We start from the raw sequence: 55,906 nt of genomic DNA, 5'->3' as shown, positions 1-55,906 counted from the left end.
TCCAAGCCCATGATCGCCAGCGCGGTGAGCGACTTGCCGCAGCCCGACTCGCCGACCAGCCCGAGCACCTCTCCGGGATGCACCTCGAAGCTGATGCCGTCCACGATGTCGACGCCGCCGTGCCGTCGGCCGAAGCCGATGACGAGGTTCTCCACCGCGAGCACCGGCTGCCCGTCCCGGGGCACTCGGCGCGCCCGGGCCCGCAACCGGCGCGCGGCGTCCGCCAGTCCGGGCAGCGGCACGACCTCCCCGCCGCCGTGCTCCGGCTCCTGAAGCCGGTCGTCGTCCGGTACGTCCGCCTCCCGCACCGAGGGGGCCGCCCAGGCGTCCGACACCCCCTCGGACAGGATGTTCAGCGACAGCACCGTCACCAGCATCAGCAGACCGGGGAACACCGTCGCCCACCAGCCGCCGGTCAGCACCATGTTCTTGCCGTCCGCGATGACACTGCCCCAGGACGGGTCCGGCGGCCGTACACCCGCCCCGATGAACGACAGCGACGCCTCGAACACGACCGCCTCGGCCACCTGGACCGTGCAGAACACCAGGATCGGCGCGGCACAGTTGACCGCCACGTGCCGCAGCACGATGTACGGCGTCCGCGCGCCGATCACCCGTTCCGCCGTCACGTAGTCCTCGCCGAACTGGTCGAGGACGTTCGCCCGCACCACCCGGGCCACCGGCGGTGTGAACAGGAACGCGATCGCGCAGATCAGCACCGTGATACCACCGCCGAACACCGCCACCAGCACCGCGGCCAGCGCGATGCCCGGGAACGCCATCACGACGTCCAGGCAGCGCATCAGCGTCTCGTCGACCGCCTTGCGCGAGGTCGCCGCGACCGCCCCCAGCAGCGCACCGGCCACCAGGGCGAGCCCGGTCGCGCCGAGCCCGATCGCCAGCGACCAGCGCGCCCCGTACATCAGCCGGCTGAGGATGTCCCGGCCGAGGCTGTCCTGGCCCATCCAGTGCCCGGCGGACGGGTGCCCGGTGCCGCCGGCCGGGGGCTGCTGGTCGAGCGGGTCGTGCGGGGCGAGGAGCGGCGCGAGCAGCGCCATCAGGGCGACGACCGTCAGGAAGCAGACGGCGACCTTCGACAGGGGCGGCAGCCGGCGCAGGCCGCGCAGCCGTACGCCGGGCCGCGACAGCGCCGCGGTGAGACTCTTGCGGGTCATCATGGGGCGGCGTCCCTCAGTCGCGGGTTGACCAGCAGGTAGAGGACGTCGATGACGAGGTTCACGACGACGAACCCGGCCGCCGTGGTCAGCACGACGCCCTGGACGACGGCAGGATCGCCGTTCTTCACCGCGTCGATCATCAGCTTGCCCATGCCCGGCAGCGAGAAGATCGTCTCGATGACGACCGCACCGCCGAGGAGGTAGCCGACGCGCAGGCCGAGCACGGTGAGGGGATTGATCAGGGCGTTTCTGAGGACGTTCCGTCCCACCACCACCCGGGGCGGCAGCCCGCTCCCGATCGCCGTCCGGACGTAGTCCTTGTCGAGCTCCTCCACGACGGCCGTCCGCACGATCCGGGTCAGCTGCGCCGCCACCGGGAGGGAGAGCGCGAGGGCCGGGAGCGTCATGGTCTTCAGCCAGCCGGTGAAGGAATCGGCCGGGTTGACGTAACCGCCGGTCGGGAACCAGCCGAGGTCGACCGCCAGATACTGGATCATCAGCAGGGCCAGCCAGAAGCCGGGCGCGGCGACGCCGGTCAGCGACACGACCCGGATGAGCTGGTCGGGCAGCCGGTCGCGGTGGATCGCCGCGGTCACACCGCCGAGCAGGGCGAGGACGACCGCGATGCCCAGCCCCAGGAAGGTCAGTTGCAGGGTGAGCGGCAGCGCGGTCGTCACCTGGTCGATCACCGGCGCCCGGGTCAGCGCGCTGGTGCCCAGGTCGCCGTGCAGCAGGTCGGCGACGAAGTCGGCGTAGCGCACCGGCAGCGGATCGAGCAGGCCGTGCTCCTCACGGAAGTCGTGCAGTTGCGCCGGTGTCGGGTTGGCGCCCTGGAAGAACGCGGACGCCGGGTCGACGTCCGAGAACCGCATCACCAGGAACACGAACAGCACGATGCCGAGCATCAGCGGCACGAGCAGGGCGAGGCGGCGCAGCAGGATCCGCAGGACGGCCGTCACGGCGCTAGGCCCACTTGGCCGTCAGGAGGTTGATGCCCGGGTACGGCTGGGCCCTTATCCCGCTGAGCCGCGCCGGGTCCCAGGCCGTCATCAGCTCGTTGTGGACGACCGGGTAGAGCACGGCCTGCTCGGCGACGACGTCGAGGTAGTCCTGGACGATCGTCTTCTTCCTCGCCGGGTCGGGCTCCCGGGTGGCCCGGTCCATGTCCTTGAAGAGCTGCTTGGCGACGGGGTCGGCGGCCCAGCGGGTGTACTGCATCCAGAGGTTCTCGGGACCGTAGTTGTAGTGCATGATCAGGTCGGCGTCGAGGCCGAACTGGTTGGGGTTCGAGGCGGCGGCCACGACCTGGTAGTCCCGCTTCTGGTCCAGCTTCGTGAACACGGCCGTGGTCTCCTGCGGCGCCAGGGTCGTCTTCACCCCGATCGCGTCCCAGGACGCCTTCACGGTCGGCAGGCAGTCGACGATCCAGCTGACGTTCACGGCCAGCAGCTCGATGCTCAGCCCCTTGACTCCGGCCTCCTTCAGCAGCGCCTTCGCCTTGTCGGGGTCGTGGTCGTAGACGGTCTTCGCCCGCCGGTAGGACGGGTTGGCCTCGTCGAGGAAGGAACTGGACGGCTTGCCGTGGCCCTTGAGCGCGACCTCCACCATCTTCTCGGTGTCGATGGCGTAGTGCAGGGCCTGGCGTACGCGCACGTCGTCGAAGGGCTTGTGCGCGGTGTTGAACATCAGGAACAGGTTGTTCATCCCGGCCCCGCCGGCGACGGTCATCCCGCCGCTCTCCAACTGCCCGATGTTGGCGTACGGGATGTTGTCGGCGATCTGCGCGCCCGCGCTCGACCCCGAGATCCTCGCGACGCGGGGAGCGGCGTCCACGATCGTCAGCCAGTTCATCTTCCGGAAGGCGGGCTTGCGGGGGCCGTTGTAGGCGTCGAACGCCTCGAAGGTCGTGTTCGACTTCGGGTGGTGCGCGGTCTGCCGGTAGGGCCCCGAGCCGATCGCCTTGCCCTTGATGGCGTCTTCCCAGGCGCCGGGCCGGGAGAACACGTGCCTGGGCATGATCTTGGCGAGGGTCAGCCGTGAAAGCCCGTCCGGGAAGGGGAACTTCAGCACGAGTTCCACGTTGCGCGCGTCGATCTTCCGGACCTCCTTCAGCCAGCTCGCGAAGAAGCCCTTGGCGAGGGTCTGGGTGTCCGGGTCGAGGATCCGCTCGAAGACGAACACGACATCGTCGGCGGTGACGGGCTTGCCGTCGTGGAACGTCGCACCAGCCCGCAGCGCGAACCTCCACGTGGTGGCGCCCGGGTCCTTCGGCACCTCGGTCGCCAGCGCGGCGTACGGCTCGCGGGAGATCGGGTCCGTGTCCAGCAGCCCCTCGTAGATGTGGTGGTTGGCGGCCATGCAGAACGCGGACGCCGTCTGGGTGGGGTCCCAGCTGCCGTCGTTGCCGTAGCCGATCACCGCGGTGAGCGTCCGGTCCCGGCCACCACCGCTGCCGGTGTCGTTGGTGGACTCCGGACCCGACGAACAGGCCGACAGCGACGCGGAGACGGCGGCGGCCGCGCCCAGCGCGCCGGTGTACTTCAGGAACGACCGGCGGTGCAGCGCCGGCACGTCGGGGGTCACGTCGCGCACGGGTCCTCCAGCGGGGTCTGGGGGGAGGGGACTGGCAGCGGAGATACGACGTCCTACGTCCTGTGGTCAGCGCGACCATAGGAGGGGCCGTGGGGGTGGTCAAGGGATCGCACACGAATGGCGCATCCGCCGGAGGCCGGACCGATGACGTCGCCCGACTGCGCAAGTTGACGGTGCGTCGGACCCGCTCGGGCGCCGGGCCGGTGCCCGGCGGCGGGACGTCGAGACGTCCGGGTCCTGTCGCATCGCTTCGCCGAAGCCGTCACCGAGCGGCCGGGAGCCGACCATGATGAGGGGCATGACCGAGCTGTGGAGCGAGAGTGACACCGGCGTCCTGAGACTGCCGTCCGGCCGACTGGTACGGGGCCGAGGCCTGCGCCACCCCCTGGACCCCGGCGCGCCCCTCCCCTCCTACGGTGTCCACCTGCTCGGCCGGCGGCCGCCCGAGGTCCCCTGGGAGTCGGGCTGGATCCGCTGGCCCGACTTCCGGCTCCCCGCGGACCGGGCGGCGGCCCGAGCGGTGCTGGCCGAGGTGTGGGAACGGGCCGCCGGGGAGCGGGTGGAGCTCGCCTGCGGAGGCGGCCGCGGCCGCACCGGCACTGCCCTGGCCTGCCTGGCGGTGCTGGACGGGGTGCCGGGGGAGGAGGCGGTGGAGTACGTCCGGCGGCACTACGACCGGCATGCCGTGGAGACACCCTGGCAGCGGCGGTACGTACGGGGGTTCGGCGAGGAGTGATCCTCTCCTTCGGCACGGCGCCTCATACCTTGGTCGCGCTGCCGTAGACCGACGGCCGACAGCGGACCCGGCGCCCCCCTCGGCACAGTGGGCGGCATGGAAGAGACCAAGGGGAGCAAACAGGCGAAGGGGATCAGCCGGGCCCGGTTTCTGGCCGGAGCGGCGGCGGTCGGCATCGCCGGGTCGGTGGGACAGGCCTCGGCGACGGGGGAACGGCACACCCGCGGACTGCGCCGGCGGGGCGTCGTCTACACCGTCGGGGCGGGGGAGACCCCGGGGACCGCGTGGAGCGCCGGGAGGATGCGCCACGACATCCGGGCCATCCGGGACGACCTGCACGCCGACACCGTCGACGTCACCGGGGACGGCGTCGAACGCCTCACGCGCACCGCCGCCGAGGCGGCCGAACGGGGCCTGCACGTCTGGTTGCAGCCCACCCTCGGGGACGCCCCGCAGCGGGACATCCTGGAGCACCTGGCCGAGACCGGCCGGTTCGCGGAACGGCTGCGGCGGCAGGGCGCGAGCGTCGACCTCAGCGTCGGCTGCGAGTTCTGGCTGTTCGTCCCCGGCATCCTGCCGGGCGACACGGCCCTGGACCGCATCAGGAACCTCCAGAACGGCACGGTCGACTGGCCGCGGACGCAGCGCCGCCTCGCCGAGTTCACGGCGAAGGCCGCGAAGACCGGCCGCTCCGTCTTCAGGGGCAACCTGAGCTACGCCGCCGCCCAGAGCATCGACGACCCGGACTGGAGCCTGTTCGACATCGTCGGCATCGACTACTACTCGTACTTCACGCGGCGGTCCGAGTACGTCCGGGATTTGAAGCAGTACCTGCGCCGGGGCAAGCCGCTCGCGATCACGGAGTTCGGCACCTGCGCGTACGTCGGTGCGGCCGAGACCGGCGGCATGGGCTGGGACGTCGTCGACTACGACAAGGACCCACCGGAGATCAAGGGAGACCTGGTGCGCAGCGAGCGCGTCCAGGCCGACTACGTGGGCGGGTTGCTGGACGTCTTCGCGTCGATGGGCCTCTACGCGGCGATGGCGTTCGAGTTCATCAGCGCCGACGCCCCGCACCGCGCGGACGCGCCCCGCCTCGACCTCGACATGGCGTCGTACGCCCTCACCAAAGTGATCAAGGACCGCCCGGACGACCCCGCCTCCGGCTGGCACTGGGAGCCGAAGGAAGCGTTCCACGCCCTGGCGCGCCGGTACGCCAGGGCGTGCGAGGCAGGTCAGCGGCAGTAGGTGTCCTTGCCGGGCCGTTCCCCGGTGGCCAGGAAGCGCGAGACGAGGGTGTCGCCGCACGCGGTGCCGTTGTCCAGGTAGGCACCGTGGCCGGTGGCGTCGCTCGTGACCATCACGGCTCGCCGGCCCAGGGCCTCGCGCAGCTTCAGCGCCCCACTGAGAGGGGTCGCCACGTCCCGCTCGTTCTGGATGAGCAGGACATCGGAGGGGCCCCGGTCGGTGACGCGCACCGGCGGCTCCTTCGGCTGCCACGGCCAGGCGGCGCACACCATCGCGTTCCGCGGCATGCCCGCGGTCAGCGGGTACTTCAGGCGGCCGGCGGCGACGTCCTTCCGGTACACGGCGGCCGACCGGGGCCAGGCGGCGTCGTTGCAGACGGTGGCGGCAACGACCGCGGCGTAGTTCCGCAGCACCGAGTCCGGCGGGGCCTGGGGCGCGGGCGGCACCGTGCCCTTCTGCGCCGCCAGGATCAGCTCGGCGACGGCGGGGTAGCCGTCGTCCGGGTCGTAGAAGCCGTCCAGCATGGTCTGGCGCAGGACGTTGCCGTTCAGCTCCTCGGGGTTGGCGCCGGGCCAGGGGATCGGCGTGCGGTCCAGGCGGGCGGCGAGACGCAGGAAGAGCGGGCGCACCTCGGACGCGGTGCGGGCCAGCCGGTGCGGGTTGCCGGGCCGGGAGGCCCACTTGGCGAACTCGGGGAAGTTGTCCTCGACGCCGACCTCGAACGCGGCGAGCCAGGCGCGTTGGCCCCGCACCGGGTCGGGGTGGTCGTTGCTGTCCAGCACGATGCGGTCGGCGCGCCGCGGGAACATCTCCCGGTAGGCGGCGCCGACGTACGTGCCGTACGACACGCCCCAGGCCGACAGTTCGGGCTCGCCGAGGGCGGCGCGGATGCGGTCGATGTCGCGGGCGTTGTTCTTGGTGCTGACGTGCCGCAGCAGTTCGTCGCCCTCGCGGGCGCAGGCGTCCGACATCCGCCGGGCGGTGGCCATGTTCTCAGCGACGGATCCGCGTGCTGCGGGCCAGGGGAGCAGCTTGGTGCGGGCGAGGTCGGCGCGGTCGAAGCCGCAGCTCACGGGCGTGGACGGGGCGTTGCCGCGCGGTGCGAAGCCGATGAGGTCGTAAGCCTCGCGTACCGACCGGGGCAACTGTCTGCCCTCCTCGGAGGGCCCGGCGAGGCTGTCCCCGCCGGGGCCGCCGGGGATCATGAGCAACGCGCCCCGGCGGGCCGAGGGCTTCTCGCTGGGGAGGCGGGAGAGGGCGATGTCGATCTTCCGGCCGCCCGGGTCGGCGTAGTTCATGGGTACGGAGAGCACCGCGCACTGCTGCCGGGGGTCGAGGCCGGTGCCCTCGCACTTGGTCCATTCGAGAGGCTCGGCATTGGCATCGGCTTTGGCATCGGTGGCGGAAGCGGTCAGCGGGACGACGAGCCCGAACAGGAGAACGGAGGCCGCGATCAGGGAGGCGTTGCGCGTGATCTGCTTCATGGGACGAGCCTGACGGCTCAAAGCGCCTGCCCCCATCCGGGCAACCGCCGTACCGTCCAGCGGGTTTACCCCCTAGTGTTGCGGGTCAGGGCGTTGTCGAAGGCGTCCGGTGCTCGTCCTCCTGCAGGGGGACGCTCGCGGCATATCTCGTGCACGCATCGCACCTTGTGAGCAGGTCGTGCTCGCAGTTGATCACGTGCGCGAGGAATCGTTCGGCATCCTCGAGTTGTGCTCGCTGCGTCCGGATCCGGTGGAGTTGCCGCTCGATCGCGCCCGTTCTCTCGGGTTCACCTCGGTGCAGCACCTGCCTGATCTCCGGCAGGCTCATGCCGACGCCCTGGCACGCCCGCAGAACCCGCAAGCGGTGAAGGTGCTCCTCGCTGTAGTCGCGCCGGCCTGAAGGTGTGCGGTCGGGCACGACGACACCTGCATCGTCCCAGTGCCTCAGCACATGCACCGCTACTCCAAGACGGTGAGCGACCTCTCCGATCTTCATGGGGGTCAGTATCGCTGCTTGACCTCAGGTCGACCTGAGGTTCTAGCTTCCTCGCATGAACACGAGGGAATCGCGGCTGCCGGATCCCGTCCACATCACCGTCGACGGGGCAAGCGTCGCAACATACGTACTGGTCCCCGAGCGGGGGGCTCCGCTGGGAGATGTGGTGTTCTGCCATGGCACGCCGTGGTCGTCACAGGTATGGGCGGAGGCCGCACGGCACCTGAGCAGCAGGTATCGGGTGTTCCTGTGGGACATGCCCGGCTACGGCAGATCACCTAAGGATCCGGCAGTACCGATCGATCTCGCCTCCCAGATGTCACGATTCGCCCAGCTGCTCACGTACTGGCGCCTGGACAGGCCGTACGTCGTCGCACACGACATCGGAGGAGCCGTGGCCCTCGGGTCCCACCTGCTTCACGACCGTGAGTACGCGGGCCTGTTCCTCTGGGACGTGGTGACACTCGAGCCGTGGGGATCGCCGTTCTTCCGGCTGGTCGCCGACCATGCCGACGTGTTCGCGCAACTCCCGGCCACGCTCCACACGGCCTTGGTCAAGGAGTACATCGCCGGTGCGGCACGCCACCAGTTGACAGCCCGTTGGGTAGATACCTTGAGTCAGCCGTGGTTGGGGGTGACGGGTCAGCCGGCCTTCTACCGTCAGATCGCCGCGCTCCGGCCCGAACACACCAGGCCGGTCGCGGAACGCCTGCGGCAGGTGGGCTGCGCGGTGACGATCGGCTGGGTGAGCAGGACCCCTGGATCCCTGTCGACCAGGCAGCTCAACTGCGAGACCGGCTCCCCGGGAGTCCGCGCGTGACCGTGCTGGGCGAGGTCGGGCACCTTGCCCCTGTCGAAACGCCGTCGCGTGTGTCTCGCGCTCTCGGCGACTGGCTCGCCCGTCGAAGTGGGTGAACCGGTGGCGCAAGCACGGCGGCATCGGCCTCCTCGACCGTTCGGTCCGGCGCGGATCGCGTTCGAGCTCAACCGGACTGGCGTCACGATCAGCCGCCGTCGGGCAGACGCAGCATGAAGACGTCGATCGGGTCCTGGGATTCCACCGTGAAGCCGTGGCGTTCCGCAGCGCCCGTTACTCGGCTCGTGGAGGCAGGGCGGCCCTGGCCGTGGGCAGGAACGCCCTCCAGGCAGCTGCCCCGACCAGAACCACAGGGCCGTCGGCCAGCTTGCTGTCCCTCACGGGTACGGCCCCGGGTATCCCGTCGGCGACCTCGACGCAGTTGCCGCCATCGCCGTTGCTGTAACTGCTCGTGCGCCAGCGGGCGTCGCTCAGGTCGTAGGAGTGCATCGTCTGAATTCCTCAGCCGCCGATCGGACCAGGGCGAGGGACGCCTCCGGCGACAGCGCGGCACCCCTGAGCAGATCGTAGGCGCGCTGTGCCCGCTTCACCATGGCCGGGCCGTCGACCAACGTTCCCGAGTACGACGTTTCCGTGTAGGCGACGGGCGGCGCTTCGTCGAACTCCATGAGCCGTAGCGAGCCGTTGTTCGCAGGAGCCCCCGCCGAGAACGGGAACACCTGAAGCACCACCTTGCGTGCGCCCACGAGGTCGGCCATGTGGTCCAGGGTTTGAGCCGTGACGTCAGGACCGCCGACCGGAACCCGGAGCACGGTTTCGTGCACGACCACCCAATACACCGGCCTTGTAGCGTCGTCGAGGATGTGGGCGCGTTCCACGCGGGCGGCGACCCGGTCCTCGATGAACTCGTCCGCTGCGAAGGGATGCGTGGCCAGAGTCAGTGCCCTTACGTATGCCGGCGTCTGAAGGAGTCCCGGCACCACGGTCGGCTCGAACTCGCAGATCTGCGTGGCCAGCCCCTCAAGCTCCACAACCCCGGCGAAGTAATCCGCATACCGCCTGTCGTCGATCAGCTTCCTGCACAGCCGCTCGAAAATACCGTCGGTTTGCAGTACGTCGTCGATCCGCTGGGCCACATCCAACTGTGGCTTGCGAATGGCCTGTTCGAACTGGCCGATGTATCCGCCGGAGACGAAAACCCGTGATCCCAGCTCCACCTGGGTGATTCCCGCGTCCTCCCTCCGCCGCTTGAGCTCCGCGCCGAAGAACTCCCACGCCGCCTGCCGAGAACCATTGGCCATTACCGAACCCCTCTGTGCTGCCCCGCAGTTGTAGGGCACAGACCCTTCCCGAGTGTAGAAGCGGAGCGTCACCGTTGGGACGCGAAGAGTGAAACCGCAAAAGGAAGGGGAGCACGTGAAGGCACGACACTCGGCGCTCTGCGTCGAAGAAGCGGAGGACGCGGTGAAAGAATTGCGGACAGAACTCGCCGAGGCGGGAATTACCTTGCCCTCACTGGGGCTCGACCCGGTGAGTCTTGCGCGAGAAGCGCCCTGTCCGCTCGTGGAATTGGGCCGGTGTTCCGTGGAGACCGCCCGGCGGCTCGCGGCGGTGCTGCGATGAAGCCACCGGTCGGCGCCTATGTCGTGGACACCCGCAGCGGCCGCATCGGCATCGTCATGGGGCATGAGGGGCCCTACGTGCAGCTGAGGCCGTACGGGGGCGGCAGGGAGTGGGACGCCGACCCGGGTGCCGTCCGGCACGCCACCCCGGCCGAGCGGCTGCGCGCGGCGACGGCCTACGCCAACGCACGCAGCAGGGGCGAGGTCCCGTGAGGCGGTGACCCTGCGAGAATGGCGCCATGAGTCTGTTCCGCGACGACGGCATCGTGCTGCGCACCCAGAAGCTGGGTGAGGCGGACCGGATCATCACGCTGCTCACACGCGGTCACGGACGGGTACGCGCGGTGGCCCGGGGCGTGCGCCGGACGAAGTCGAAGTTCGGTGCGCGCCTCGAACCCTTCTCCCACGTCGACGTGCAGTTCTTCGCCAAGGGGAGCGAGCTGGTCGGACGCGGACTGCCGCTGTGCACACAGAGCGAGACCATCGCCCCGTACGGCGGCGGCATCGTCAGTGACTACGCCCGGTACACGGCCGGGACCGTCATGCTGGAGACCGCCGAGCGGTTCACCGACCACGAGGGGGAGCCGGCCGTGCAGCAGTATCTGCTGCTGGTCGGCGGGCTGCGGACCCTCGCCCGAGGGGAGCACGCACCCCATCTCGTGCTCGACGCGTTCCTGCTCCGCTCCCTCGCCGTCAACGGCTACGCCCCGAGCTTCACCGACTGCGCGAAGTGCGGGATGCCCGGACCCAACCGGTTCTTCTCGGTCGCCTCGGGCGGTTCCGTCTGCGTGGACTGCCGTGTCCCCGGCAGCGTCGTACCCTCACCCCAGGCCCTGGAGCTCCTCGGCGCCCTGCTGACGGGAGACTGGGAGACCGCGGACGCGTGCGAGTCGCGCTACGTCCGGGAGGGCAGCGGGCTGGTGTCCGCGTATCTGCACTGGCACATGGAGCGCGGGCTGCGCTCCCTGCGCTACGTCGAGAAGTAGTGCGAGCAGCGCACAACAGAGCAGCAAGCAAGCGAGCAAGCGAGCACGAGGAGACGAGAAGCACATGGCCGTACGCGGGATCCTGGGGCGCCAGCGCCGGGAGTACAGGACGCCGGAGCCGCACCCGTCCGGCGCGCGGCCCCCGAAGATCCCCGGGGAGTTCGTACCGCAGCATGTGGCGATCGTCATGGACGGCAACGGCCGCTGGGCCAAGGACCGCGGACTGCCGCGTACCGAGGGTCACAAGGTCGGCGCCGAGCGTGTGCTGGACGTGCTCCAGGGCGCCATCGAGATGGGCGTCGGAGCGATCTCCCTCTACGCCTTCTCCACCGAGAACTGGAAGCGCTCGCCGGACGAGGTGCGCTTCCTGATGAACTTCAACCGGGACTTCATCCGCAAGACCCGGGACCAGCTCGACGCGCTGGGCATCCGGGTGCGCTGGGTCGGGCGGATGCCGAAGCTGTGGCGTTCCGTGGCCAAGGAGCTCCAGATCGCCCAGGAGCAGACCAAGGACAACGACAAGCTCACGCTGTACTTCTGCATGAACTACGGCGGGCGGGCCGAGATCGCCGACGCGGCGCAGGCACTGGCGGCGGACGTGAAGGCGGGCAAGCTCGATCCGTCGAAGGTCAACGAGAAGACGCTCGCGAAGTACATGTACTACCCGGACATGCCGGACGTGGACCTGTTCCTGAGGCCCAGCGGTGAGCAGCGCACCTCCAACTACCTGATCTGGCAGAGCGCCTACGCCGAGATGGTCTTCCAGGACGTGCTGTGGCCGGACTTCGACCGGCGTGACCTGTGGCGGGCCTGCCTGGAGTTCGCCTCGCGGGACCGCCGCTTCGGCGGGGCGATCCCCAACGAGGAGCTGCTCGCCATGGAGGGCGACCAGCCGTAGCCGGCAAGGCCCGGCCGCCTTCCGGTGGCGGCCGGGCCAGGGCGGCGGCCAACACCTCCCTCACCCCCGAGACCGGCCCGGAGGACGCCTACGACCTGATCCTGACCTCCTCGGCCCTGTCGCTGCCAGTCCGGCGCACACTGAGCGCCCGGGGCACGTAGGAGGCCAGGAGGTCTCTGACCTCAGGGGCGCGGGGAACTGCGCGACAAGCCACAACGAACCCGCAGCCGGCGACCTGACGGCAGCCCCCACGGCGATTTCCCGCTCATCCGCCGGAGGCCGCAGCACACTCCGCGCAGGTCCCGAAAATCTCCACCGTATGAGCCACGTTCACATACCCGTGCTCCGCGGCGATGGACTCGGCCCACTTCTCCACGGCCGGCCCCTCCACCTCCACGGCCTTCCCACAGCCACGGCACACCAGGTGGTGGTGATGGTCGTCGGTGGAGCAACGCCGGTACACCGACTCGCCGTCGGCCGTGCGCAGGACGTCGACCTCACCGGCGTCCGCGAGGGACTGCAGGGTGCGGTAGACCGTGGTGAGCCCGACCGAGTCGCCCTTGTGCTTGAGCATGTCGTGCAGTTCCTGCGCGCTGCGGAACTCGTCGACCTCCTGCAGGGCCGCCGACACAGCGGCCCGCTGCTTGGTGGCGCGGCCCTTCACGGACGGTCCAGCGGTCGTCACCGTTGCCTCCTCACGTCTGCCTTGCCCGGGCCATTGTGCCAGCCCGGGGTGACGGCGGTCAGACGCCGACTTCGTCGGCCGCCGGGCGGCTGCCCGGGATCGTGCATTCCCCGGGATCGGTCGCGCCGTCCGCGGCCGCCCGGGCCCGGGCGCGGCGGCGGGCCAGCGGGGCCGCGAGCGCCGTCAGGGCGATGAACGCGCCGATGGTCAGCAGCACGATCGTCGCGCCGGGCGGCACGTCCTGGTAGTACGAGGTGACCGTGCCGCCGATCGTCACGCTCACACCGATGGCCACGGCGATCACGAACGTGGCGGCGAAGCTGCGGGCGATCTGCTGGGCGGCCGCGACGGGCACCACCATCAGCGCACTGACCAGCAGCAGCCCGACCACCCGCATCGCCACCGTCACCGTGACGGCCGCGGTGACCGCCGTCAGCAGGTTCAGCACGCGCACCGGCAGCCCCGTCACGCGGGCGAACTCCTCGTCCTGGCTGACCGCGAACAGCTGCCGCCGCAGGCCGAGGGTGACCAGGACGACGAACGCGGCCAGGACACAGATCGCGGTGACGTCCGACTGGGACACCGTGGACAGGGAGCCGAACAGGTACGACGTCAGGTTGGCGTTGGAGCCCGTCGGCGCGAGGTTGATGAACATCACACCGCCGGCCATGCCGCCGTAGAACAGCATCGCGAGGGCGATGTCGCCGCGGGTCTTGCCGTACCAGCGGATCAGCTCCATGAGGACCGCGCCGAGGACGGAGACCAGGGTCGCCATCCAGACCGGGGACCAGGTCAGCAGGAAGCCCAGGCCGACGCCGGTCATCGCGACGTGGCCGATGCCGTCGCCCATCAGGGCCTGGCGGCGCTGGACCAGGTAGATGCCGACCGCGGGGGCGGTGATGCCGACCAGGACGGCGGCGAGCAGGGCCCGCTGCATGAAGGCGTAGTCGAGGAAGTCCATCAGCTCAGCAGTCCCGTACGGATCGGTTCGGCGCCCGCGGGTGCGTGCGGGTGCACGTGGTCGTGGCCGGGCAGGGCGTGCTGGCCGACGGCCTTCGGGGGCGGCCCGTCGTGGACGACGCAGCCGTCGCGCAGCACGACCGCCCGGTCGATCAGCGGCTCCAGCGGGCCCAGTTCGTGCAGCACGAGCAGCACGGTCGCGCCCTGGGAGACCTGCTCGGTGAGGGTGTGCGCGAGGACCTCCTGGCTGGCCAGGTCGACCCCGGCCATCGGCTCGTCCATGATCAGCAGCTCGGGCTCGGAGGCGAGCGCGCGGGCGATCAGGACACGCTGGTGCTGGCCGCCGGAGAGGGCGTCGACCGGGTCCTTGGCCCGGTCCGCCATGCCGACGAGGTCCAGGGCGCGTCGTACGGCCGCGTGGTCGGCCTTGCGCAGGACGCCGAAGCGGGCCCGCGACAGGCGGCCGGAGGAGACCACCTCGGTCACCGTGGCGGGCACCCCGCCTGCGGCCGTGGTGCGCTGCGGGACGTAGCCCACGCGGTGCCAGTCGCGAAACCGCCTGCGGTCCGTGCCGAACAGCTCGATGGCGCCGGCGCCGGTCTGCACCTGGCCGATGACGCTGCGCACGGCCGTGGACTTGCCCGAGCCGTTCGCGCCGAGCAGAGCGACGACCTCGCCGCGGTGCACGGTGAGGTCGATGCCGCGCAGTACGGGGCGCGAGCCCAGGTCCGCGCGGACGCCGCGCAGGGATACGACGGGCTCGGTCATACCGTCCTCCGATGGGTCGATCACTTGGCTCCCAGGGCCGTCTGCAGGGCCTTGAGGTTGGATTCCATGACCTGGAAATAGTCGTCGCCGCGGGACGTGTCCGTGATGCCCTCGAGCGGGTCGAGGACGTCGGTCTTCAGGTTCGCGTCGCGGGCCAGGGTCTTCGCGGTCTTGTCGGAGACCAGTGTCTCGTAGAAGACGGTGGTGACGCCGTCGGCCTTCGCCTCCTGCTGGAGCTCGCGGACCCGGGCGCCGCTGGGCTCGCTCTCGGGGTCGACGCCGGAGATGGCCTCCTGGGTGAGGCCGTAGCGCTCGGCGAGGTAGCCGAAGGCGGCGTGGTTGGTGAAGAAGACCTTGGTCCTGGTGTCCTTCAGGCCGTTCTCGAAGTCGCCGTTCAGCCCGTTCAGCTTCGTGACCAGGGCCTCGGTGTTCTTCTTGTAGTCGGCCGCGTGGTCCGGGTCGGCCTTCTCGAAGGCCTTGCCGACGCCCTGGGCGATCTCGGCGTACTTCACCGGGTCGAGCCAGACGTGCGGGTCGCGGCCGTGCTCGTCCTCGTCGGAGTGCTCCTCGGAGTGGCCTTCCCCGCCTTCGTGGCTGTGGCCGCCGGTGCCGTGGTCCTCGAGGTGGGTCAGCGTGGCCGCGTCGATCTTCGTCTTGATGCCGGTCTGGCCGACGGCCTCGTCGACGGCGGGCTGGAGGCCCTTGAGGTAGAGCGCCGCGTCGGCCTCCTCCAGCTGCGCGCGCTGCTTGGTGCTGATCTCCAGGTCGTGCGGCTCCTGGCCGGGCTCGGTCAGACTGGTGACGTTCGCGTGGTCGCCGCCGATCTGCTGGGCGAGGAACGCCATGGGGTAGAACGACGCGACGACATCGAACTTGTCCGTGTTGCCCGTGGCCGCGCTGTCGCTGGAGCAGGCGGTCAGGGCGCCGAGGCCGAGAGCGGAGGCCACGGCGGCGGGTATGAGGCGTCGTCGTACGTTCATGACACTCATTTTCAACAAATATGGAAACCGTTGTCAACAAACCCTTCGCGCAGGGCCTTGAGGCCGCCTTGGGGGGAGCGATTTGATTGAGGGGGCGTCCCCGCCGGTAACCTGAGACATTCGCTGGAAGCAACTCGCTCCGTCGCCCGTCGTCGTAATGAAGAGAGCACCGTGGCCGCCGACAAGATCGACACCATCGTCAGCCTGAGCAAGCGCCGTGGCTTCGTATTCCCCTGCAGTGAGATCTACGGCGGTCAGCGCGCCGCTTGGGACTACGGCCCCCTGGGTGTCGAGCTCAAGGAGAACCTCAAGCGCCAGTGGTGGCGCTACATGGTGACGTCGCGCGAGGACGTCGTGGGCATCGACTCGTCCGTGATCCTGGCCCCCGAGGTCTGGGTCGCCTCCGGCCACGTCGCCACCTTCACGGACCCGCTGACCGAGTGCACCTCCTGCCACAAGCGGTTCCGCGCGGACCACCTGGCGGAGGCGTACGAGGAGAAGAAGGGCCGCGCCCCGGAGAACGGCCTGGCCGACGTCAACTGCCCCAACTGCGGCAACAAGGGCCAGTTCACCGAGCCCAAGCAGTTCTCGGGCCTGCTGTCCACCCACCTCGGCCCGACGCAGGACTCCGGCTCCGTCGCCTACCTGCGTCCCGAGACCGCCCAGGGCATCTTCACCAACTTCTCGCAGGTGCAGACCACCTCGCGCCGCAAGCCGCCGTTCGGCATCGCCCAGATGGGCAAGTCGTTCCGCAACGAGATCACGCCCGGCAACTTCATCTTCCGCACCCGCGAGTTCGAGCAGATGGAGATGGAGTTCTTCGTCAAGCCGGGCGAGGACGAGAAGTGGCAGGAGTACTGGATGGAGCAGCGCTGGAACTGGTACACCGGCCTGGGCCTGCGCGAGGAGAACATGCGGTGGTACGAGCACCCGAAGGAGAAGCTCTCCCACTACTCCAAGCGCACCGCCGACATCGAGTACCGGTTCTCCTTCGGCGGCAGTGAGTGGGGCGAGCTCGAGGGCGTCGCCAACCGCACCGACTACGACCTCGGTGCCCACTCCAAGGCCTCCGGCCAGGATCTCACCTACTTCGACCAGGAGGCCGGCGAGCGCTGGACGCCCTACGTCATCGAGCCCGCGGCCGGTGTCGGCCGCGCGATGCTGGCGTTCCTCCTCGACGCCTACATCGAGGACGAGGCCCCCAACGCCAAGGGCAAGATGGAGAAGCGCACCGTGCTGCGCCTCGACCCGCGTCTCGCCCCGGTGAAGGTCGCGGTGCTGCCGCTGTCCCGCAACCCGGAGCTGTCCCCGAAGGCCAAGGGCCTCGCCCAGGCCCTCCGGCAGAACTGGAACATCGAGTTCGACGACGCCGGCGCCATCGGCCGCCGTTATCGCCGCCAGGACGAGATCGGTACGCCGTTCTGCGTGACCGTCGACTTCGACACGCTCGAGGACAACGCGGTGACCGTCCGCGAGCGCGACTCGATGAAGCAGGAGCGCGTCTCCCTCGACCAGATCGAGGGCTACCTGGCGGCTCGCCTGATCGGCTGCTGAGCGCCTCTCGCTGCGACGCGGTGCCGGGTTCCTCCACGGAGGGGCCCGGCACCGCTGCGTTTACCGGTTCGGGTCGACGTGGTCGAGCCTTGGTGCCGATGAGGGGGTCGATGGCGGGGACGGGCAGGCGTGGTCGAGCCGGGCAGGTGCGGCGAGGGCGGGCAGACGTGGTCGAGCCGGGCAGGCGCGGCGAGGGCAGGCAGGCGCCGAGAGCTGACAAGTATCGAATGACAGATGTTGAAATCTGTCAGCTGTCATGGCATGGTGGAGGGCATGACGATGCGAACCCGACCCCTCGGAAGCACGGGCCCCCAGGTCTCCGCCCTCGGCCTCGGCTGCATGGGCATGTCCGCCCTGTACGGCGAGGCGGACCGGACCGAGTCCGTCGCGACGATCCACGCCGCGCTCGAAGCGGGCGTCACCCTGCTCGACACCGGCGACTTCTACGCCATGGGTCACAACGAGATGCTGATCGGCGAGGCCCTGCGCGCCGCCCCGGCGGCCCGGCGCGAACAGGCCCTGGTCAGCGTGAAGTTCGGCGCGCTGCGCGGCCCGGACGGCAGCTGGCTCGGCTACGACGGCCGCCCCGCCGCCGTGAAGAGCTTCGCCGCCTACTCCCTCCAGCGGCTCGGCGTCGACCACATCGACGTCTACCGCATCGCCCGCCTCGACCCGGACGTACCGATCGAGGAGACGGTCGGCGCCATAGCGGAACTCGTCGAGAAGGGCTACGTACGGCACATCGGCCTCAGCGAGGTCGGCGCCGGGACGATCCGCCGGGCGGCGGCCACCGCGCCCGTGTCCGACCTCCAGATCGAGTACTCCCTCATATCCCGCGGCATCGAGGACGAGATCCTGCCCACCGTCCGCGAGCTGGGGATCGGCATCACGGCGTACGGCGTGCTCTCCCGCGGCCTGATATCCGGCCACTTCACCGCGGACCGGCAGCTCGGCGCGGGTGACTTCCGGGCGATGTCGCCGCGCTTCCAGGGCGACAACCTCCAGCACAACCTGAACCTCGTCGAGGCCCTGCGGAAGATCGCCGAGCAGAAGGGCGTCAGCGTCGCGCAGATCGCGATCGCCTGGGTGCTCTCCCGCGGTGAGGACATCGTGCCCCTGGTCGGCGCCCGCCGCCGCGACCGGCTCACGGAGGCGCTGGGCGCGCTGGACGTGACACTGGAGCCGGCCGACCTGGCGGCGATCGAGGAGGCCGTGCCGGCCGGTGCCGCAGCGGGCGAGCGCTACCCGGCGGCCCAGATGGCACACGTCGAGAGCTGAACCGGGCTCCGGGTACGGTCAGGGCATGCCACCGACCAGCGAGACCCTGACCGCCGAGCGCATCCTGGAGGCCACCGAGGAGGTGCTGCGCCGGCACGGCCCCGCCAAGGCCACCGTGGTGGACGTGGCGCGTGCGCTCGGTGTCAGTCACGGCAGCGTCTACCGTCACTTCCGGACGAAGGCGGCTCTGCGCGAGGCGGTCACCAAGCGCTGGCTGGACCGCACCTCCGGGCAGCTGTCCGGGATCGTCGCCGCGGACCTCGTGCCGGAGGACCGGCTGCGGGACTGGCTCGCCGCGCTGTTCGCCGCCAAGCGACGCAAGGCGGGCGAGGACCCGGAGCTGTTCGCCACGTACATGGTCCTCACCGACGAGAACGGCACGGCGGTGGGCGAGCACATCACCGACCTGGAGGCGCAACTGACCCGCATCATCGAGGCCGGCGTCGAGGCGGGCGACTTCGCCGCCACCGACCCGGAGGCCTCGGCCCGTGCGGTCTTCCAGGCCACGGGCCGCTTCCACGACCCCTGTTACGCGAGGGAGTGGGAGGAGCCGGGCACCGAGGCCGACTTCGCGGCGGTGGTCGACCTGCTGGTGCAGGGGCTGCGGCGAGCGCCGTAGTCCCCGGCGCGCCGGCGGTCCGAGCCCGCCCTGCCCCGGAGCCCCGTAGTCCCCGGCGCGTCAGCTGCCCGAGCCGGTCCCGCCGCTAGGCCGCCGTCGGGTCCACGGTGGCCTGGTGGGCCTCCAGCAGGTGCTCCTCCGCCTTCAGCCAGGGCAGGAACTGGGCGCCTCTGTGCCAGCCGCAGGTGTCGCATCTGATCGTGCGCTGCACACCCGTCCGGTGCACCCGCACCACGTGCTCCCGGCCGTGCTGGTCCCACCGGCTGACCTTGCTCGTGTCGATCTGTGCCATGACGCCTCCCACGTCGAGAAACCCGCCGTCCCGATCCGCTCGCAGCAAGGAGTGTGCAGCAAAACCGGTATCAACGGGGTTTCCCCGCAAGACGGTTATCAGGCCGTGAGCGACCTCAGGCGACGGTGCGAGGCAGTCGCAGGCTCAGCAGACCGGTCAGCACGACACCGCAGATCTGCACCAGCAGGGTCGCGATCAGGGCGTCCCGCATGCCCATCCCCGGGACCAGGGACAGGAACAGCGTCCCCAGCGTCGCCACACCGAGGGTCATCGCCGACTGCTGGGTGGTGGTCATCACGCCGCCGCCGACCCCGGCGCGGGCGGGCGGCACCTCGGAGAGGATCACCCGGTAGATGACGGGGAGTTGCATCGCCTGTCCCGCACCGGCGACCACACCGCCGGGGAGCAGTTCGACGAAGCCGAGGTGCGGCCAGGACCACCGGGCGGCCAGCGCCATCAGGGTCAGGCCCGCCCCCTGGAGAACGGCACCGGCCGTCACCACGCGCGTGCCGTATCGGGCCACCAGGCGCGGGCCCAGCAGTGAGAACACGAAGAACACCACCGCCAGCGGCGCGAGCGCCAGGCCGGCCGCGACCGGACCCAGCCCGGCGCCCTGCTGCAGCGCCACCGCGATCACGAACATGAAGCCGCTGAAGCCGATCGAGAAGGGCAGCACCAGCAGCAGTCCGCGGCGCAGCGAGGTGAGCGCGAACAGGCTCGGCGGCACCAGCGGTGTACGGCCCTCGCGGTCGGCCCGCCGCTCCACCGCGTAGAACGCCGCCGCCGTGAAGGGGAACGCTCCCAGCGACAGCCACGTCCACAGCGGCCAGCCCGCCGCCCGGCCCTCGGTGAGCGGGAAGAGCAGCGTCAGGAGCGAGGCCGCGAGGAGGAACGTGCCCGGGACGTCGACCGGCTCGGGCCGCGGCGACCTGGTCTCGGGGACGGCACGGACGGCCAGGACCAGCCCGGCGAGCACCACCGGCACGTTGACGAGGAACACCGACCGCCAGCCGGTCCCCGCGATGTCGGCGGCCACCAGGACCCCGCCGAGGATCTGCCCGGCGACCATCGCCAGCCCGGCGGTCGCGCCGTACATGCCCATGGCCTTCGCCCGCCGGGGGCCGGTCGTGGTCGCCTGGATGGTGGCGAGCACCTGCGGCAGCATCGCGGCGGCCGAGGCGCCCTGCGCGACCCGGGCCGCGACCAGCGACCAGGCACCGGGCGCCAGTCCGCAGGCCAGCGAGGTCAGACCGAAGGCAGCCATCCCGGCGAGGAACAGCCGCCGCCGGCCGAACAGGTCGCCGAGCCTGCCTCCGAGGACCAGCAGGACGGCGTACGACACCCCGTACCCGGAGACGACGAGTTCGAGGACGGACTCGCTCGCGGCGAGGTCGGTACCGATGGTGGGCAGGGCGACGTTGACGATGAAGAAGTCGATGAGAGGGAGGGCGGCGCCCAGCAGCACCGTGAACAGCCCGGGGCCGCCGAGCGCGGGCGCGGAGCCGGGGGCAGGGGCCGTGGGTGAACGGACGGGGCGAGGGGCAAGGGATTCAGCGGTCACGGTCACGAGCCTGCGACGCCCCTCAGGCTGGTACCAGAGTGTCCTTGTCCTGGTAGTGGCACCACCTGGAAACAGGGTCCGGGCGGAGGCATGCTGGAGGGCATGACGACCATGGAACAGGAGACGACGGCCCGCGGACCCGAGGTGCCGTCCCCGCCCCGCGACGCCGAGGTGCGCCGGCACGAGCTGGCGGCCTTCCTGCGCAGCCGCCGGGAGCGGATCGCCCCCGAGCAGGTGGGGCTGCCCCGGGGCGCCCGGCGCCGCACCCCCGGACTGCGCCGGGAGGAGGTCGCCCAGCTCTCCGCGGTGGGCGTCACCTGGTACACGTGGCTGGAGCAGGCCCGGGACATCCAGGTCTCCGTCCAGGTCCTCGACGCGCTGGCCCGCGCGCTGCTGCTCGACCCGAGCGAACGCGCGCACCTCTTCCAGCTCGCCGGGGCGGCGGATCCGACCCCGTCGACCACGTGCCCCTCGGTCACCCCGGCGATGCGGGCGCTGCTGGAGCAGGTCGAGCCGTTCCCGGCGTGCCTGCAGAACAGCCGGTACGACATCCTCGCCCACAACCGCACGTACGGGCTGCTGCTGTGCGACCTGGACGCGGTCCCGCCCGAGGACCGCAACTGCATCCTCCTCTCCTACACGCACCCCGAGTGGCAGTCCTCGATCGTGCACCTGGAGGAGACCCAGCGCCTCATGGCGGCCCGCTTCCGCGCGACCATGGCCCGCCATCTCGCCGAACCGGCCTGGAAGACGCTCCTCAGCCGGCTGCACACGGAGTCCCCCGAGTTCCGCAGGGCATGGGACCGCCACGAAGTGGTCGCCCACCGCAGCAAACGCAAGGAGTTCCGCAACCGCCACGTGGGCCGCGTCACCGTCGACCACACGGACCTGTGGCTGACGCCCGGCGCGGGCCCCCGGATCGTCACCTACGTCCCGGCGGACGAGGAGTCACGCGAGCGGCTGGCGGATCTGCAGGCGATCGCCCTGTCCCGGCAGGCCGTTCACGCCGGCAGGTGACCGCCGGTCGGCGGTCGGCCGTCGGCCGTCTTCCGCACGACGGGGCCGTGCCCGGCCGTTGTGGAACTGCTTGAGGGCGTCCATGCGCAGACCGGCGTGCTCCGCGCGGTGTCTGACGAGCCGGATGCCGACGTTCTGCCGGGGCGCGCCGGGTGAGGGCACGAAACGGCGGAAGGTGTGGCAGGAGGCGTTCTCGGGCCGGTTGCGGAAACTGCCCCCGGCCAGACGGAGATCGTCCAGCGTGGGCTCGGAGCGGCGCAGGCCGCCCAGTCGCCACTCGACGATCTCGTGGACGTTGCCGCAGCAGTCGAACGCCCCCTCCGGTGAGCGGCCCGCGCGCAGCAGTTCCACCGGGCGGGCCTTCCCGGTCGCGCCGGGGAAACGGAGGTTGGCGTGTTCGGGAGTGGGCGGTTCGCCGCCCCACGGATAGGGGCGGTCGTCCGCCGCACAGCCGGACAGCGCCAGCCACTCCGCGGCCGTCGGCACGGCCCAGGTCCAGCCCCGGTCGAGGTGATGGTCGGTCGTGAGGAGGCAGCGCCCGACGAGTTGCTGGAGGAAGCGCCCCAGAGAGGCGCTCCGCTCGTCCGGGTGCCGGCCGAGCACATAGGGAAGGCGTGCGTCGTCACCCGCGGCCACCCGGTCCCGCCACAGGATCTCCAGGTCTCCGACGGTCAGGGGACGCCGCATCGCCTCGAACGAGTAGCCCGACTCGCCCCGCCCCGTGGAGACGGTCACCGGGCCCACCGGGACGACCGGTGGATCGAAGGAACGCGAGCCGTACGTGGGCAGCACCGGAAAGCTCGTGGCCCGGTGCTGCTCCCACGCCCGCCGCAGGCCCTGTCCCACGACGCCGTCCGCGGGGAAGGTGCCGAGGAGCCAGTCCATCACCCTCCGGCGGCGCTGGGGCCGGGACTCGGTCGCGTCGGCGATGTCCTGGACGATCCGCCGTGGGGGCCAGCCGCACCTGTCCAGGGTGTCCACCCTGAGCAGCAGGTCGAACAGCGTCTGCCACACCAGCCGCAGCTGCCTCAGGTGCTTGTCGTCCTGCTCGGCGACGAGCACTTTGGTCTGCTTGACCAGCCACTTGCGGGTCCCCTCGAACCGCTGGAGGACGAGGTCGGCGGCCACCAGCGCCCAGAAGCGCTCCGGTGAGCCGACCGGCACGGTGAGACCGTGGTACTCGGTCACGGCCTGCACCGTCACGAGGCCGTCGGTCAGATGTCCGACGACGGAGGGAAGACCGGTCAGGCCGTCCGGTGCCGCGCCGGGGGCCGGCGGCTGCGGGACACGGCGCAGGAGGCCTTCGGCGTACGGGCTGCGGTCGTAGTACCTCACCCACGGCCGGAGCCTCACGGTGACGTCCGCGTCCGGGACCGGGTGCGCGGGTGCCGGCGTTCCGCCGCGCCTGACACGTCTGAGCGCCTCCGCCCAGGCCTCCGGGTCCCCGCCGCACGCGGCGGCGAAGAGCTTCAGGGAGGCTGCGCGGGGCAGCGACCGGCCCGCGCACATGCCGTGGACGGTGGAGGTGGACAGCCCCGTCTGCGTGGCCACCCGGTCGTAGCTGAGGCCCGTCCGCTGGAACAACTCCATCAGGCCGTGGGCCAGTTGGGCCCGGGTCTCGACGGCTGCCGGATCGGGTGGCTCGGTGGGCACCATGCCTGCTCCTTCGGATGCCGTTCGGTTTCCTTCGGAAACGTACGGAATCGTCGACGGGCCGGGAGGCGTCTTCGCACACGCTCCCGACGTCATGATGCAACCGAACGGCGGCTCCCCGCAGGGTGGTTGCAGGATCGCCCCGGACCCTCAAGGAGCCAGACCATGTCCGCAGCCTCAGCCCGGAATCCGAACGGTCAGCCAGGACGGCCCCCGTCCCGGGAACGCGGCCTCTTCACCCTGCGCACGGTCGTGGTGTGTCTGGGCGCCCTGTTCATCGGGACACTGGCCGGTGCCCTGGCCTACGCCGAGAGCGGCTCCTGGCCCCATGCCCTGACGACCGTGCTGGGTTTCACCGGCGGTGCGCTCATGGGGCTGCACCAGATCGTCGACCGGCCGTGAGAGGTGCCCTCGGCTCAGACCTTGACCCCGGCGGCGTCCCGCACCTCCGACGACTCCAGCCTCGCGGCGGCCCGTTCGGCCGTGCCCCGGGCCCACCGGCCGTTCGTCACCGCTCCCAGTGCCAGCACCGCGAACCCGCACACCGCGAGGATCCACCACCCGGGCCGCGCCGCGGACACGAAGGTGTCCCGGTAGGAGGACGCGCCGACACCCGAGGCGAGCACCGCGCCCACCACGGCCACCCCCAGCGTCTGCCCGAGCTGCCGGCTCGTGGAGGCGACCGCCGCGGCGACGCCCGCCTGGGCGCGCGGCATGCCGGAGACGGCCGTGTTGGTGATGGGCGCGTTGACGAACCCGAAGCCGATGCCGAAGAGGACGTAGCCGGCGAAGAGCGTCACGTTCGAGGTCTCCGCCTCGAACGCGGCGAACAGGACACCGCTCGTCGTCATCGCGAACCCCGCGATCAGCAGCGGCAGGCGGGGTCCGCGCGTGCCCACCAGGCGGCCCGACAGCGGCGCGCACAGGAACGTGGGGACGGCCATCGGCAGCATCCACAACCCCGCCTCCAGGGCGGACAGGCCGCGGACGTTCTGCAGGTACAGCGTCGACAGGAACAGGAAGCCGCCGAGCGCGGCGAACGCGCTGATCGCGATGACCGTCGCCCCGCTGAACGGCGCCGAGCGGAAGAAGCGCAGGTCGATCAGCGGTTCCTTGCGCCGAGGCTCGTAGAGGAGCAGCCCGGCGAGGGCGGCCAGGGCGATGACGGCCAGTGGCGCGATGGACCGGAACGGCGTGCTCGGCGCCTCGATGATCGCGTACGTCAGCGAGCCGAACAGGGCGATCACCAGCACCTGCCCGACGGGATCGGGGCGGCGGGCGCGAGGGGCACGGGACTCGGGGACGAAGCGCAGGGTGAGCAGCAGGGCCGCCAGACCCACCGGCAGATTGATCCAGAAGATGGAGCGCCAGCCGACGGAGTCGACGAGGAGGCCCCCGACCAGCGGACCCGCGGCCATCGATATGCCGACGACCGCGCCCCACACACCGATCGCCCGGGCCCGCTCGCGCGGGTCGGTGAACGTGTTGGTGATGATCGACATGGCGACCGGGTTCAGCATCGAGCCGCCCACCGCCTGCACCATCCGGAACGCCACCAGCGCTTCCAGGTCGGGCGCGAGGGAGCACAGCACCGAGCCGACGGTGAAGACGACCAGGCCGGCCATGAAGACCCGCTTGCGGCCGATCCGGTCGGCCGTGGAGCCCGCGAGCATCAGCAGCGAGGCCAGGACCAGGGTGTACGCGTCGATCGTCCACTGCAGACCCGACGTACTGGCGTGCAGGTCCTGCTGCATGGACGGCAGGGCCACGTTGAGGACCGTGTTGTCGAGGCTCACGATCAGCAGGCTCATGCAACAGATCGCGAGCACCAGCATGCGGCGGCGGTGACTGAGCTCGGGCATGCGCTCCATCGTACGCCGACATCGATAGTGTGGCTAACTAATGAAGTGTGCCGTCTCATCGCACGGCACAATGGAGGCATGTCCACGCCCCTCCAGATCGGCCCGCACACCGTCCGGCCCCCTGTCGTCCTGGCCCCCATGGCCGGGATCACCAACGCACCCTTCCGCACCCTGTGCAGAGAGTTCAGCGGCGGCAAGGGCCTGTTCGTCAGCGAGATGATCACCACCCGGGCGCTGGTCGAACGCAACGAGAAGACCATGCAGCTGATCCACTTCGACGCGACGGAGACGCCGCGCTCGATCCAGCTGTACGGCGTGGACCCCGCGACCGTCGGCAAGGCCGTCCGCATGATCGCGGAGGAGGACCTCGCCGACCACATCGACCTCAACTTCGGCTGCCCCGTGCCGAAGGTCACCCGCAAGGGCGGCGGCTCCGCGCTGCCGTACAAGCGGAACCTGCTGCGGGCCATCCTGCGCGAGGCCGTCAGCGGCGCGGGCGACCTGCCCGTGACGATGAAGATGCGCAAGGGCATCGACGACGACCACATCACCTTCCTCGACGCCGGCCGGATCGCCGTCGAGGAGGGCGTCACCGCCATCGCCCTGCACGGCCGCACCGCCGCCCAGCACTACGGCGGAACCGCCGACTGGGACGCCATCGCCCGGCTGAAGGAGCACGTGCCGGAGATCCCGGTGCTCGGCAACGGCGACATCTGGGCCGCCGAGGACGCCCTGCGGATGGTGCGCGAGACCGGCTGCGACGGTGTGGTCGTGGGCCGCGGCTGCCTGGGGCGGCCCTGGCTCTTCTCCGACCTGGTCGCCGCCTTCGAGGGCCGTACCGAGGACATCGCCCGCCCCGCCCTGCGCGAGGTCGCCGACGTCATGGTCCGGCACGCCACCCTGCTCGGCGAGTGGATCGGCGACGAGACCAAGGGCGTCGTCGACTTCCGCAAGCACGTCGCCTGGTACCTGAAGGGCTTCGCGGTCGGCTCCGAGATGCGGGGGCGCCTCGCGATCACCTCGTCCCTGGAGGAGCTGCGCTCCGGCCTGGACGAGCTGGACCTCGACCAGCCCTGGCCCGCCGGCGCCGACGGGCCCCGGGGCCGTACGTCCGGCAACAACCGCGTGGTGCTGCCGGACGGCTGGCTGAAGGACCCCTACGACTGCGCCGGGGTCGGGGAGGACGCCGAGCTGGACACGTCCGGCGGCTGAAGCGGCCCTTCGACGGGGGCGCGGCTGATCAGCCGTTCATCGGGGGCGCGGCTGAGTCAGCCCTTCGACGGGTGCGGTGTCGAGCCGAACGCCTTCAGGAAGCGGTCGCGGAAGGAGCTCATCTTCCACACGGGCGCGTCCCGGCCGGGCTTGAGGCCCTCCGTCCAGTTCCAGTCGGCGACCTTGTCCAGGACCTTCGGGTCCTTCGCGACGATCGACACCGGCACGTCCCGGGAGGCGTGGTTCCCGCTGACCCGGGCGATGGGCTGGTGGTCGCCGAGGAACACCAGCACGGTGTCGTCGGTGCCGTAGCGCCGAAGCCACTGGGTGAGGCTGGTCACCGAGTACTGGATGGACTTGCCGTACTCCTCGCGGGACTTGGTGGTGTCGGTGATGACGTCCGACGCCTTGTTGCCGGCCTTCTGGATGGCGTCGAAGACCGAGCCGTCGCCGAGTTCGTCCCAGCCGACCGTCTTGGGGATGGGCGCCCAGGGCTGGTGGCTGGAGGTCAGGATGACGAACGACATCAGCGGCTTGTCCCGCTTCTTTCCGTGCACCTGGCGCTGGAACGCCTCCAGCGCGTACTGGTCGGGCATCGTCGACCAGCTGAACTTCGGGCCTTTGTACCCCAGGTCGAAGGCGTCGTAGAGCTTGTCGAGGCCGTACCACTTCTCCTCCGGCCAGCCCTTCTGCACGCCCGGCATGACGCCGACCGTGTCCCAGGCGCCGGTCTTCTGGAAGGCCTTGGTGAGGGTGAGGTGGTCCCCGGCGCTGACCGTGCGGTAGCGCCGCTGGTTGTCGATCCACAGGCCGGACATGGTCGTGGAGTGGCCGAGCCAGCTGCTGCCGCCGTACGTCGCCGAGGTCAGCCAGCCGCTGCGGGCGTCGAAGCCGGCCTTCTTCAGGGCCTCGGTGCTTGAGTCCAGGGTGCGGTCGACGCCGGGGGCCATGATCGGGTCCTCGACGGCGCTGCGGCCGTAGCTCTCGATGAACGTGAAGATCACGTCCTTGCCGCGCAGGTCGGGCAGCAGCTCAGCGGGCGGGGTGTTGCCGAAGGTGTCCGCCTTGGACTGCCGCACGAACGCCGCCTCGTCCCGCAGCGACTCCACAGTCCGCTGGGCGTGCACCTTGAGGGCCCCGGCGCCGCGCTCGGAGGCGATCGGCCCGCCGAACAGCGTCAGGCCCAGCGCGGAGCAGGCGACCCAGACGGTGCCCGCGATCAGGGCGCCCTTGGACGCCCGCAGCCGGTGGCGTGCCAGCACGCCGGCCAGCCGGATCGACGCCGCGATCATGACGGCCGCCACGAGCAGCACGAGCAGCACCGCGCCGACGGCGGCGGCGGTCGCGACGCCACCGCCGAGCGTGTCCTCCACGTACGCCTGCGCGTCGGGCAGCAGGTCCCAGTCCAGCGCGGCGTTGAAGCCCCGGCCCAGGTACTCGTTGAACCCCATGTCGAACAGGTTCACCGTGGTCAGGACGGTGAGGCCGAGCCCGTACAGCACCGCCGCCACCAGCCGGGGCCGACGCGGCAGCGCCAGGACGACGACGGCCCCGAGGACCGCCTCCGCCGGGATCCGCGCGAAACTGACCGCCTTCAGGGCGGGGAGCGTGTTGGGCAGGAGCAGGGCGCCGAGGACCAGGACCGCGGCGAGCGCCGTGGTGGCCGGACGGAGAGCGCGGGCGGCCCGGGGGTGGCGGGTGCGCCAGGTACGCCGGGTACGGAGGCGGGCCGGAAGGAGACCGCGGGTGGCCCGTGCGGTGGCCGGGGCGCGACCGGTCGCCTCCGCGCCTCCCGGCTCGCCCTCCCCCTGCTCCCCACCCGCCGACGCGACACCGGCCTCCGCCGCGCCCTCGGCTTCGCCTGCCACCTGCGCCGTGTCGTCGGCGTCGCCCGTGACCTGCGCCGTGTCGTCGGCGTCGCCCGTGACCTTCGCCGGGCCCTCGGCGTCGGCCGCGTTCTCGGCTTCGCCTTTGACCTTCGCCGCGCCCTCGGCCTTCGCTGTGCCCTCGGCGTCGCCCGTGACCTTCGCCGGGCCCTCGGCGTCCGTCGTGCCCTCAGCCGCGCTCTCGGCCCCCGCCGCGTCCTCGGTCTTGGCCTCGGGTGGGCCGTCGCCCGGGTGCGACGACTCGCTGAAGCGTGTGAAGACAGGCACCCGGAGGTCCTTCCGTGCGGAACCGGTGAGGCGGCGGACCCGCGAGGGGGTGCGGGTCCGCCACCGTTCCGTACGGGGTGTCCCTCGGGTGCGTTCAGCCCGCCGGGCCAGCGCTCGGCAAACACCCGGCAAACGGCGGGCCAACCCGCCCTCAGACCACCCCGACCGCCGTGAGCAGCGCCAACGGGGCCGACGCCGAGCGGGATTCCCGCACGCACGCGTGCGGGTACGGCACCGGCTCCGGGTGCGTGTCGCGGCCGTAGCCCGCGAGGACCTCCGGGAGCCGGTGGCCGGTCGCGCCCGCCGCGTCGACCAGGCCGTGGGCGATCGCGCGGGCCTCGTCGTGCAGCCCGTAGCGTGCCAGGCCCAGGGCGATCAGCGCGTTGTCGTGCGGCCAGACCGAGCCTCGGTGGTAGGAGAGCGGGTGGTACGCCGGCTGCCCGGCGGCCAGGGTGCGCACGCCCCAGCCGGAGAAGAAGTCCGCCTCGAGGAGCCGCCGGCCGACGAGTTCGCCGTACTCCTTGTCCAGCAGCCCCGACCAGAGCAGGTGCCCGGCGTCGGAGGCCAGCGCGTCGACTTGCTTGCCCCGGCCGTCGAGCGCGAGGGCCGGGAAGGAACGCTCCGGCATCCAGAAGTCCCGCTGGAAGCGTTCGCGCAGGTCACCGGCCGTCTGCTCCAGCAGGTGCGCGTACGTGGTGTCCTGCCACACCGTGCGGGCGAGGCCGGCCGTGCGGCGCAGGGCGTCGTAGGCGTAGCCCTGGGCGCCCGCCGCCGTCACCGGCCCGTGCGGGCGGGTGCCTTCGGCGGAGCAGATGGCGCCGGGGGAGTCCTTCCAGTTCTGGTTGGCGAGGCCGCCCTGGTCGGCGCGGTAGACGAGGTAGCCGCGTGAGGTCAGGCCGCCGTGGTCGAGCATCCAGGTGATCGCGGCCCGGGCGTGGGGTTCGAGGCGGCGGGCCGGGCCGGTGTCGCCGGTGTGCTCGGTGTACGCGCCGAGCAGGACGAGGAAGAGCGGCGTGGCGTCGACGGAACCGTAGTAGCGGCCGTAGGGGACCTGGCCGAAGTGGGCCAGTTCGCCGTGCCGCACCTCGTGCACGATCTTGCCGGGCTGGGCGATCCCGTCGGGGCCGGTCCCGGTGGCCTGGGTCGCGGCGAGCGCGGGCAGGGTGGCGGCGGCCAGACCCGGCCGGTAGGGCAGGGCGAACAGCGAGGTCAGCAGGGCGTCCCGGCCGAGCAGTGTCAGGAACCAGGGGGCGCCGGCGGCGGGGACGCGCACGTCCTCGCCGTCCGGGCCGGTGGCCGGGACCTGGAGGGCGGCGAGGTCGGCGAGCCCCCGGGTGCACGCGGCGGCCAGCTCGGGCCAGCCGGCCGGGAAGGCCACGTCCCGGACGAACTCGTCCTCCCGGGCACGCAGTTGCTCCTGGGCGGCGGCGGGGGAGCGGGGGACGCGCAGAGCGCGCCGGTCGCCGTGCGGGCGGGCCATGACCCGCAGGGTCAGCTCGGCCGTGCCGTGCGGCGCGAGGTCCAGGGTCCACGCCAGGCGGCGGGCGCCGGTGCCGGTCTCCTCCACGGCGTCCGGCCGGGGGTCGGCCGTCACGGTCGTGACGGACCGCCATTCGCCGCGCCGGTAGACGAACTCCACGCCGTGTGCGAGCACGTGGCGGGAGCGGACGGCGCCCGCCTTCGTGTAGGTGCGGTGGTCCGAGCGCAGTTCGAACTGGTCGGTGAAGTCGGCGTCGGCGGTGACCGCGAGGTGGACCGTCGTCGGCACCGGCCGGTTGCTGGTGACGCGCAGCGACTCCACGAAGGAGGAGTCCCCGACGGCCTGCTCGCGGAAGAGCGTGTACGCGGGCGGTTCGTCGCGGCCGCCGCGCGGGACGAGCACACAGCGCGCGGTGTCCCCGTCTGCCACCGGGGTCAGCGTGTCGGGCACCGCCCCGTCGACGGTGAGCTGCCACCGGCTCAGATGCCGGGCGTCCCGTACGAACATGCCGTCCGGGGCGCTTCCGCCCCGGTAGCCGCTGATGTCGCCGCGATCGCCGACGGCGGCGAACGTCCGGCCGTGCACGAGCAGATGATGCCGGTCCGTCATGCCGGGTCCTCTCCCTTGATCGCCGTGAGGCCGTTCCTGCCCCGTGCGGGCCGGTCGTGCAGCAGGTCGAGCGTGAGCGCGGCGGTCCAGCCGAAACCGGTGGCGCCGCAGGCCTGTGCCGTGTACGGGTCGACGTACTCCGCGAACCCGGAGGCGCCGGCGGCGTGCAGCATGCCCTTGCGCAGGGCGTCGGCCCGGCCGCGCTCGCCGTGCAGCCGCAGCCCGCGCTCCAGCAGCCAGTTGGTGTTGAACCAGGCCGGTCCGCGCCAGTAGCGGTGCGGGTCGAAGGCCTCGCCGAGCAGGTCGTAGCTCGGGACCAGGCGGGTCGTGCCGCCGAGGCCGAAGTGCGGACCGCAGGCCGTGCGGACCAGGGTGGCCGCGAGGTCGCGGGGGAGGGCGGGGAGCAGCAGGGGGACGAGCCCGGAGACGCCCCGCTCGGGGATCAGCTCCCCGGCACGCACGTCCCGGCACAGGAACATCCCCGCCGCCGGATCGAACAGCCGCTCCACGAGCGTGGCGGTCAGCCGCTCGGCGCGGCCGAGCCGGGGCGGGTCCGCCGTGCCCAGCTCCCGCTCGATCCGGGCCAGGGCGTACTCGGAGGCGATGAGCAGGGCGTTGAACGCCGGGTCCTCGACCGCGAAATCGCCCGGCCCTGTCCCGCCGCCGCCCTCGGCCGTGGCCCCGCGGGCCGTCCCGGCGACTCCGGCGTCGGCGTAACCGCGGTCCCGGTAGTCGGCCGCCAGCCGCACGTACCGCCCGTAGTCCAGATCCGTCGGCCGGTCCTCCGGGGCGCCGTGGTCGAGGTCGGCGCGGCGGAAGGAGCGGGCCGGGGCGGGGGTGACGCGGGACAACGGGCGGTCCCAGCAGGGGCTGTTGTCCATACCCTGTTCCCAGGGGTGCACGACGGACACCAGCCCGTCCCCGCCGAGGTCGCGACGGTGCAGGAGGTAGTCGTGCCAGGCGGCCAGCCGGGGGTAGGCCCGGGTGAGGAAGCCGCGCGCCCTGGACAGGCCGGGGTCGGCGAGGTGCACCAGCCACGCGGCCAGGGCGTGGACGGGCGGCTGCACGATCCCGGAGGTCTGTACGGTGCGCGGCGCTCCGGCGGCGCGCCCGGCGGTCGACGAACGCCAGAAGTCCGGGCTCGGGAAGTACGCGTCGAGGGGGACGGAGGGGTTGAAGACGATGTGCGGGACGCGCCCGTCCGCCCACTGGGCCGCCAGCAGCGTCTCCAGTTCCGTCTGCGCCCGTAACGGCGAGAGGTGCCGGAGGCCGATCGCGATGAACGCCGAGTCCCACGACCACTGGTGCGGATACAGGCCGCGCGAGGGCACGGTGGACCGGCCGGTCCAGTTGCCCTCCAGGACCTGTGCGGCCCTGACGTGCAGGGACGGCGGCGCGGCGGCCGGATCGTATGCGATCTCGCGTCCTGCGGGACGCGTGGTGAGCTGGGCGATGCGATCCACTCGGGGCTCTCCCAAAGACGTACTCCTGGCCAGGATCGGCAGGAGCTACCGTAGGGTTACGTCTATTTAACACGCAAAACCCAATATGTAATGCAGGGTTGGGAAACACAAGGGGGTGTACATGACCGGACAGGCCGGGAGAACCGGACGGGGCGCGGGTCAGGCGAGCGCCGGCGATCTGCTCGAACTGGTGCGCAGTCGCCGTGCCGTGACCCGGGGTGCGCTGCAGCAGGCGACCGGACTGTCCCGGGCCACCGTCGGGCAGCGGCTGGACCGGCTCTTCCGCGCGGGCTGGCTGCGCGAGGGCGCCGGGGGGCCGGTGGACTCGCCGCTGGGCGGGCGGCCCTCCATCACCCTGGAGTTCGACGACGAGCACGCGGTGGTCCTGGCCGCCGACCTCGACACCCGGCACGCCCGGGCGGCGGTCCTGTCGCTGTCCGGCGAGATCCTCGCCGAGCACTCCGGCACCCTCGTCGTGGACGACGGGCCGGACACCGTCCTCGGTGAACTCGGCCGCTGGTTCGCCGAGTTGCTGGAGAAGGCCGGACACGGCGCGGAGGCGGTCTGCGGGGTCGGGCTCGCGGTGCCGGGCCCGGTCGACACCGAGACCGGCCGCGTCGTCCAGCCGCCGATCATGCCCGGCTGGGACGGCTACGACATAAGGGGCCGGCTGTCCCGGGCGCTCACCGAGCACGCGGGCGCCGCCGGGGTGCCGGTGCTGGTGGACAACGACGCCAACCTCATGGCGTACGGCGAACAGCGCACCGCCTACCCCGGCTGCTCCGCCTTCGTGCTGGTCAAGGTCTCCACCGGCATCGGCGCCGGGGTCGTGGTGGACGGCTCGGTGTTCCGGGGCGTCGACGGCGGCGCCGGCGACATCGGGCACATCCGGGTGCCGGAGGGCGCCGGGGCGCTGTGCCGGTGCGGTTCCTACGGCTGCCTGGCCGCCGTCGCGAGCGGTGGGGCCGTGGCCCGGCGGCTGGCGGAGGCCGGGGTGCCGGCGTCCTCCGGCTCGGACGTACGGGATCTGCTGGCGGCCGGGCATCCCGAGGCGGTCGGACTCGCCCGGGAGGCCGGGCGCCGCGTCGGGGACGTCCTCGCGACCGTCGTGACACTGCTCAACCCCGGTGTCCTGATGATCGCCGGGGATCTGGCCGGAACCGCCTTCCTGACAGGCGTGCGGGAGCTGCTGTACCAGCGGGCGCTGCCCCGCTCCACCGCCCACCTGGACGTGGTCACCGCACGGCTGGGCGAGCGGGCCGCGCTGGTCGGGGCCGGAGCGATGGTCGTGGAGCACCTCTACGCGCCCGAGCGGGCCGAGGAGCGGCTGCGCGCGCTCGGGGTGTGACGGCCTGCTCCACGGTCCCGGAACACGTCCGCATGGTGAAATCCCGGCGCCTGTGGCAGCGTGATTCTCGCCACCCCTGATAAGGGTCGCGCTCAGATGAGCGGATCTTGAGCGGCTGCACTTTTCAAAGGGTGGCACTGAGTGCCACCCTTTGATCGTTCATCGAGCGAAATCAAATGTGCGGAAACTCCGCTCATGTGAGCGCTCAGAGGGCTTCAGGGAGGCTCTTGCGTTCAAGAAGTGAAAACATGCGGCTGCGATCGCTTGCCCAGCCTTGACTTTCGATCCGCTGGCGGACGAGTGGTTACAGGCGCATGACGCACAAGTGGACGTACCCAGACGCCTTTGATCTGGGTATGTTCCTGCCCGTCAGGGCAGCCACCGCGTCCTCGAGGAGTCGAGACCCGTGTCGGAAAACAAAGATCTCCCGGTAGCCGAGCAGGCCGCGAGCGTTGAGGGCGTGAAGTTCGTCTACGACTTCACCGAGGGCAACAAGGACCTCAAGGACCTCCTCGGTGGCAAGGGCGCGAACCTCGCCGAGATGACGAACCTGGGCCTTCCGGTCCCGCCCGGGTTCACCATCACCACCGAGGCCTGCAAGGTCTACCTCGACAGCGGTGACGAACCGGCGGCACTGCGTGACGAGGTGAGCGCCCACCTCGACGCCCTCGAGGCCCGCATGGGCAAGAAGCTCGGCCAGGCCGACGACCCGCTGCTGGTGTCGGTGCGCTCGGGCGCCAAGTTCTCCATGCCCGGCATGATGGACACCGTCCTCAACATCGGCCTCTCCGACAAGTCGGTGCAGGGCCTCGCCAAGCAGGCCGGCGACGACCGGTTCGCCTGGGACTCCTACCGCCGCCTCATCCAGATGTTCGGCAAGACCGTCCTGGGCGTCGACGGGGAGCTGTTCGAGGACGCGCTGGAGGCGGCCAAGGCGGCCAAGAAGGTCACGGTCGACACCGAGCTGGAGGCCGCCGACCTCAAGAAGCTCGTCACCAAGTTCAAGAAGATCGTCAAGACCGAGGCCGGCCGGGACTTCCCGCAGAGCCCGCGCGAGCAGATGGACCTCGCCATCCACGCGGTCTTCGACTCCTGGAACACCGACCGCGCCAAGCTCTACCGCCGCCAGGAGCGCATCCCCGGCGACCTCGGCACCGCGGTCAACGTCTGCTCCATGGTCTTCGGCAACCTCGGCCCCGACTCCGGCACCGGCGTCGCCTTCACCCGCGACCCCGCCTCCGGCCACCAGGGCGTCTACGGCGACTACCTGCAGAACGCCCAGGGCGAGGACGTCGTCGCGGGCATCCGCAACACCGTGCCGCTCGCCGAGCTGGAGCAGATCGACAAGAAGTCGTACGACCAGCTGATGCAGATCATGGAGACGCTGGAGAACCACTACAAGGACCTCTGCGACATCGAGTTCACCATCGAACGCGGTGTGCTGTGGATGCTCCAGACCCGCGTCGGCAAGCGCACCGCGGGTGCCGCCTTCCGCATCGCGACGCAGCTGGTGGACCAGGGCCTGATCGACGAGGCCGAGGCGCTCACCCGCGTCAACGGCGCCCAGCTCGCGCAGCTGATGTTCCCGCGCTTCGACGAGGACGCGAAGGTCTCGCAGGTGGGCCGCGGCATCGCCGCCTCCCCGGGCGCGGCCGTCGGCAAGGCCGTCTTCGACTCCTACACGGCCGTCAAGTGGTCGCGTTCCGGCGAGAAGGTCATCCTGATCCGCCGTGAGACCAACCCCGACGACCTGGACGGCATGATCGCCGCCGAGGGCATCCTGACCTCCCGCGGCGGCAAGACCTCCCACGCGGCCGTCGTCGCGCGCGGCATGGGCAAGACCTGTGTCTGCGGCGCCGAGGAGCTGGAGGTCGACACCAAGCGCCGCCGGATGACCGTCCCGGGCGGGCACGTCGTCGAGGAGGGCGACGTCGTCTCCATCGACGGCTCCTCCGGCAAGGTCTACCTCGGTGAGGTCCCCGTCGTGCCGTCGCCGGTCGTCGAGTACTTCGAGGGCCGGATGCACCCGGGCGCCGACGACGCCGACGAGCTGGTCGAGGCCGTCCACCGCATGATGGCCTTCGCCGACCGCAAGCGCCGGCTGCGGGTGCGGGCCAACGCCGACAACGCCGAGGACGCGCTGCGCGCCCGCCGCTTCGGCGCCCAGGGCATCGGCCTGTGCCGCACCGAGCACATGTTCCTCGGCGACCGGCGCGAGCTGGTGGAACGGCTGATCCTCGCCGACACGGACGCCGAGCGCGAGGAGTCCCTCAAGCAGCTGCTGCCGCTCCAGAAGCAGGACTTCGTGCAGCTCTTCGAGTCGATGGACGGCCTGCCGGTCACCATCCGCCTCCTGGACCCGCCGCTGCACGAGTTCCTCCCGGACATCACCGAGCTCTCCGTCCGCGTGGCTCTCGCCGAGTCCCGCCAGGAGCCGCACGAGAACGAGCTGCGCCTGCTCCAGGCGGTCCACCGCCTGCACGAGCAGAACCCGATGCTGGGTCTGCGCGGTGTGCGCCTCGGCCTGGTCATCCCCGGCCTGTTCACCATGCAGGTCCGGGCGATCGCCGAGGCCGCGGCCGAGCGCAAGGCCGCCAAGGGCGACCCGCGCGCCGAGATCATGATCCCGCTCGTGGGCACGGTGCAGGAGCTGGAGATCGTCCGCGAGGAGGCCGACGCGGTCATCGCCGAGGTCGAGGCGGCCTCCGGTGCGCAGCTGAAGCTGTCCATCGGCACGATGATCGAGCTGCCGCGCGCCGCGCTGACCGCCGGTCAGATCGCCGAGGCCGCGCAGTTCTTCTCCTTCGGCACGAACGACCTCACCCAGACGGTGTGGGGCTTCAGCCGGGACGACGTGGAGGCCTCGTTCTTCACGGCGTACCTTGAGAAGGGCATCTTCGGCGTCTCCCCGTTCGAGACGATCGACAAGGACGGCGTCGGCTCGCTGGTGAAGCTGGCCGCCGAGGCCGGCCGTGAGACCCGCCCCGACCTCAAGCTCGGCGTCTGCGGCGAGCACGGCGGCGACCCGGAGTCGGTCCACTTCTTCCACGAGGTCGGACTCGACTACGTCTCCTGCTCCCCGTTCCGCATCCCCGTGGCCCGCCTGGAAGCGGGCCGGGCGGCGGTCCAGTCCCAGGGCAGCGACCACCGCTGACCCGGGGGCAGAGAACCCGGAGCCGTCGGCGGTCCCCGACCCTCACCGATCGCGGCGGCTCCGGAGCACGAGGCGAAGGGGCGGCACCTGTGCGGAGGTGCCGCCCCTTCGGCGTACCCGCCTAGCCGGGGAGCCCCTCCCGCAGGCATACGACGGTGCCGGTCCGGGCCGCGGTCAGCAGTGCGGTGAGGGTGGGCAGCCCGGTCGCCAGCGGGGTGGATTCCAGGTCGGCGAGGGCGAGGAAACCGTGGTGGTCGTGCTCCGAGCTGCGCCGCACGGGCTGCCCGGCGGGGAGCCGGCCACCGTGGAAGTAGAAGTCGATCACCGGCCCCGTCTCCAGCACGTCGGCCCGGTGGTCGTACCCGAGGAACCGCAGGTCCTCCTCCAGGACGATGCCGGTCTCCTCGTGCAGCTCCCGGCGTGCGGCCCCGACGGGGTCCTCGCCGTGGTCGAGCATGCCGCCCGGCAGCCCCCAGAGGCCCGCGGCGGGCAGACCCCCGGCGTAACGCAGCAGCAGGATCCGGTCCTCGTCGTCGAGCAGCAGGACGCAGGACGCGACGATGGTCTGCGGCAGTGTCTTGACCCACTCGGCACGGGGCAGCACACCCGGCGCGTCCGGGACGGGCACGGTCGTGTCCACGGTGGTGTTCCTTCCGTCGGCTGGGCGGCCCGCTGCGAACCGCCCAACCGGTGGAACGGCCGGACCCGCCGATGGTCACCGGCGGGCCCCGCTCAGGTGAAGCACGCGCCCCCCGTCACGACCGGAACGGGCCCGACACCTCGTACGTGATGCCGCCCGAGGAGCTGCCGCCGGTGCCGCGCTGGCTGGAGAAGTACAGGCGGGTGCCGTCCGGGGAGAAGGCCGGCCCGGTGATCTCCGACGCGGACTGGCCGTCGACGCGCAGGAACGAGGCGACGACGTCGTCCGGGGTGATGACGCAGATCTCCATGGTGCCGCCGTCCTCGGCGACGAAGAGGTCACCGGAGGAGGTGCCGGTGATGTTGTCGACGCCGGTGAGGGGCGCCGTGCCGTTCACGAGGGAGTCGTCGTAGGCCAGTTCGTACGTGTTGTTCAGCAGGTTGAGCTGCCAGACACGGTTGTCGCCCTTGGTCGTGAACCAGACGGTGTCGTTCGCGTAGTGGCAGCCCTCGCCGCCGTTGAAGGACTTCGAGCCGGAGACCTGGGAGCGGGTGGCGGTGGGGGAGCCGTCCGGGTCGGGGACGTCGGCCCAGGTGAAGGAGCCGCTCGTGGCGCTGCCCGCGACCATCACCTGGAGCCTGCCGGACGCCAGGTCGCCCCAGGACGTCGGGACGAAGCGGTAGAAGCGGCCGTCCGTCTCGTCCTCGGTCAGGTAGACCACCTTGCGCACCGGGTCGGCCGCCGCCGCCTCGTGCTTGAAGCGGCCCATCGCCGCCCGCTGCACCGCCGCTTTCGTGCCCCACGGGTCGGTCTCGTAGACGAAGCCGAGTGACACCTCCTCGCAGGACAGCCAGGTGTTCCACGGTGTCTTGCCGCCCGCGCAGTTCTGCCGCGTGCCCGACAGGATGCGGTACGCGCCGGTGATCGCGCCCGTCGAGGAGAACTGCACGGCGCTCGCGCCGCCCGAGGGGTTGATCTCGGAGTTGGAGACGTAGATCCAGCCCGTGCCGTCGGCGTAACAGGCGCCGCCGTCAGGGGCGTTGTGCCAGGTGTACGACGTGCTCCCGACTCGCCGGCCCGAGCGGGCGATCACCCGGCTCGTGAAGTCGGCGGGGAGCCTGATGCCGTTGGCGTCCGGCGAGCCCGGCGGCCCGTAGGGGCCGGCGCCGGGCTGGGCCGGGGCCGCGTACGCGGCGCCGCGCCACAGGGTTCCGCCCAGAGCGGCCGATGTGCCGCCGAGGACGGCCGCACGCAGAAGGCTACGACGTTCCACTCTCACTCCAGAGGTGGCGTACCGCCCCGCCGCCGGTCGACGGCAGGGTCGTGCGTGGGGGAGGTGCACAGGACGCTGTGGCCTGCCGTTCGGATCATGTTGACCCGGCCGAGAGGCGCGGTCGCTCTCGGGCGACGTGATCCGAACGACAGACCCTAAAGGTGCCGGGTTGACGGAGCATGGCCAACTCGTGGCCGTGGGACGGCCTGCCGGGCGCCGACGCCTGCGCGCCGGCGCTGTGCCGGTCGGCCGGGTCATGTCGTGGGGGCCCGGCGCCGCGGGGACCGCGCACGCCGTCGGTTACGCCCGCAGGGCCGGTGCCTCTCGTTTCGGCCTCCTCGGGCGGTCGCCGCCCGGCCCCGGACCGGACTCGCCCGCCGGCCGCGCGGACGGCAGCCGGATCACCACGTCCAGGCCGCCGGTCGCCGCCGCGCGCAGGGCCGCCTCGCCACCGCTGGCGTGGGCGAGGCGCTGCACCAGGGCGAGGCCCAGCCCCGTGCCCCCCTTGGGAGCGTCCGGGGCACGCCAGAAACGGTCGAAGGCGCGGGTGCGCTGCTCCTCCGTCATGCCCGGCCCCTCGTCGGTGACGTGCAGGTCGACCCAGCGGGGCCTGCCGTCGCGCAGCGCCCGCCGCGGCGGGGCCTGCAACCGCGGCTCGATGGTGACGGTGCTGCCCGCCGGGGATGCCCGCAGGGCGTTGGACAGCAGGTTGTCCATGATCTGCTCGACGGCTCCGGGCACCGCGAGCACCGGGCCCACGCTCCCCGCGAAGAGCACGAGGGAGACGCCCTCGCGCGCGAAGAGGGGCTGCCACGTCCGGTGCCGCTCCGCGCAGACCGTGCCCAGGTCGACGGTGGCGGGAATGGCGGCGTGCTCCTCCAGCCGGGCCATGGCCAGCAGGTGCCCGACCATCCGGGCCAGCCGGTCCGTCTCCGTGACGGCGGCCGTGAGGCTGCCCCGGGCCCGGGCGGCGATGTCCGGCTCCAGGTTCTCCAGGCGCAGCCGCAGCGCCGCCAGGGGTGTCTTCAGCTGGTGCGAGGCCTCGCCGGCGAACGCCCGCTGGGACGCCAGCAGATGGGCGAGCCGGGCGGCGGTGTGGTTGAACGCGGCAGCGAGACTGCGGACCTCCGGCGGCCCCTTCGTGATCGTCACCGGGGCGAACCGGCCACCCTCGGCCAAGTCGTGCGTGGCCTGCTCCAGTTCGCGGATGGGGCGGCCCGCCCAGCGGGCGAAGGCGAACCCGACCACGGCGACCGCCGTCAGCACGGCCAGTCCGCCCAGCACCAGCAGCAGCCACACATGGTGGACCCGCTCGTGCACCGTCCGGGTGGGCACCGTCAGCCACACCGCGCCCGCCGGCCGCGCCTCCTGGCCGACCGGCGCCGCCACGGACAGGTACTCGACCCCGCCGATCGTGGAGGTACGGACGTCCACCGTCGACGTGCCCCGCAGCGCGGCCGCGATGCCCGGCCGTGCGGCCAGGTCGCCGAAGGCTCCGGCGTCCACCGGGTGCGAGGTGGCGAGGGGCACGCCCGAGGCGTCGACGATCACCACCTTCCCGCCGATGCGCTCCGCGCAGTGCGCCGCCCGCGTGGGCAGGTCCCGCTCGGCCCGGCCCGCCGCGAGGGACAGTGCGGCGTACGCGGAGACCGACTCGGCCTCGTCCTTCGCCGCGTTGACGACCCGCTCCCGCTCGCCGCGCGAGTAGACGAAGCCCAGCGGGATCTCCAGGCAGAGCAGCACCAGCGCCGCGAGGCTGAGATAGCTGAGCAGCAGCCGGCGGGTCACGGAGAGGCCACCTGCGCGGTCGGCCCCGTGTGCGCCGACAGCCGGAAACCGACGCCCCGCAGCGTCCTGATCCACGCCGGATGCCCCAACTTGCGGCGCAGCGCGGCCACATGGACGTCCAGGGTCTTGGTCGGGCCGTCGTAGTGCGGGTCCCAGACGCGGTCGAGGATCTGCTGCCGTGAGTAGACCGCGCCCGGGTCCTCGCTGAGCAGCGCCAGCAGGTCGAACTCCTTGGGCGTGAGCAGGACGGGGGCGTCACCGACCCAGACCTGGCGGGTGCGGCGGTCCACGACCAGCGGGCCGGGGTCGTGCGGCGGGTCGGGGGAGGGGTCGTACGAGGTGGTCGCGGGAGGTTCGTAGGACAGTGCCGGGGCCGGCTCGGGGGCGGGCACCGGGGCCGGCTCGTACGGCGGCGGTTCGGGGGTGCCCCGCGTGCCCGGAGCGGGACCGGTGCCCTCGGGGAACGCCTGGTGGGTGCGTTGTGTGCGGCGGGTCACGGCACGGACCCGGGCGACCAGTTCGCGCACACTGAAAGGTTTCGCCAGGTAGTCGTCGGCGCCGAGCTCCAGCCCCAGGACGCGGTCCGCCTCCTCGCCGCGTGCGCTGAGGATGACGATGGGGACGTCCGAGACCTGCCGGATACCGCGGCAGACGTCGATGCCGTCCATGTCCGGCAGCCCCAGGTCGAGCAGGACCACGTCGTTGTACGGACCTCTCAGGCCGTCCGTCCCGGTGGCGACGTGGTCGACCGTCAGCCCGAAGTGGCCGAGCCCTTCGGTGAGCGGCTCGGCGATCGTCTCGTCGTCTTCGATGAGCAGCACTCGTAGGCCCATACGTCCTGTCTCTCCGTGAAACCGGCATGAATCCGGGCAGCGTCAATTCGCATTCCCTGCCGCGGAGTTCACACGCTACAAGAAGACGCCGCGTCTGGGAATGAGGGCAAAGAATGTTCAATTGCTGTCCGGGCTCTGGGCTTTGCTTAACCTTCCTCTGTAGGTCGGCCGTCTACGGTGGGGTGCATCGGATGAAAACCCAGCTCAGGAGAGTACGTTGAAGGCTTTGCTGGACCGTGCCCGTGCGTTCAGGACGCGTCCCGATTTCGACAGCGGCGAATTCCGGAAACTGGCTGAAGGGCAATATCCGCAGGCGTTGTTCATTACCTGCTCGGACTCGCGGGTCATACCCGCGATGATCACCGGTGCGCGACCCGGGGAGATATTCGAGCTCCGGAACGCGGGAAACATCGTGCCGCCCTACGGACGGCCCGGGGCCTGTGGAGAGGCGGCCACCATCGAGTACGCACTGGAGGTGCTCGGGGTTCAGGACATCGTGGTGTGCGGTCACTCACACTGCGGTGCGATGGGGGCGCTGAAGTCCGGCGACGACCTGTCGGCACTGCCCGGCGTGGACGCCTGGCTGGGCATCGCGCGCCCCGAGCTGACCTCGGTACTGCAGACCGCGCCGGACGACCCGTCCCTGCCGGAGGTCTCCCAGGGCAACGTCGTCAACCAGCTGACCGCCCTGAGGAGTTACCCGGTGGTACGGCAACGCCTCGACTCGGGCCGGCTCCGGCTGCACGGCTGGTACTACGAGGTCGACACCGGGTTCGTGTACGAACTCGGCGACGAAGGCGACTTCCGGGTGCACGCCGCGTGAGCGGGGCGCATGCCCGGGGGCGGACCTGGGGAGGCCCGGGGGGCGGGCGCTACGGGGGGCCGCCGGGCGGTGAGGGCGGCCGGCAGGGGGGCGGGCCGCCACCGGGGGGCGACGCCGAGTGGGGGACGGGTTCCCTGAGGGATACGGGGGGTTGGCCCGGGGGAGGCCCGGCCGGGGGCGTGGGGGACTGGTCGACGGTCGGTGGGGCGAGGAGCGGGGGGCCGGGTGAGTCCTGGGCAGGCGCCGGGGGAGGCGGGCCGGACGGCTGGGGGACCGTGCCCGGCGTGGACATCACCGCGACCTCCGCCCCGGGCGACCGCCCCGCGGGCGGCGATGTGCTGGGAGGTACGCCCGAAGGGCCGCCGGGAAGGCCCGGAGGATGGCCGGGCGGCTGGTTCGGGGGCGGGGCGGGGGGAGACGCGGACCGCGGGTCGGCCGGAGGCCATCCCGGGCGCCCGGAAGCCCCGGGGCGGCCGAATGCCCCCGGTGGGCCGGGCGCCGGTGCGGTCGGCGGGCTGATCCGGGGGCTGCTGAGCGGGGCCAGGGGCGGCGGCGTCGGGAAGGGAGGTGACCGCAAGGGGGCAGCGAGGGCGGACCTCGTCACCGACGTCACCGCCTCCCTCGTCGTCTTCCTCGTCGCCCTGCCGCTGTGCATCGGTGTCGCCGTCGCCTCCGGTGTTCCCGCCGAACTCGGGATCATCTCCGGGGTGATCGGCGGCCTGGTCGTCGGCGCGGTCCGGGGCAGCACGCTCCAGGTCAGCGGCCCGGCCGCGGGGCTCGCCGCCCTGGTCGCGGAGACCGTCGCCGAGGTCGGCGTGGCGATGCTCGGCCTGATCGTGCTGTTCGCCGGCCTCCTCCAGATCGTCCTGGGACTGGTACGCCTCGGCCGGATGTTCCAGGCCATCTCCGTCGCCGTCGTCCAGGGCATGCTCGCCGGCATCGGCGTACCGCTGATGTTCAGCCAGGCCTATCCGATGGCCGACGCCAAGGCCCCCGGCACCCCGATCGAGAACATCGCCGGGATCCCCGGGCTGCTGGCCGGCATCCTGACCGACCCGCAGGCGGTGATCGCCACTCTGCTCGGCGTCGTCACGATCGTGCTCAGCTTCGTCTGGAAGAAGGTGCCCGGACCGGCCGGGAAGATCCCCGCCGCCCTGGTCGCCGTGGGCATCGGCGTACTCGTCGCCGCACTGCCCGGCGTGGACGTGAAGACCCTCCAGGTGGGCAACCTGCTCAACTCGGTGGACGTGCCGGGGGCCGAGCAGTTCGCGGCGCTCGCCGACGGGACGATCATCACCGCCATCCTCACCTTCACGGTCATCGCGTCCGCGGAGAGCCTGTTCACGGCCGCCGCCGTGGACCGGATGCACAGCGGCCCGCGCACCCGCTACAACACCGAGCTGATCGCCCAGGGCGCGGGCAACACCGTCGCGGGCCTCCTCGGCGCGCTCCCCATCACCGCGGTGGTGGCGCGCAGTTCGGCGAACGTCCAGGCCGGGGCCAAGACCCGGCTCTCGCGCACCCTGCACGGCCTGTGGCTGCTCGCGTTCGCGCTGCTGCTGCCGCAGGTGCTCGCGCTGATCCCGATCTCCGTGCTGGCCGGCGTCCTCGTGCACAGCGGCTGGAAGCTGTTCGGGCCCGCCGAGTTCCCGAAGATGTGGCGGCAGGACCGGGGCGAGTTCGCGGTGATGACGATGACCATGCTGGTCATCGTGGCGACAGCGCTGCTGGAGGGAGTGCTGTTCGGTCTCGCCGCGGGGATCGTGCTGGCCGCGCTGCGCATGTCGCAGACCGTGGTCCGCCAGCACGTCGAGCAGGACACGGCGAAGGTCGTCATGGCGGGCAACGCCACGTTCCTTCGGCTGCCGAAGGTGATCGACGCGCTGGAGGCGGCCGCCGCGTCCGGAAAGCCGCGGATCCGTCTCGACCTGACCGGTGTGACCCACCTGGACCACGCCTGCCGCAACCAGGTCGAGGAGTTCACCGCCCAGCAGCGGGGGCTGGGGCTGCGGGTGGAGCTGCTGATGCCGGGGGAGGCGAAGCAGGCCGGTACCGAAACGCCCGCCTTCGAGGCTCCGGCTACGGCGCCGCTGCCCAGGCGCCGGGTCCCTACGGGACAGGAGGAGGCGGCCGGGCCGTCGCGCCGGCCCACCGCGCAGGAGGAGCCGGCCGGGCCGCCGCCCTGGCCCACCGCCGACGCCGAGTGGTTCTACCTCGACACCCGGCCCCTGCCCGAGGAGCAGGCGCGCTCGCCCCTCGTGGGCTGACCCACCCGCGCGCGAGCCGCTACCGCGGGGCATGACGCGGTGGCGTGCACACCCGAGTGGGCGTGCACGCCACCGCGTTCGCGTGCGGGGCCGGGTCAGCCGCAGCTGCCGGAGATCCACCGGTGGGAGCGGACCTTGTACGTACCGGCCAGGTTGCCGCCGTGCTGCTGCCGGGTGCAGCCGACGCGGTCGGAGTAGTCGGCGCCCCGGTAGTACGCGACACCGCTGGAGCTGCTGGTGCCGGCGTTCCACACCGACTTCACGTTGGTCGTGGCGGCCCAGGAGCACCGGACGGCACCGCTCTGCCAGTCGGGGTCGGCCACGTCCCACGAGCACTTGCTGCCGGTGAAGTTGGCGCCTGTCCAGAAACAGACGTGGCCGGACGCGCAGTCCACCGCGGTGGGCGCGGCCGGGGCCGCCGACGCGGAGTTCGGCACGGCCAGGGCGGTGAGGGCCGCGGCGCTGACGGCGAGAACCGCGAGCAGCGGGTTCCTACGGGTGTGCCGGAGTGCGGAAAGGCGCATGAGCCTGGTCTCCTCGGAGTCGGGGGACGGTGCTGCGGACGGCCAGACGCTGGCAAGGTGTGGCCGGGCCGGGCAAGGACGGCGGGGCCGGTTGGGATGCCGGGACGGCGTCCCGCCGCCTGCCTGGCGGGTTCCCGAACCGTTGGGACGGCCATGGGACGCCTTTGGTGGCACAGTGTCGGCACGAGACGCCCGACCAGCGTCCGCCGGGGACTCCGAGGGGGGAGAGGCGTTGTCCGCATGCCCTGAAACGGAGCGGTTCGCCGCGCTGCTGCGTTCGCTCAAGAGCCGGTCCGGGCTGAGTTACGAGGCCCTCGCCAGGAAGTCCGGACTGTCCGGTTCGTCGTTGCACCGGTACTGCCGGGGCACGTCGGTGCCGCAGGACTACGGGAGCGTCCACCGGCTGGCCACGGTGTGCGGCGCGACCCCGGACGAACTGCGCACCCTGCACCGCCTGTGGGCCCTGGCGGACGCGGCACGGTCCGCCGCCGACGCCCCGCCCGTGGACCGGCCTGACGCCCCGCCTGTGGACCGGCCTGACGCCTCGCCTGTGGACCGGCCTGACGCCTCGCCTGTGGACCGGCCTGACGCCTCGCCTGTGGACCGGCCTGACGCCTCGCCCGTCGACCGGCCCGACACCCCGCCCCTGGACCGGCCCGACACCCCGCCCGTCGACCGGCCCGACACCCCGGCCTCGGCCCTCGACGGCGCAGACACCCCGCCTCCGGCCCCCGACCGGCCCGAGGCCCTGCCCAAGGCCCCCGACGGCGCAGACACCCCACCCCCGGCCCCCGGCCGCACCGGTCGGCCGGACGCGGGGCCGGCCCCCAGGCCCGCCGGGGGACGGCTCCGTCGGCACCGGCTGCGCAGCTCCGTCGTGACCGCCGTGATCGTCGCCGCGGTCAGCCTCTCCGCCTGGGCCCTGACGAACGGCCGGTCGTCCTCCGGCGGCGGCGACGGACGCGGCACCGGCGAGGACCGGCCGTTGTTCTCGGCCGGCTGCCCGCCGGTGATCGCGATGGGCGAGCACGACGAGTGCGTGCGGGAGGTGCAGCGTCTGCTGCACGCCAAGGGCGCGGACATCGGCGTCGACGGGGACTTCGGGCCGCAGACCCTGCGCCGGGTCACGGCGTTCCAGGTGCTCGCCGGGCTTCAGCCCAACGGGGTCGTCGGGGAACCCACCAAGAAGGCGCTCTACACCTCTGACGTGCGGATGAGCGTGTGGTCCCCGGAGAAGGTGCGCGAGCGGGTCCGCGAGGTGTTCCCCGAGACGCCCGACAAGGCGGTGGCCATCGCCGACTGCCAGTCCTTCCTCGACCCGCTGCACATCCTGCCCAACACCAACGGCACCCGGAACTGGGGCCTGTTCCAGATCTCCGACGCCCGGCTGCGGGACCTGGGCGGCACGCCGCGCGAGGCCCTGGACCCGGAGTGGAACATCCAGGCGGCCCGGAAACTGTGGAGCCGGGACCACGACTTCGGCGACTGGCCCCACTGCGAACGCGCCGCCGACGCCCCCCGCTCCCCGTCCCCCCGGCATTCGTCCACGACGGCGCGGCCACCGGGCTGAACCGGCTCAGGCGGTGGAACCGCCGTCCACCACCAGGTCGGTGCCCACGACCGACGCCGCGTCGTCCGAGGCCAGGTACAGCACGGCGGCCGCGATCTCCTCGACCGTCGAGACACGGCCGACCGGTACCGCGGTCCGCATGCGCTCCGCGCGGTCGGCCTCCGTCTCGCCCGGCTTGAAGGACATGGTGGTGGCGCTCGCGCCGGGTGAGACGGCGTTGATGCGGACGCCGTCGGCGATGTGGTCCAGGGCGGCGCCGCGCGTGAGGACCGACACGGCCGCCTTCGTGGCGCCGTAGGCGGTCATGCCGGGGATGCGGCCGTGGACGCCGATGCGGGAGGCGATGTTGACGATGGCGCCGCCGCCCGGCTGGGTGCGCATCCGGCGCACCTCGGCCTGGAGGGCGAGCAGCACGCCGGTGACGTTGATGTCGAGCATCCGGCGCCAGGCGTCCTCCGGGACGTCCGCGGCGGGCTGCCCGCCGGCCTCCAGGACTCCCGCGTTGTTCACCGCGACATCGAGCGAGCCGAAGCGATCCACCGTGGCGTCGACCAGATCCCGCAGGTCGTCGGCCCGGGTGACGTCCGCGGTGACGGCCAGGGCCTTGCCGCCCGCCTCCTCGATCAGCGTCACGGTCTCCTCCAGCGGCTCCCGGCGCCGTCCCGCGACGATGACGTGCGCGCCCTCCGCCGCGAACGCGAGGGCGGTGGCACGTCCGATGCCGGAGCCGGCGCCGGTGACGAGGGCGGTCCTGCCGATGAAACGGTTCCGCATGATTTCTCCTGCCGAGTTTCTTGACTGATCGGTTCAGCATTCGGGCATGAAAAAGGGCACCCTCTCGGAGTGCCCGTTCTCAGTCGAGCAGGGCCAGGGCCTGCTCCGCGGCGTCCCGCACCCGGCCCGGGTCCGCCGACGCCTTGCCGACGACCCGCAGCCCCTGCATCAGGACCAGCAGCATGCGGGCGAGGGTGCGGGGATCGCGTCCCTCGTCCAGTTCGCCCTGGGCCTGCGCGCGGACCAGGGCCGACCGCAGCAGGGTCTCCAGCTGGTCCCAGCTGTGCTCCACGCGACGGCACGCGGCACTGTCGTGCGGGGCCAGTTCGGCGGCCGTGTTGACGACGAAACAGCCGGTCGAACGGCGGTCGTCGGCGGTGGACTCGGCGGCGAAGCGGCGCACCACCGCCCGTACGGCGGGCAGCGCCGGCCCCGGCATCGACAGCTCGCCCAGCAACTGCGGGTCGCACGACTGCTGGTAGCGGTCCAGCGCCTTCAGGTACAGCTCGTGCTTGCTGCCGAAGGTCGCGTAGATGCTGGCGCGCCCCACGCCGAGGTGCGCGACGAGGTCGGACATCGACGTCGCCTCGTAGCCGCGCCGCCAGAACAGCTCGAGGGCTGCCTGGAGCGCGGCGTCCGGATCGAACTCCTTGGTCCTGGCCACGTACCGCAGCCTAGGTCCATCGAGAATGATCGGTCAAGAAAGGTTCTACGAGGTCCGCACCTTGTACGCCGTCACCCGGACCGTCTCGTCGTCCAGGCACTCGCCGGACGACAGGTCGAAGCGCTGCTTCAGCAGGGGCGAGGCGACGAAGGGGCGGCCCTGGTGGGTGCCGGTGAGGCCCCGGGAGAGGACGGCCGCGCCGGTGAAGGGGTCGCGGTTGTCGATGGCGAACAGGTCACCGGAGCGGTCACGGAAGACCGCGGCCTGCCGGCCGTCCGGCAGCAGGGCGGCCACCCCGCGGCCCGGGAGCAGCGCGCGCAGGTCGCAGACCGTGAACCAGTCGTCGTCCAGGGCGATCTCGATCGTGAGGTCGGTGGTCTCGGGTGCCAGGGTCATCGCTGGGCGCTTCCTTCCAGTACGTCAGCGGCGGGTCGCATGCCGATCGACAGCAGCGGCAGGTCGGGCTTCATCTGGTCGCGCTCGGGCACGAAGGCGACGACGGGGTCCGGGGTGTCCGGGGCGTTCACGAAGGACACGAACCGGGCGAGCTTCTCGGGGTCGTTGATGGTCTCGGCCCACTCGTCGCGGTAGTGCGCCACATGCGCCCGCATCAGCTGCTCCAGCTCGTCGCAGATGCCGAGCGAGTCGTGGACGACGACGTCCCGCACGTGGTCGAGGCCGCCGGGGATCCGCTCCAGCCAGGTCGAGGTGCGCTCCAGGCGGTCGGCTGTACGGATGTAGAACATCAGGAACCGGTCGATCAGGCGGACCAGTTCGGCGTCCGACAGATCCTGGGCGAGCAGGTCGGCGTGGCGGGGCGTGGCACCGCCGTTGCCGCCGACGTAGAGGTTCCAGCCGTTGGCCGTGGCGATCACGCCGAAGTCCTTCGACTGGGCCTCCGCGCACTCGCGCTGGCAGCCCGAGACCGCCGACTTGAGCTTGTGCGGCGACCGGAGCCCCCGGTAGCGCAGCTCCAGGTCGATCGCCATCTTCACGGAGTCCTGCACGCCGTAGCGGCACCAGGTCTGACCCACGCAGGACTTCACCGTGCGCAGCGACTTGCCGTAGGCGTGGCCGGACTCGAAGCCGGCGTCCACCAGCCGGGCCCAGATCAGCGGCAGCTGCTCGACGCGGGCGCCGAACATGTCGATCCGCTGACCACCGGTGATCTTCGTGTAGAGGCCGAAGTCCCGGGCGATCTCACCGATCACGATCAGCTTCTCCGGGGCGATCTCGCCGCCGGGGATCCGCGGCACGACCGAGTACGAGCCGTTCTTCTGCAGGTTGGCCAGGAAGTGGTCGTTGGTGTCCTGCAGCGAGGCCTGCTCGCCGTCCAGGACGTAGCCGCTCGCGCCGATCGTCGGGGCGAGGGAGGCGATGATCGAGCCGACGGCCGGCTTGCAGATCTCGCAGCCGTCACCGCCCCGGGCCTCCTCGCGGCCGTGCCGGTCGAGCAGGTCCTGGTAGGTGGTGATGCGCAGGGCATGGACGATCTCGTAGAGCTCCTCGCGGGTCTGCCCGAAGCAGCCGCACAGGCCCTTGTCGACCTCGACGCCGCTCGCCTCCAGCTCGGCGTTGACGAGCTGGCCGAGGACCTTCACACAGGAGCCGCAGCCGGTGCCGGCCTTGGTGCACTTCTTCACCTCGGGCACGGTCGTGCACTGGTGGTCGGTGACCGCGCCGCGGATCGCGCCCTTGGAGACGTTGTGGCAGGAGCAGACGATCGCGTCGTCCGGCAGCGCCGACGGGCCGAGCTGCACGGACTCCCCGGCACCGGCCGGCAGCACCAGCGACTCGGGCGAGACCGGCGGGACCGAGCCGGTGAACGCCTTCAGCGTGCCGTACGCGTCCGCGTCACCGACCAGGATGCCGCCGAGCAGCGTGCCGTCCCGGCCGATGACCAGCTTCTTGTACAGGCCCGCGCGGGAGTCGGAGTAGACGACGTCCAGGCAGTCCTCGGCGGTGCCGTGCGCGTCGCCGAAGGACGCCACGTCCACGCCGAGCAGCTTCAGCTTGGTGGACAGGTCGGCGCCGGTGAACGACGCCTCGTCGGAGGCGATGGTGGCCGCCGCCGTCTCGGCCTGCTCGTAGCCCGGGGCCACCAGGCCGTACACCCGGCCGTCGGAGGCCAGCGCGCACTCGCCGATCGCGAAGACGTGCGGGTCGGCGACCGTACGGCACTGCTCGTCGACCGTGATGCCGCCGCGCTCGCCGACCGTCAGTCCGCAGTCGCGGGCCAGCTGGTCGCGGGGGCGCACACCGGCGGAGAACACCACCATGTCGGTGGCCAGTTCGGAGCCGTCGGAGAGCTTCATGCCGGTGACGGCGCCCTCGGCGTCGACCAGGATCTCCTGGGTGCCCACGCCCGTGTGGACGCTCAGGCCCATCTCCTCGATGGTGCGCAGCAGCGCGGCGCCGCCGCCGTCGTCCACCTGGACGGGCATCAGCCGGGGCGCGAACTCCACGATGTGGGAGGTGAGCCCGAGGCCCTTCAGCGCGCCGGCCGCTTCCAGCCCGAGCAGACCGCCGCCGACCACCGCGCCGACCGTCGCCTTCGACCTGGCGTACTCCTCGATCGCGAGCAGGTCCTCGATCGTGCGGTAGACGAAACAGCCCTCGGCGTCCTTGTTCGGGACCGGCGGGACGAAGGGGAAGGAGCCGGTGGCGAGGACCAGGGTGTCGTAGTCGAAGACCTGGCCCGAGCGGGCCGTGACCCTCTTCGCCTCACGGTCGACGGTCTCGGCCGGGTCGCCGACGTACAGCTCGATGCCGTGCGTCGCGATGAACTCCATGTCGGTCATGGAGAGGTCCTCGGGCGTCTTCCCCGAGAAGTACGAGGTGAGGGCGACGCGGTCGTAGGCCGGACGCGGCTCCTCGCAGAGTACGACCACGCGGTGCGTGGCGGTCAGGCCGCGCTCGGCGAGCGCTTCGAGGAAGCGCTGGCCGACCATGCCGTGGCCGACGAGCACGATCGTGGGGGTCGACCCCGGGGTGGCCGTCATCAGGAGCCTCCATCGTTGGTGAGCAGGTGGAGCAGGGGGCCGCCGTCGGAGGGGAGCGGCTCTGCTCCCTCCCAGGCGCGGGCGAGCGCGCCGACGGTGCCGAGTTCGCCGACGAGGACCCCGCCGACCAGGCGGTCGTCGCGGACGACGACCTTGCGGTAGGTGCCGCGGGTGGCGTCGGCGAGCTGGACGACGTCGTCGCCCGGGAGCGCCTCGGTCTCGCCGAACGCGGCGAGGTCGAAGGGGCTGTCGTGCCCCGTGAGGGTGAGCCGGGTCAGCGAGCGCGTGCCGGTGTACCGGGCGTTCGTGTCCCCGGCCAGCAACTCGGCCAGCGCGTCGGCCTGTTCGAGTGCCGGAGTGGCGAGTCCGTAGAGCACGCCGGCGTGCTGGGCGCAGTCGCCGACGGCGTGGATGTGCGGGTCGGAGGTGCGCAGCTCGTCGTCGACGACGACGCCCTTGCGGACGTCGAGCCCGGCGTCCTGCGCGAGACCGACCCGGGGGCGGACACCGCAGGCGACGACCACCAGGTCCGCGTCGAGCGCGTATCCGTCGGCCATCTCCACCGAGCGGACCGCGCCACCGACGCAGCGCACGTCCCGCACGCGGCACTCGGTGTGCACCTCGACGCCGAGGTCGGTCAGATGCCGCTTGACGAGCTTCGAGGCGGCCGGGTCGAGCTGGCGCTCCATCAGCCGCTCGGACTGCTGGGCGAGCACGACCTGGGCGCCTCGAAGGGCGAGGGCCCGGGCCGCCGACACACCGAGGAGACCGCCGCCGACGACGACGGCCCGCGCGCCCGGCCGGACCGCCTTCGACAGCCCCAGGCAGTCGTCCATGGTCCGGAAGGCGTGGACGCCCTCGGGCAGTTCGTGATTCTCGGTGAACAGGCCCCGCAGCGGCGGCAGTACGGGGTTGGAACCGGTCGCGAGAACGAGCCGGTCGTATGCGATCACCGTCCCGTCCGCACATTCGACGGTCCGCCGCGCACGGTCGACGCCGACGACCCGGCCGCGCATGATCCGGGCCGGCGCCGGCAGGGCGATCACCTCGGGGCTGTACCGTCCGGCCAGCACCTCGGCGAGCAGGACCCGGTTGTAGGGCCGGTGCTCCTCCTCGCCGATCAGCAGCGCGGGCGTGCCGAGCTCACCGAGCCGCCGGGCGAGCCGTACGCCCGCGAGGCCGGTGCCGATCACCACCACACGCTCATTCGAGGTCATGTCCTTGAGCGTGCGGTGCCGGTGTTACCCGGTGGCATCACCTCTGTTTCCCGCGGGGAACGCTGCCCTCAGCGGGCCGGGGCGATGGGTGTGAGGGTTCCTGAACTGCGACGACGGCCGACTGTGAGGGCGCTCGCACCGGCGTCGTCCGGGCGTCGCACCACTCTCGCATAGGCTCGCGATCATGCCCGACATATCGCTGACCATGATCGTCCTGCTCTGCGTCGCGGCCCTCGCCGCCGGGTGGATCGACGCCGTGGTCGGCGGGGGCGGCCTCCTGCTGCTGCCGGTGCTGCTGCTCGGCCTGCCCGCGCACACACCCGCCGCACACGCGCTCGGCACGAACAAGGCGGTCGCCATCGTCGGCACCACGGGCGCCGCCGTGACGTACGCCCGCAAGGCCCCGGTGGACGTGCGCACCGCCGTCCGCATCGGGCTGGCCGCCCTCGCCGGGTCCTCCGCCGGGGCCTTCTTCGCGGCCGGGATGAGCACCGACGTCCTCAAGCCGGTGATCATGGTGGTACTGCTCGGGGTCGCCGCCTTCGTGATCCTGCGGCCCGCCTTCGGCACGGCCCCCGCGACCGGCCCGGCCGGCCGCCGCCGGATCCTCGCCGCGATCGGTTTCGCGGGCCTCGGCATCGGCTTCTACGACGGTCTGATCGGCCCCGGCACCGGCACGTTCCTGGTCCTCGCGCTGACCGCGATCCTCCACCTCGACCTCGTCACGGCCTCCGCCACCGCGAAGATCGTCAACTGCTGCACCAACGCGGGGGCGCTGGCCACCTTCGCCTGGCAGGGCGCCGTCCTGTGGCAACTGGCCGCCCTGATGGCCGTCTTCAACCTGGCGGGCGGCACCCTGGGCGCCCACACCGCCCTGAGGCAGGGCAGCGGCTTCGTCCGCGTCGTGCTGCTGACGGTCGTCTTCGCCCTGGTGGGGAACATGGCGTACGAGCAGTGGATCGCCTAGCGCCTCCGCAGGTCCAGCAGTTCGACCACTCCCGTCCCGTCCTCGTCCCCGTGCCCCTGCGCGACCCTGCGCTCCATGAGGCGCATGTACGGCGTCAGCAGCTCCGGACTGACCCGCTGCTCAACGGCCGTGCGCAGCAGGGTCGCGTTGCCCGCCACCTGCATCGCGAGGTTGGAGACGACGCCCCCGGTGTAGTCGCCGCTCTGGAGCCGCTCGGCGCCGGCGTGCGCGGCCGGGGCCATCGCGGTGAGCCAGTCCACGAGCAGCGGTGCGAGGTCCTTCGGTGCGATGTCCTCGGGGCGGATCAGTGCGAAGGCGTGGGCGACGCCCGCGAACATGCCGCTCATCGCGCTCAGCAGCGCCACGTCGTGCAGCGCGGCGAAGCCCGGGTCGGCCCCGGCGTAGCGGGTGCCGGCCGGGACGGCGAGCGTGTCGCGGTGCTCCTCGAACAGCTCGGGGGAGCCGCTGTAGAAGACATAGCCTCCTGATTCCGGCTGCCCCACCATCGGCGGTACGGCCATGATCCCGCCGTCCAGGAAACGGGCGCCGCGGGCTCGGGCCCAGGCGGCGCGGGTACGGCCCTGGGCCGGGGTGCCCGTGGTGAGGTTCACCAGGTCCCGCCCGGCCAGGTCGGCCCCTTCCAGGGCTTCGCCCACGGACGCGTCGTCCAGCAGGCAGGCGATCACGAGCCGGTTCGCGGCCACGGCCTCGGCCGCGCTCGCGGCGACCGCGGCGCCCTCGGCGGCGAGGGCTTCCGCACGGGCGGCGGTGCGGTTCCAGACGGTCACCTCGTGCCCGGCGGCCAGCCAGGTCCGGGCGAGGGCGGTGCCCATGGCCCCGGTGCCGAGCAGAGTGAGAGGAGTACGGGGAACAACTGCGGTGTCGGTCATGGCGTTTAGGCTCGTCGCAGGGGAGCGCCTGCTCAAGTACGTACTTCGCAGTGGGTGGTTACCTCGGGGAAAGGGTGCAGGCAGCGCAAGGGGAGGGGCGGGCATGGGGACGACCGGGCGGCGGCCGGGGGCGTACGTGTGCGGGATCGACGCGGCGATGGACGTGATCGGCGGCAAGTGGAAGGTGCTGATCCTCTGGGCGCTGGACGAGCGGCCGTGCCGTTTCGGGGAGCTGCGCCGCGAACTGCCGGGCGTCACCGAGAAGGTGCTCGCCTCGCACCTGCGGGAGATGGAGGCCGACGGGCTGGTGCACCGCGAGGCGTACGACGAGGTGCCGCCGCGGGTGGAGTACTCGCTGACGGCCCGGGGCGCCTCCCTGAACCAGGCGCTGGAACCGCTGGGTGCCTGGGGGAGGGCCAACGTCCTGGATGCGTCACCGGCTGCCGGTCAGGTGGGCGAAGACGACGACGTTGCCCTGGTACCCGGTGCCGCGTGACCAGCCGCCGCCGCAGGTGATGACCCGCAGCTCGGGGCGGCGGGCGGCACCGTAGACCTTCTCGTCGGGGAAGGCCTTCGCGGCGTACACCTCGACGGCGTCCACGGTGAACACCGCGACGCCGCCGTCCCGCCGGTCCACCTCGATCGTGCTGCCCCGGGCCAGGGCTCCGAGGTCGTAGAAGACGGCGGGGCCGTCGGCGTTGTCGACGTGCCCGGCGACGATCGCCGTGCCGCGCTCACCGGGGGTGGTGCCGGACTCGTACCAGCCGGCGAGGTTCTCGTCCGCCGCGGGCGGCACGTCGAGGCTGCCCGTCTTCGTCAGGCCGAGTCCCGTCAGCGGCGCGTCGACCCGGATCGCGGGGATGCGGATGCGGTCGGGCGGCGAGGGCGGCAGCGCGGGCACGGCCGGCCGCTCACCGGCCCGGCCGCCCAGCCCGGCCCGGGTCTGCGCGGCGGACGGCTGCGGCGGGGCGTGCGTCTCGGCGCCGTTGCGCAGCAGCCACACCCCTGAGCACAGGGCGAACACCGTGACGGCCGCCATGGCCGCGTTCGCGGGACTGCGGACGCCGCTGCCGAAGCCGGGGACCCTGCGCATACCCACCCCTTCCTGAGCTCGGGCCCCGTGCCCCCCTCCGGGCCGCGAGGGGCGTCGGACCCGGAGGGGGAGGGGACATGCGGTACCGGCGACGGACAGCGGAGGGTGTCCGTCAGATCCCGTCGCCTCTCGCCCGGCGATGCAGGAGCCAGGTACCGCCCGCGGCGGCGACGGCGAGAGCCGCCACACCGGCCGCGGTCTGCACGGGATCGGGGCCCAGGGCGCCGCCGACCCCCGTCTTCACACTCCCCCGGGGACGCACCTGCCCGCGCACCGGCGTCAGCGTGACCACCACGTCCCCGGTGAGCCGCCGGCCGCTGCGCCCGCAGGTCGCGGTGATCTCGTAGGTGCCGGGCTGCGCACTCGGCGGCACCCTGAACCGCCCGGTCGCGTCCTGCCCGTGCGCGTCCGGCGCCAGGCTGAGGGAACCCGCCCCGACCGCGCCGGCGTCGCCCGTCGCCGAACCGCCGTCGCCGCAGGCCGGCGCGCGCACCGTGACCTGCCCCCCGGGGACGACCGACGCCGGGGACACCTCCAGGCCGCCGGTGGACGCGCCGTGGGCGGGGGCGCAGGCGAGGGCCACGGCGGCGACGGCGAACGCGGTGGCGGTCAGCGGCCGGGCGGTACGTCGCATCGGTGCTCCCTCGAGCGGTTCGGTCGTGCGCCTGCCCTTCGAGGTAACGGGCAGCGGCACGACCGCGCTTGCTGAGGGGCCGTCAGAATTGGGGTGAATGGGTGTCAGGGAGCGGTGAACCGGCTGCCTGCCACAGCCGTTTCAGCAGGTCACAGGCGTTCGGTGGGCGGGGCGCGGAAAAGCCCGGGGTGCGCGTGTGAACGGGTGACCGGGTGTACGCGCCGGCGCCCGACCTGGCGGCG

General features: G+C 72.0%; 51 protein-coding genes (1 of these 51 only partly in view). 20 read left to right on the top strand and 31 right to left on the bottom strand.

The annotated features are described in order from the left end of the window. The 3 genes in view from ACFCXS_RS10935 to ACFCXS_RS10925 are tightly spaced (at most 4 nt apart) and all read right to left on the bottom strand, a layout consistent with a single transcriptional unit that may run on beyond the window. Positions 1-1,178, bottom strand: the 5' portion of a protein-coding gene (locus tag ACFCXS_RS10935) for a dipeptide/oligopeptide/nickel ABC transporter permease/ATP-binding protein (protein ID WP_376642943.1). It extends 796 nt beyond the left edge of the window; only the first 1,178 of its 1,974 coding nucleotides appear in the window; the start codon lies at positions 1,176-1,178; the stop codon falls past the left edge of the window. Then, positions 1,175-2,137: an ABC transporter permease gene (locus ACFCXS_RS10930; RefSeq protein WP_376642942.1), complete on the bottom strand. Its 963-nt coding sequence runs from the start codon at positions 2,135-2,137 to the stop codon at positions 1,175-1,177. Before ACFCXS_RS10930 ends, ACFCXS_RS10935 begins: the two co-directional genes overlap by 4 nt. 4 nt (positions 2,138-2,141) lie before the next feature. Further along, on the bottom strand, positions 2,142-3,770 hold the full coding sequence (locus ACFCXS_RS10925) for an ABC transporter substrate-binding protein (protein WP_376642941.1): 1,629 nt from the start codon (positions 3,768-3,770) through the stop codon (positions 2,142-2,144). A gap of 298 nt (positions 3,771-4,068) precedes the next feature. On the opposite strand from ACFCXS_RS10925, the gene ACFCXS_RS10920 reads away from it, so the two are divergent. Both ACFCXS_RS10920 and ACFCXS_RS10915 read left to right on the top strand, forming a co-directional pair. Continuing rightward, a complete protein-coding gene (locus tag ACFCXS_RS10920) occupies positions 4,069-4,506 on the top strand; it encodes a protein phosphatase (protein ID WP_376642940.1) in 438 nt (145 codons plus the stop codon). A 96-nt stretch (positions 4,507-4,602) separates the two neighbouring features. Next, positions 4,603-5,754: an abortive phage infection protein gene (locus ACFCXS_RS10915; protein WP_376642939.1), complete on the top strand. Its 1,152-nt coding sequence runs from the start codon at positions 4,603-4,605 to the stop codon at positions 5,752-5,754. Here the strand turns inward: ACFCXS_RS10915 and ACFCXS_RS10910 are convergent. Together ACFCXS_RS10910 and ACFCXS_RS10905 are read right to left on the bottom strand one after the other, a co-directional pair. Next, on the bottom strand, positions 5,742-7,238 hold the full coding sequence (locus ACFCXS_RS10910; RefSeq protein ID WP_376642938.1) for an alpha/beta hydrolase: 1,497 nt from the start codon (positions 7,236-7,238) through the stop codon (positions 5,742-5,744). The two genes, ACFCXS_RS10915 and ACFCXS_RS10910, sit on opposite strands and share 13 nt — an antisense overlap. Positions 7,239-7,323: 85 nt before the next feature. Next, positions 7,324-7,734 carry a MerR family transcriptional regulator gene (locus tag ACFCXS_RS10905; RefSeq protein ID WP_376642937.1) on the bottom strand — a complete coding sequence of 137 codons (411 nt, stop codon included), beginning with the start codon at positions 7,732-7,734 and terminating at the stop codon, positions 7,324-7,326. A gap of 55 nt (positions 7,735-7,789) precedes the next feature. On the opposite strand from ACFCXS_RS10905, the gene ACFCXS_RS10900 reads away from it, so the two are divergent. After that, on the top strand, positions 7,790-8,554 hold the full coding sequence (locus ACFCXS_RS10900) for an alpha/beta fold hydrolase (RefSeq protein WP_376642936.1): 765 nt from the start codon (positions 7,790-7,792) through the stop codon (positions 8,552-8,554). Positions 8,555-8,824: 270 nt separating this feature from the next. Here ACFCXS_RS10900 and ACFCXS_RS10895 read toward each other — a convergent pair whose 3' ends face one another. Together ACFCXS_RS10895 and ACFCXS_RS10890 are read right to left on the bottom strand one after the other, a co-directional pair. Next, the gene (locus tag ACFCXS_RS10895) at positions 8,825-9,040 is read right to left on the bottom strand and encodes a DUF397 domain-containing protein (RefSeq protein WP_376642935.1); all 216 of its coding nucleotides are present in this window, start codon (positions 9,038-9,040) and stop codon (positions 8,825-8,827) included. After that, complete coding sequence (locus ACFCXS_RS10890; protein WP_376642934.1) at positions 9,022-9,852, bottom strand: helix-turn-helix domain-containing protein; 831 nt, start codon at positions 9,850-9,852, stop codon at positions 9,022-9,024. The genes ACFCXS_RS10895 and ACFCXS_RS10890 overlap by 19 nt, the downstream gene beginning before the upstream one ends. 115 nt (positions 9,853-9,967) lie before the next feature. On the opposite strand from ACFCXS_RS10890, the gene ACFCXS_RS10885 reads away from it, so the two are divergent. The 4 genes from ACFCXS_RS10885 to ACFCXS_RS10870 all read left to right on the top strand — a co-directional run bounded on the left by ACFCXS_RS10885 (position 9,968) and on the right by ACFCXS_RS10870 (position 12,057). Then, complete coding sequence (locus ACFCXS_RS10885; protein WP_376642933.1) at positions 9,968-10,174, top strand: hypothetical protein; 207 nt, start codon at positions 9,968-9,970, stop codon at positions 10,172-10,174. Next, entirely contained in the window at positions 10,171-10,386 is a 216-nt protein-coding gene (locus tag ACFCXS_RS10880) for a hypothetical protein (protein WP_030836519.1), read from the top strand. Before ACFCXS_RS10885 ends, ACFCXS_RS10880 begins: the two co-directional genes overlap by 4 nt. Before the next feature lie 26 nt (positions 10,387-10,412). Next, positions 10,413-11,159, top strand: coding sequence for a DNA repair protein RecO (gene recO / locus ACFCXS_RS10875; RefSeq protein ID WP_376642932.1), 747 nt, complete (start codon positions 10,413-10,415; stop codon positions 11,157-11,159). A 64-nt stretch (positions 11,160-11,223) separates the two neighbouring features. Then, positions 11,224-12,057, top strand: coding sequence for an isoprenyl transferase (locus tag ACFCXS_RS10870; RefSeq protein ID WP_376642931.1), 834 nt, complete (start codon positions 11,224-11,226; stop codon positions 12,055-12,057). Positions 12,058-12,322: 265 nt separating this feature from the next. Here ACFCXS_RS10870 and ACFCXS_RS10865 read toward each other — a convergent pair whose 3' ends face one another. From ACFCXS_RS10865 to ACFCXS_RS10850, 4 genes are read right to left on the bottom strand one after another with little or no spacing between them, the layout of a single operon-like run. After that, positions 12,323-12,742, bottom strand: a complete 420-nt coding sequence (locus ACFCXS_RS10865) for a Fur family transcriptional regulator (RefSeq protein ID WP_376642930.1) — start codon at positions 12,740-12,742, stop codon at positions 12,323-12,325. A 58-nt stretch (positions 12,743-12,800) separates the two neighbouring features. Then, positions 12,801-13,703, bottom strand: coding sequence for a metal ABC transporter permease (locus tag ACFCXS_RS10860; RefSeq protein ID WP_376642929.1), 903 nt, complete (start codon positions 13,701-13,703; stop codon positions 12,801-12,803). Then, complete coding sequence (locus tag ACFCXS_RS10855) at positions 13,703-14,470, bottom strand: metal ABC transporter ATP-binding protein (protein ID WP_376642928.1); 768 nt, start codon at positions 14,468-14,470, stop codon at positions 13,703-13,705. Before ACFCXS_RS10855 ends, ACFCXS_RS10860 begins: the two co-directional genes overlap by 1 nt. 20 nt (positions 14,471-14,490) lie before the next feature. Further along, complete coding sequence (locus ACFCXS_RS10850; RefSeq protein ID WP_376642927.1) at positions 14,491-15,450, bottom strand: metal ABC transporter solute-binding protein, Zn/Mn family; 960 nt, start codon at positions 15,448-15,450, stop codon at positions 14,491-14,493. A gap of 171 nt (positions 15,451-15,621) precedes the next feature. On the opposite strand from ACFCXS_RS10850, the gene ACFCXS_RS10845 reads away from it, so the two are divergent. From ACFCXS_RS10845 to ACFCXS_RS10835, 3 genes are all read left to right on the top strand, one after another. After that, the gene (locus ACFCXS_RS10845) at positions 15,622-17,004 is read left to right on the top strand and encodes a glycine--tRNA ligase (RefSeq protein WP_376642926.1); all 1,383 of its coding nucleotides are present in this window, start codon (positions 15,622-15,624) and stop codon (positions 17,002-17,004) included. Between the two features lie 273 nt (positions 17,005-17,277). After that, positions 17,278-18,282 carry an aldo/keto reductase gene (locus tag ACFCXS_RS10840; RefSeq protein WP_376642925.1) on the top strand — a complete coding sequence of 335 codons (1,005 nt, stop codon included), beginning with the start codon at positions 17,278-17,280 and terminating at the stop codon, positions 18,280-18,282. Between the two features lie 25 nt (positions 18,283-18,307). Next, positions 18,308-18,901: a TetR family transcriptional regulator gene (locus tag ACFCXS_RS10835; RefSeq protein ID WP_376642924.1), complete on the top strand. Its 594-nt coding sequence runs from the start codon at positions 18,308-18,310 to the stop codon at positions 18,899-18,901. Between the two features lie 85 nt (positions 18,902-18,986). Here the strand turns inward: ACFCXS_RS10835 and ACFCXS_RS10830 are convergent, their stop codons facing one another. Beyond that, positions 18,987-19,193, bottom strand: a complete 207-nt coding sequence (locus ACFCXS_RS10830) for a hypothetical protein (RefSeq protein WP_104780685.1) — start codon at positions 19,191-19,193, stop codon at positions 18,987-18,989. 115 nt (positions 19,194-19,308) lie between these two features. After that, positions 19,309-20,754, bottom strand: a complete 1,446-nt coding sequence (locus ACFCXS_RS10825; RefSeq protein WP_376642923.1) for an MFS transporter — start codon at positions 20,752-20,754, stop codon at positions 19,309-19,311. A gap of 102 nt (positions 20,755-20,856) precedes the next feature. On the opposite strand from ACFCXS_RS10825, the gene ACFCXS_RS10820 reads away from it, so the two are divergent. Beyond that, entirely contained in the window at positions 20,857-21,771 is a 915-nt protein-coding gene (locus ACFCXS_RS10820) for a helix-turn-helix transcriptional regulator (RefSeq protein ID WP_376642922.1), read from the top strand. Here the strand turns inward: ACFCXS_RS10820 and ACFCXS_RS10815 are convergent. Further along, positions 21,703-23,427, bottom strand: a complete 1,725-nt coding sequence (locus ACFCXS_RS10815; RefSeq protein WP_376642921.1) for a helix-turn-helix domain-containing protein — start codon at positions 23,425-23,427, stop codon at positions 21,703-21,705. The genes ACFCXS_RS10820 and ACFCXS_RS10815 overlap by 69 nt on opposite strands. A 162-nt stretch (positions 23,428-23,589) precedes the next feature. Here ACFCXS_RS10815 and ACFCXS_RS10810 point away from each other — a divergent pair, with 162 nt between their 5' ends. After that, positions 23,590-23,826 carry a hypothetical protein gene (locus tag ACFCXS_RS10810; RefSeq protein ID WP_376642920.1) on the top strand — a complete coding sequence of 79 codons (237 nt, stop codon included), beginning with the start codon at positions 23,590-23,592 and terminating at the stop codon, positions 23,824-23,826. 14 nt (positions 23,827-23,840) lie between these two features. Here ACFCXS_RS10810 and ACFCXS_RS10805 read toward each other — a convergent pair whose 3' ends face one another. After that, complete coding sequence (locus tag ACFCXS_RS10805) at positions 23,841-25,286, bottom strand: MFS transporter (protein ID WP_376642919.1); 1,446 nt, start codon at positions 25,284-25,286, stop codon at positions 23,841-23,843. Between the two features lie 78 nt (positions 25,287-25,364). Between ACFCXS_RS10805 and dusB the strand changes: the two genes are divergently transcribed. Continuing rightward, positions 25,365-26,498, top strand: a complete 1,134-nt coding sequence (gene dusB, locus ACFCXS_RS10800; RefSeq protein ID WP_376642918.1) for a tRNA dihydrouridine synthase DusB — start codon at positions 25,365-25,367, stop codon at positions 26,496-26,498. Positions 26,499-26,554: 56 nt separating this feature from the next. Here dusB and ACFCXS_RS10795 read toward each other — a convergent pair whose 3' ends face one another. From ACFCXS_RS10795 to ACFCXS_RS10785, 3 genes are all read right to left on the bottom strand, one after another. Then, complete coding sequence (locus ACFCXS_RS10795) at positions 26,555-28,651, bottom strand: sulfatase-like hydrolase/transferase (protein ID WP_376642917.1); 2,097 nt, start codon at positions 28,649-28,651, stop codon at positions 26,555-26,557. 151 nt (positions 28,652-28,802) lie between these two features. Further along, positions 28,803-30,740 (bottom strand): glycogen debranching N-terminal domain-containing protein, encoded by a 1,938-nt coding sequence (locus tag ACFCXS_RS10790; RefSeq protein ID WP_376642916.1) that lies wholly within the window; start codon positions 30,738-30,740, stop codon positions 28,803-28,805. Beyond that, complete coding sequence (locus tag ACFCXS_RS10785) at positions 30,737-32,203, bottom strand: hypothetical protein (protein ID WP_376642915.1); 1,467 nt, start codon at positions 32,201-32,203, stop codon at positions 30,737-30,739. The genes ACFCXS_RS10790 and ACFCXS_RS10785 overlap by 4 nt, the downstream gene beginning before the upstream one ends. 121 nt (positions 32,204-32,324) lie before the next feature. Between ACFCXS_RS10785 and ACFCXS_RS10780 the strand changes: the two genes are divergently transcribed. Both ACFCXS_RS10780 and ppdK read left to right on the top strand, forming a co-directional pair. Continuing rightward, positions 32,325-33,551, top strand: coding sequence for an ROK family protein (locus tag ACFCXS_RS10780; protein WP_376642914.1), 1,227 nt, complete (start codon positions 32,325-32,327; stop codon positions 33,549-33,551). A 406-nt stretch (positions 33,552-33,957) separates the two neighbouring features. Then, positions 33,958-36,705, top strand: a complete 2,748-nt coding sequence (ppdK, locus tag ACFCXS_RS10775) for a pyruvate, phosphate dikinase (RefSeq protein ID WP_376642913.1) — start codon at positions 33,958-33,960, stop codon at positions 36,703-36,705. Positions 36,706-36,826: 121 nt separating this feature from the next. Here ppdK and ACFCXS_RS10770 read toward each other — a convergent pair whose 3' ends face one another. From ACFCXS_RS10770 to ACFCXS_RS10755, 4 genes are all read right to left on the bottom strand, one after another. Beyond that, positions 36,827-37,345: an NUDIX hydrolase gene (locus ACFCXS_RS10770; protein WP_376642912.1), complete on the bottom strand. Its 519-nt coding sequence runs from the start codon at positions 37,343-37,345 to the stop codon at positions 36,827-36,829. Between the two features lie 115 nt (positions 37,346-37,460). After that, positions 37,461-38,618 (bottom strand): alkaline phosphatase PhoX, encoded by a 1,158-nt coding sequence (locus ACFCXS_RS10765; RefSeq protein WP_376642911.1) that lies wholly within the window; start codon positions 38,616-38,618, stop codon positions 37,461-37,463. Between the two features lie 300 nt (positions 38,619-38,918). Further along, on the bottom strand, positions 38,919-40,406 hold the full coding sequence (locus ACFCXS_RS10760) for an ATP-binding protein (RefSeq protein ID WP_376642910.1): 1,488 nt from the start codon (positions 40,404-40,406) through the stop codon (positions 38,919-38,921). Then, a complete protein-coding gene (locus ACFCXS_RS10755) occupies positions 40,403-41,239 on the bottom strand; it encodes a response regulator transcription factor (RefSeq protein WP_376642909.1) in 837 nt (278 codons plus the stop codon). Before ACFCXS_RS10755 ends, ACFCXS_RS10760 begins: the two co-directional genes overlap by 4 nt. 217 nt (positions 41,240-41,456) lie before the next feature. Between ACFCXS_RS10755 and ACFCXS_RS10750 the strand changes: the two genes are divergently transcribed. Continuing rightward, a complete protein-coding gene (locus tag ACFCXS_RS10750) occupies positions 41,457-42,062 on the top strand; it encodes a carbonic anhydrase (RefSeq protein WP_376642908.1) in 606 nt (201 codons plus the stop codon). 527 nt (positions 42,063-42,589) lie between these two features. Beyond that, a complete protein-coding gene (locus ACFCXS_RS10745) occupies positions 42,590-44,329 on the top strand; it encodes a SulP family inorganic anion transporter (RefSeq protein ID WP_376643030.1) in 1,740 nt (579 codons plus the stop codon). Positions 44,330-44,424: 95 nt separating this feature from the next. On the opposite strand, the gene ACFCXS_RS10740 is transcribed toward ACFCXS_RS10745, so the two are convergent. Continuing rightward, positions 44,425-44,853, bottom strand: a complete 429-nt coding sequence (locus ACFCXS_RS10740; RefSeq protein WP_376642907.1) for a peptidase inhibitor family I36 protein — start codon at positions 44,851-44,853, stop codon at positions 44,425-44,427. Between the two features lie 232 nt (positions 44,854-45,085). Between ACFCXS_RS10740 and ACFCXS_RS10735 the strand changes: the two genes are divergently transcribed. Further along, entirely contained in the window at positions 45,086-46,423 is a 1,338-nt protein-coding gene (locus ACFCXS_RS10735; protein WP_376642906.1) for a helix-turn-helix domain-containing protein, read from the top strand. 6 nt (positions 46,424-46,429) lie between these two features. Here the strand turns inward: ACFCXS_RS10735 and ACFCXS_RS10730 are convergent, their stop codons facing one another. The 5 genes from ACFCXS_RS10730 to ACFCXS_RS10710 form a co-directional block, all read right to left on the bottom strand. Beyond that, positions 46,430-47,197, bottom strand: a complete 768-nt coding sequence (locus tag ACFCXS_RS10730) for an SDR family NAD(P)-dependent oxidoreductase (protein WP_376642905.1) — start codon at positions 47,195-47,197, stop codon at positions 46,430-46,432. A gap of 79 nt (positions 47,198-47,276) precedes the next feature. After that, the gene (locus ACFCXS_RS10725) at positions 47,277-47,861 is read right to left on the bottom strand and encodes a TetR/AcrR family transcriptional regulator (RefSeq protein ID WP_376642904.1); all 585 of its coding nucleotides are present in this window, start codon (positions 47,859-47,861) and stop codon (positions 47,277-47,279) included. 45 nt (positions 47,862-47,906) lie between these two features. Next, entirely contained in the window at positions 47,907-48,257 is a 351-nt protein-coding gene (gene nirD / locus ACFCXS_RS10720) for a nitrite reductase small subunit NirD (protein ID WP_376642903.1), read from the bottom strand. After that, positions 48,254-50,863 carry a nitrite reductase large subunit NirB gene (gene nirB / locus ACFCXS_RS10715; RefSeq protein WP_376642902.1) on the bottom strand — a complete coding sequence of 870 codons (2,610 nt, stop codon included), beginning with the start codon at positions 50,861-50,863 and terminating at the stop codon, positions 48,254-48,256. The genes nirD and nirB overlap by 4 nt, the downstream gene beginning before the upstream one ends. Further along, on the bottom strand, positions 50,863-52,080 hold the full coding sequence (locus tag ACFCXS_RS10710; protein WP_376642901.1) for an NAD(P)/FAD-dependent oxidoreductase: 1,218 nt from the start codon (positions 52,078-52,080) through the stop codon (positions 50,863-50,865). The genes nirB and ACFCXS_RS10710 overlap by 1 nt, the downstream gene beginning before the upstream one ends. 184 nt (positions 52,081-52,264) lie before the next feature. On the opposite strand from ACFCXS_RS10710, the gene ACFCXS_RS10705 reads away from it, so the two are divergent. Continuing rightward, positions 52,265-53,047 (top strand): sulfite exporter TauE/SafE family protein, encoded by a 783-nt coding sequence (locus ACFCXS_RS10705; RefSeq protein WP_376642900.1) that lies wholly within the window; start codon positions 52,265-52,267, stop codon positions 53,045-53,047. Here ACFCXS_RS10705 and ACFCXS_RS10700 read toward each other — a convergent pair. Next, positions 53,044-53,937 (bottom strand): NAD(P)-dependent oxidoreductase, encoded by an 894-nt coding sequence (locus tag ACFCXS_RS10700; RefSeq protein ID WP_376642899.1) that lies wholly within the window; start codon positions 53,935-53,937, stop codon positions 53,044-53,046. The two genes, ACFCXS_RS10705 and ACFCXS_RS10700, sit on opposite strands and share 4 nt — an antisense overlap. 103 nt (positions 53,938-54,040) lie before the next feature. Between ACFCXS_RS10700 and ACFCXS_RS10695 the strand changes: the two genes are divergently transcribed. Further along, positions 54,041-54,433 (top strand): winged helix-turn-helix transcriptional regulator, encoded by a 393-nt coding sequence (locus ACFCXS_RS10695; RefSeq protein ID WP_376642898.1) that lies wholly within the window; start codon positions 54,041-54,043, stop codon positions 54,431-54,433. On the opposite strand, the gene ACFCXS_RS10690 is transcribed toward ACFCXS_RS10695, so the two are convergent. Then, positions 54,371-55,030: a class F sortase gene (locus ACFCXS_RS10690; RefSeq protein WP_376642897.1), complete on the bottom strand. Its 660-nt coding sequence runs from the start codon at positions 55,028-55,030 to the stop codon at positions 54,371-54,373. The two genes, ACFCXS_RS10695 and ACFCXS_RS10690, sit on opposite strands and share 63 nt — an antisense overlap. Positions 55,031-55,142: 112 nt before the next feature. After that, positions 55,143-55,664, bottom strand: a complete 522-nt coding sequence (locus tag ACFCXS_RS10685; protein WP_376642896.1) for a hypothetical protein — start codon at positions 55,662-55,664, stop codon at positions 55,143-55,145. Positions 55,665-55,906: the final 242 nt, after the last annotated feature.

Origin of the sequence: Streptomyces sp. NPDC056373 (genome assembly GCF_042262425.1) — a bacterium.
In the GTDB taxonomy this organism is placed as follows: domain Bacteria; phylum Actinomycetota; class Actinomycetes; order Streptomycetales; family Streptomycetaceae; genus Streptomyces.
Note: the sequence above shows the minus strand (reverse complement) of the source record. Positions and strands in the feature narration are given on the sequence as shown.

What these genes read in the sequence shown, in the direction of transcription:
- ACFCXS_RS10920 (WP_376642940.1), top strand. Translation starts at nt 4,069, where the DNA reads ATGACCGAGCTGTGGAGCGAGAGTGACACCGGCGTCCTGAGACTGCCG.
- ACFCXS_RS10915 (WP_376642939.1), top strand. Translation starts at nt 4,603, where the DNA reads ATGGAAGAGACCAAGGGGAGCAAACAGGCGAAGGGGATCAGCCGGGCC.
- ACFCXS_RS10910 (WP_376642938.1), bottom strand. Translation starts at nt 7,238, where the DNA reads ATGAAGCAGATCACGCGCAACGCCTCCCTGATCGCGGCCTCCGTTCTC.
- ACFCXS_RS10905 (WP_376642937.1), bottom strand. Translation starts at nt 7,734, where the DNA reads ATGAAGATCGGAGAGGTCGCTCACCGTCTTGGAGTAGCGGTGCATGTG.
- ACFCXS_RS10900 (WP_376642936.1), top strand. Translation starts at nt 7,790, where the DNA reads ATGAACACGAGGGAATCGCGGCTGCCGGATCCCGTCCACATCACCGTC.
- ACFCXS_RS10895 (WP_376642935.1), bottom strand. Translation starts at nt 9,040, where the DNA reads ATGCACTCCTACGACCTGAGCGACGCCCGCTGGCGCACGAGCAGTTAC.
- ACFCXS_RS10890 (WP_376642934.1), bottom strand. Translation starts at nt 9,852, where the DNA reads ATGGCCAATGGTTCTCGGCAGGCGGCGTGGGAGTTCTTCGGCGCGGAG.
- ACFCXS_RS10880 (WP_030836519.1), top strand. Translation starts at nt 10,171, where the DNA reads ATGAAGCCACCGGTCGGCGCCTATGTCGTGGACACCCGCAGCGGCCGC.
- recO (WP_376642932.1), top strand. Translation starts at nt 10,413, where the DNA reads ATGAGTCTGTTCCGCGACGACGGCATCGTGCTGCGCACCCAGAAGCTG.
- ACFCXS_RS10870 (WP_376642931.1), top strand. Translation starts at nt 11,224, where the DNA reads ATGGCCGTACGCGGGATCCTGGGGCGCCAGCGCCGGGAGTACAGGACG.
- ACFCXS_RS10860 (WP_376642929.1), bottom strand. Translation starts at nt 13,703, where the DNA reads ATGGACTTCCTCGACTACGCCTTCATGCAGCGGGCCCTGCTCGCCGCC.
- ACFCXS_RS10855 (WP_376642928.1), bottom strand. Translation starts at nt 14,470, where the DNA reads ATGACCGAGCCCGTCGTATCCCTGCGCGGCGTCCGCGCGGACCTGGGC.
- ACFCXS_RS10850 (WP_376642927.1), bottom strand. Translation starts at nt 15,450, where the DNA reads ATGAACGTACGACGACGCCTCATACCCGCCGCCGTGGCCTCCGCTCTC.
- ACFCXS_RS10840 (WP_376642925.1), top strand. Translation starts at nt 17,278, where the DNA reads ATGACGATGCGAACCCGACCCCTCGGAAGCACGGGCCCCCAGGTCTCC.
- ACFCXS_RS10835 (WP_376642924.1), top strand. Translation starts at nt 18,308, where the DNA reads ATGCCACCGACCAGCGAGACCCTGACCGCCGAGCGCATCCTGGAGGCC.
- ACFCXS_RS10830 (WP_104780685.1), bottom strand. Translation starts at nt 19,193, where the DNA reads ATGGCACAGATCGACACGAGCAAGGTCAGCCGGTGGGACCAGCACGGC.
- ACFCXS_RS10820 (WP_376642922.1), top strand. Translation starts at nt 20,857, where the DNA reads ATGACGACCATGGAACAGGAGACGACGGCCCGCGGACCCGAGGTGCCG.
- ACFCXS_RS10815 (WP_376642921.1), bottom strand. Translation starts at nt 23,427, where the DNA reads ATGGTGCCCACCGAGCCACCCGATCCGGCAGCCGTCGAGACCCGGGCC.
- ACFCXS_RS10810 (WP_376642920.1), top strand. Translation starts at nt 23,590, where the DNA reads ATGTCCGCAGCCTCAGCCCGGAATCCGAACGGTCAGCCAGGACGGCCC.
- ACFCXS_RS10805 (WP_376642919.1), bottom strand. Translation starts at nt 25,286, where the DNA reads ATGCCCGAGCTCAGTCACCGCCGCCGCATGCTGGTGCTCGCGATCTGT.
- dusB (WP_376642918.1), top strand. Translation starts at nt 25,365, where the DNA reads ATGTCCACGCCCCTCCAGATCGGCCCGCACACCGTCCGGCCCCCTGTC.
- ACFCXS_RS10790 (WP_376642916.1), bottom strand. Translation starts at nt 30,740, where the DNA reads ATGACGGACCGGCATCATCTGCTCGTGCACGGCCGGACGTTCGCCGCC.
- ACFCXS_RS10780 (WP_376642914.1), top strand. Translation starts at nt 32,325, where the DNA reads ATGACCGGACAGGCCGGGAGAACCGGACGGGGCGCGGGTCAGGCGAGC.
- ACFCXS_RS10755 (WP_376642909.1), bottom strand. Translation starts at nt 41,239, where the DNA reads ATGGGCCTACGAGTGCTGCTCATCGAAGACGACGAGACGATCGCCGAG.
- ACFCXS_RS10740 (WP_376642907.1), bottom strand. Translation starts at nt 44,853, where the DNA reads ATGCGCCTTTCCGCACTCCGGCACACCCGTAGGAACCCGCTGCTCGCG.
- ACFCXS_RS10730 (WP_376642905.1), bottom strand. Translation starts at nt 47,197, where the DNA reads ATGCGGAACCGTTTCATCGGCAGGACCGCCCTCGTCACCGGCGCCGGC.
- nirD (WP_376642903.1), bottom strand. Translation starts at nt 48,257, where the DNA reads ATGACCCTGGCACCCGAGACCACCGACCTCACGATCGAGATCGCCCTG.
- nirB (WP_376642902.1), bottom strand. Translation starts at nt 50,863, where the DNA reads ATGACGGCCACCCCGGGGTCGACCCCCACGATCGTGCTCGTCGGCCAC.
- ACFCXS_RS10710 (WP_376642901.1), bottom strand. Translation starts at nt 52,080, where the DNA reads ATGACCTCGAATGAGCGTGTGGTGGTGATCGGCACCGGCCTCGCGGGC.
- ACFCXS_RS10705 (WP_376642900.1), top strand. Translation starts at nt 52,265, where the DNA reads ATGCCCGACATATCGCTGACCATGATCGTCCTGCTCTGCGTCGCGGCC.
- ACFCXS_RS10700 (WP_376642899.1), bottom strand. Translation starts at nt 53,937, where the DNA reads ATGACCGACACCGCAGTTGTTCCCCGTACTCCTCTCACTCTGCTCGGC.
- ACFCXS_RS10695 (WP_376642898.1), top strand. Translation starts at nt 54,041, where the DNA reads ATGGGGACGACCGGGCGGCGGCCGGGGGCGTACGTGTGCGGGATCGAC.
- ACFCXS_RS10690 (WP_376642897.1), bottom strand. Translation starts at nt 55,030, where the DNA reads ATGCGCAGGGTCCCCGGCTTCGGCAGCGGCGTCCGCAGTCCCGCGAAC.
- ACFCXS_RS10685 (WP_376642896.1), bottom strand. Translation starts at nt 55,664, where the DNA reads ATGCGACGTACCGCCCGGCCGCTGACCGCCACCGCGTTCGCCGTCGCC.